Annotated in this window: 65 protein-coding genes, 2 tRNA genes and 1 rRNA gene (1 of these 68 only partly in view); 11 read left to right on the forward strand and 57 right to left on the reverse strand. The window is 49.5% G+C overall.

The genetic code is table 11. The features are described 5' to 3' along the window. Positions 1 to 87 precede the first annotated feature (87 nt). From AC6R10_RS18015 to AC6R10_RS18080, 14 genes are all read right to left on the reverse strand, one after another. Positions 88 to 163, reverse strand: a tRNA-Ala gene (locus tag AC6R10_RS18015). Positions 164 to 285: 122 nt separating this feature from the next. Beyond that, a tRNA-Ile gene (locus tag AC6R10_RS18020) sits at positions 286 to 362 on the reverse strand. Between the two features lie 61 nt (positions 363 to 423). Further along, positions 424 to 1976: ribosomal RNA gene (locus tag AC6R10_RS18025) — 16S ribosomal RNA — on the reverse strand. Between the two features lie 582 nt (positions 1977 to 2558). Continuing rightward, on the reverse strand, positions 2559 to 3335 hold the full coding sequence (locus AC6R10_RS18030; RefSeq protein WP_334554553.1) for a phosphoadenylyl-sulfate reductase: 777 nt from the start codon (positions 3333 to 3335) through the stop codon (positions 2559 to 2561). Next, entirely contained in the window at positions 3328 to 5061 is a 1734-nt protein-coding gene (gene cysI, locus AC6R10_RS18035; protein ID WP_334554555.1) for an assimilatory sulfite reductase (NADPH) hemoprotein subunit, read from the reverse strand. The genes AC6R10_RS18030 and cysI overlap by 8 nt, the downstream gene beginning before the upstream one ends. Next, on the reverse strand, positions 5061 to 6914 hold the full coding sequence (locus AC6R10_RS18040; protein WP_500627539.1) for an assimilatory sulfite reductase (NADPH) flavoprotein subunit: 1854 nt from the start codon (positions 6912 to 6914) through the stop codon (positions 5061 to 5063). The genes cysI and AC6R10_RS18040 overlap by 1 nt, the downstream gene beginning before the upstream one ends. Positions 6915 to 7129: 215 nt before the next feature. Continuing rightward, entirely contained in the window at positions 7130 to 7360 is a 231-nt protein-coding gene (locus tag AC6R10_RS18045) for a hypothetical protein (RefSeq protein WP_334554559.1), read from the reverse strand. Between the two features lie 241 nt (positions 7361 to 7601). Further along, a complete protein-coding gene (locus AC6R10_RS18050; protein WP_500673106.1) occupies positions 7602 to 8267 on the reverse strand; it encodes a TIGR04219 family outer membrane beta-barrel protein in 666 nt (221 codons plus the stop codon). Between the two features lie 100 nt (positions 8268 to 8367). After that, positions 8368 to 8580, reverse strand: coding sequence for an envelope stress response protein PspG (pspG, locus tag AC6R10_RS18055; protein ID WP_334554563.1), 213 nt, complete (start codon positions 8578 to 8580; stop codon positions 8368 to 8370). A gap of 156 nt (positions 8581 to 8736) precedes the next feature. Beyond that, a complete protein-coding gene (gene dusA / locus AC6R10_RS18060) occupies positions 8737 to 9759 on the reverse strand; it encodes a tRNA dihydrouridine(20/20a) synthase DusA (RefSeq protein ID WP_500673107.1) in 1023 nt (340 codons plus the stop codon). A 239-nt stretch (positions 9760 to 9998) separates the two neighbouring features. Next, positions 9999 to 10211 carry a hypothetical protein gene (locus tag AC6R10_RS18065; RefSeq protein WP_500627535.1) on the reverse strand — a complete coding sequence of 71 codons (213 nt, stop codon included), beginning with the start codon at positions 10209 to 10211 and terminating at the stop codon, positions 9999 to 10001. Positions 10212 to 10226: 15 nt separating this feature from the next. Next, on the reverse strand, positions 10227 to 10370 hold the full coding sequence (locus AC6R10_RS18070) for a hypothetical protein (RefSeq protein WP_500627534.1): 144 nt from the start codon (positions 10368 to 10370) through the stop codon (positions 10227 to 10229). A 378-nt stretch (positions 10371 to 10748) separates the two neighbouring features. Continuing rightward, on the reverse strand, positions 10749 to 10961 hold the full coding sequence (cspE, locus tag AC6R10_RS18075; RefSeq protein WP_500627533.1) for a transcription antiterminator/RNA stability regulator CspE: 213 nt from the start codon (positions 10959 to 10961) through the stop codon (positions 10749 to 10751). Positions 10962 to 11190: 229 nt separating this feature from the next. Continuing rightward, positions 11191 to 12252, reverse strand: a complete 1062-nt coding sequence (locus tag AC6R10_RS18080) for a sensor domain-containing diguanylate cyclase (protein ID WP_500630332.1) — start codon at positions 12250 to 12252, stop codon at positions 11191 to 11193. Between the two features lie 274 nt (positions 12253 to 12526). On the opposite strand from AC6R10_RS18080, the gene zur reads away from it, so the two are divergent. Both zur and AC6R10_RS18090 read left to right on the forward strand, forming a co-directional pair. Continuing rightward, a complete protein-coding gene (gene zur / locus AC6R10_RS18085; protein WP_500673108.1) occupies positions 12527 to 12994 on the forward strand; it encodes a zinc uptake transcriptional repressor Zur in 468 nt (155 codons plus the stop codon). A gap of 58 nt (positions 12995 to 13052) precedes the next feature. Next, positions 13053 to 13514 carry a chemotaxis protein CheX gene (locus AC6R10_RS18090; RefSeq protein ID WP_334554576.1) on the forward strand — a complete coding sequence of 154 codons (462 nt, stop codon included), beginning with the start codon at positions 13053 to 13055 and terminating at the stop codon, positions 13512 to 13514. Between the two features lie 129 nt (positions 13515 to 13643). Here AC6R10_RS18090 and cysC read toward each other — a convergent pair whose 3' ends face one another. From cysC to cobA, 5 genes are read right to left on the reverse strand one after another with little or no spacing between them, the layout of a single operon-like run. Further along, positions 13644 to 14261, reverse strand: coding sequence for an adenylyl-sulfate kinase (cysC, locus tag AC6R10_RS18095; RefSeq protein ID WP_487903287.1), 618 nt, complete (start codon positions 14259 to 14261; stop codon positions 13644 to 13646). Positions 14262 to 14320: 59 nt separating this feature from the next. After that, positions 14321 to 16045 carry an SLC13 family permease gene (locus tag AC6R10_RS18100; RefSeq protein ID WP_487903288.1) on the reverse strand — a complete coding sequence of 575 codons (1725 nt, stop codon included), beginning with the start codon at positions 16043 to 16045 and terminating at the stop codon, positions 14321 to 14323. 29 nt (positions 16046 to 16074) lie between these two features. Then, positions 16075 to 17508, reverse strand: a complete 1434-nt coding sequence (cysN, locus tag AC6R10_RS18105) for a sulfate adenylyltransferase subunit CysN (RefSeq protein ID WP_500673109.1) — start codon at positions 17506 to 17508, stop codon at positions 16075 to 16077. A gap of 20 nt (positions 17509 to 17528) precedes the next feature. Continuing rightward, a complete protein-coding gene (gene cysD / locus AC6R10_RS18110) occupies positions 17529 to 18503 on the reverse strand; it encodes a sulfate adenylyltransferase subunit CysD (protein WP_334554971.1) in 975 nt (324 codons plus the stop codon). Positions 18504 to 18509: 6 nt separating this feature from the next. Continuing rightward, complete coding sequence (gene cobA / locus AC6R10_RS18115; RefSeq protein ID WP_500673110.1) at positions 18510 to 19385, reverse strand: uroporphyrinogen-III C-methyltransferase; 876 nt, start codon at positions 19383 to 19385, stop codon at positions 18510 to 18512. 262 nt (positions 19386 to 19647) lie between these two features. On the opposite strand from cobA, the gene AC6R10_RS18120 reads away from it, so the two are divergent. Together AC6R10_RS18120 and AC6R10_RS18125 are read left to right on the forward strand one after the other, a co-directional pair. Beyond that, entirely contained in the window at positions 19648 to 21609 is a 1962-nt protein-coding gene (locus tag AC6R10_RS18120; RefSeq protein WP_500673111.1) for a bifunctional 2',3'-cyclic-nucleotide 2'-phosphodiesterase/3'-nucleotidase, read from the forward strand. 143 nt (positions 21610 to 21752) lie between these two features. Beyond that, the gene (locus tag AC6R10_RS18125; protein WP_500673112.1) at positions 21753 to 22208 is read left to right on the forward strand and encodes a GNAT family N-acetyltransferase; all 456 of its coding nucleotides are present in this window, start codon (positions 21753 to 21755) and stop codon (positions 22206 to 22208) included. A 32-nt stretch (positions 22209 to 22240) separates the two neighbouring features. Here AC6R10_RS18125 and AC6R10_RS18130 read toward each other — a convergent pair whose 3' ends face one another. After that, positions 22241 to 22936, reverse strand: a complete 696-nt coding sequence (locus tag AC6R10_RS18130) for a LysM-like peptidoglycan-binding domain-containing protein (RefSeq protein WP_500673113.1) — start codon at positions 22934 to 22936, stop codon at positions 22241 to 22243. A 247-nt stretch (positions 22937 to 23183) separates the two neighbouring features. On the opposite strand from AC6R10_RS18130, the gene bamJ reads away from it, so the two are divergent. Together bamJ and AC6R10_RS18140 are read left to right on the forward strand one after the other, a co-directional pair. Next, positions 23184 to 23804 (forward strand): BamJ family beta-barrel-assembly machinery protein, encoded by a 621-nt coding sequence (gene bamJ, locus AC6R10_RS18135; RefSeq protein ID WP_500627525.1) that lies wholly within the window; start codon positions 23184 to 23186, stop codon positions 23802 to 23804. Between the two features lie 202 nt (positions 23805 to 24006). After that, positions 24007 to 24486, forward strand: a complete 480-nt coding sequence (locus AC6R10_RS18140) for a DUF2780 domain-containing protein (RefSeq protein WP_487903294.1) — start codon at positions 24007 to 24009, stop codon at positions 24484 to 24486. Positions 24487 to 24615: 129 nt separating this feature from the next. On the opposite strand, the gene rplQ is transcribed toward AC6R10_RS18140, so the two are convergent. The 37 genes from rplQ to kefG all read right to left on the reverse strand — a co-directional run bounded on the left by rplQ (position 24616) and on the right by kefG (position 49291). After that, on the reverse strand, positions 24616 to 24996 hold the full coding sequence (rplQ, locus tag AC6R10_RS18145) for a 50S ribosomal protein L17 (RefSeq protein ID WP_005383141.1): 381 nt from the start codon (positions 24994 to 24996) through the stop codon (positions 24616 to 24618). A 26-nt stretch (positions 24997 to 25022) separates the two neighbouring features. Beyond that, positions 25023 to 26015 (reverse strand): DNA-directed RNA polymerase subunit alpha, encoded by a 993-nt coding sequence (locus AC6R10_RS18150; protein ID WP_334554594.1) that lies wholly within the window; start codon positions 26013 to 26015, stop codon positions 25023 to 25025. A gap of 24 nt (positions 26016 to 26039) precedes the next feature. After that, positions 26040 to 26660: a 30S ribosomal protein S4 gene (gene rpsD / locus AC6R10_RS18155; RefSeq protein ID WP_334554596.1), complete on the reverse strand. Its 621-nt coding sequence runs from the start codon at positions 26658 to 26660 to the stop codon at positions 26040 to 26042. A 27-nt stretch (positions 26661 to 26687) separates the two neighbouring features. After that, positions 26688 to 27077, reverse strand: coding sequence for a 30S ribosomal protein S11 (gene rpsK, locus AC6R10_RS18160; RefSeq protein WP_001118870.1), 390 nt, complete (start codon positions 27075 to 27077; stop codon positions 26688 to 26690). 18 nt (positions 27078 to 27095) lie between these two features. Continuing rightward, the gene (gene rpsM / locus AC6R10_RS18165) at positions 27096 to 27452 is read right to left on the reverse strand and encodes a 30S ribosomal protein S13 (protein ID WP_005435100.1); all 357 of its coding nucleotides are present in this window, start codon (positions 27450 to 27452) and stop codon (positions 27096 to 27098) included. 148 nt (positions 27453 to 27600) lie between these two features. After that, positions 27601 to 27714 carry a 50S ribosomal protein L36 gene (gene rpmJ, locus AC6R10_RS18170; protein WP_000868186.1) on the reverse strand — a complete coding sequence of 38 codons (114 nt, stop codon included), beginning with the start codon at positions 27712 to 27714 and terminating at the stop codon, positions 27601 to 27603. 39 nt (positions 27715 to 27753) lie between these two features. Further along, positions 27754 to 29088 (reverse strand): preprotein translocase subunit SecY, encoded by a 1335-nt coding sequence (secY, locus tag AC6R10_RS18175; RefSeq protein ID WP_334554598.1) that lies wholly within the window; start codon positions 29086 to 29088, stop codon positions 27754 to 27756. Positions 29089 to 29108: 20 nt separating this feature from the next. Further along, complete coding sequence (gene rplO, locus AC6R10_RS18180) at positions 29109 to 29543, reverse strand: 50S ribosomal protein L15 (protein WP_500627522.1); 435 nt, start codon at positions 29541 to 29543, stop codon at positions 29109 to 29111. Between the two features lie 5 nt (positions 29544 to 29548). Beyond that, entirely contained in the window at positions 29549 to 29725 is a 177-nt protein-coding gene (gene rpmD / locus AC6R10_RS18185; protein ID WP_000201159.1) for a 50S ribosomal protein L30, read from the reverse strand. A 7-nt stretch (positions 29726 to 29732) separates the two neighbouring features. After that, positions 29733 to 30236 (reverse strand): 30S ribosomal protein S5, encoded by a 504-nt coding sequence (gene rpsE, locus AC6R10_RS18190; RefSeq protein WP_500627521.1) that lies wholly within the window; start codon positions 30234 to 30236, stop codon positions 29733 to 29735. Between the two features lie 14 nt (positions 30237 to 30250). Further along, a complete protein-coding gene (gene rplR, locus AC6R10_RS18195; RefSeq protein WP_334554606.1) occupies positions 30251 to 30604 on the reverse strand; it encodes a 50S ribosomal protein L18 in 354 nt (117 codons plus the stop codon). Positions 30605 to 30613: 9 nt separating this feature from the next. Beyond that, the gene (gene rplF, locus AC6R10_RS18200; protein WP_334554608.1) at positions 30614 to 31147 is read right to left on the reverse strand and encodes a 50S ribosomal protein L6; all 534 of its coding nucleotides are present in this window, start codon (positions 31145 to 31147) and stop codon (positions 30614 to 30616) included. Between the two features lie 12 nt (positions 31148 to 31159). After that, entirely contained in the window at positions 31160 to 31552 is a 393-nt protein-coding gene (gene rpsH, locus AC6R10_RS18205) for a 30S ribosomal protein S8 (RefSeq protein WP_334554610.1), read from the reverse strand. Positions 31553 to 31581: 29 nt separating this feature from the next. Continuing rightward, a complete protein-coding gene (rpsN, locus tag AC6R10_RS18210) occupies positions 31582 to 31887 on the reverse strand; it encodes a 30S ribosomal protein S14 (protein ID WP_334554612.1) in 306 nt (101 codons plus the stop codon). Between the two features lie 17 nt (positions 31888 to 31904). Next, on the reverse strand, positions 31905 to 32444 hold the full coding sequence (rplE, locus tag AC6R10_RS18215; protein WP_334554615.1) for a 50S ribosomal protein L5: 540 nt from the start codon (positions 32442 to 32444) through the stop codon (positions 31905 to 31907). 24 nt (positions 32445 to 32468) lie between these two features. After that, the gene (gene rplX, locus AC6R10_RS18220; protein WP_334554617.1) at positions 32469 to 32786 is read right to left on the reverse strand and encodes a 50S ribosomal protein L24; all 318 of its coding nucleotides are present in this window, start codon (positions 32784 to 32786) and stop codon (positions 32469 to 32471) included. Between the two features lie 13 nt (positions 32787 to 32799). Then, a complete protein-coding gene (gene rplN, locus AC6R10_RS18225; RefSeq protein ID WP_334554619.1) occupies positions 32800 to 33171 on the reverse strand; it encodes a 50S ribosomal protein L14 in 372 nt (123 codons plus the stop codon). A 163-nt stretch (positions 33172 to 33334) separates the two neighbouring features. Beyond that, complete coding sequence (gene rpsQ / locus AC6R10_RS18230; protein WP_500627519.1) at positions 33335 to 33589, reverse strand: 30S ribosomal protein S17; 255 nt, start codon at positions 33587 to 33589, stop codon at positions 33335 to 33337. After that, positions 33589 to 33780, reverse strand: a complete 192-nt coding sequence (gene rpmC / locus AC6R10_RS18235; RefSeq protein WP_334554623.1) for a 50S ribosomal protein L29 — start codon at positions 33778 to 33780, stop codon at positions 33589 to 33591. Before rpmC ends, rpsQ begins: the two co-directional genes overlap by 1 nt. After that, positions 33780 to 34190 (reverse strand): 50S ribosomal protein L16, encoded by a 411-nt coding sequence (rplP, locus tag AC6R10_RS18240; RefSeq protein ID WP_005379577.1) that lies wholly within the window; start codon positions 34188 to 34190, stop codon positions 33780 to 33782. Before rplP ends, rpmC begins: the two co-directional genes overlap by 1 nt. 11 nt (positions 34191 to 34201) lie before the next feature. Then, a complete protein-coding gene (rpsC, locus tag AC6R10_RS18245) occupies positions 34202 to 34900 on the reverse strand; it encodes a 30S ribosomal protein S3 (protein ID WP_334554625.1) in 699 nt (232 codons plus the stop codon). 17 nt (positions 34901 to 34917) lie between these two features. Further along, a complete protein-coding gene (gene rplV / locus AC6R10_RS18250; protein ID WP_334554973.1) occupies positions 34918 to 35250 on the reverse strand; it encodes a 50S ribosomal protein L22 in 333 nt (110 codons plus the stop codon). Between the two features lie 10 nt (positions 35251 to 35260). Next, positions 35261 to 35539, reverse strand: a complete 279-nt coding sequence (gene rpsS, locus AC6R10_RS18255; RefSeq protein WP_005435078.1) for a 30S ribosomal protein S19 — start codon at positions 35537 to 35539, stop codon at positions 35261 to 35263. 20 nt (positions 35540 to 35559) lie between these two features. Further along, positions 35560 to 36384: a 50S ribosomal protein L2 gene (gene rplB / locus AC6R10_RS18260; RefSeq protein ID WP_334554627.1), complete on the reverse strand. Its 825-nt coding sequence runs from the start codon at positions 36382 to 36384 to the stop codon at positions 35560 to 35562. A gap of 16 nt (positions 36385 to 36400) precedes the next feature. Continuing rightward, positions 36401 to 36703 (reverse strand): 50S ribosomal protein L23, encoded by a 303-nt coding sequence (gene rplW, locus AC6R10_RS18265; RefSeq protein WP_004398471.1) that lies wholly within the window; start codon positions 36701 to 36703, stop codon positions 36401 to 36403. Next, entirely contained in the window at positions 36700 to 37302 is a 603-nt protein-coding gene (gene rplD / locus AC6R10_RS18270) for a 50S ribosomal protein L4 (protein WP_005379556.1), read from the reverse strand. Before rplD ends, rplW begins: the two co-directional genes overlap by 4 nt. A gap of 17 nt (positions 37303 to 37319) precedes the next feature. Beyond that, positions 37320 to 37949 carry a 50S ribosomal protein L3 gene (gene rplC / locus AC6R10_RS18275; RefSeq protein WP_334554631.1) on the reverse strand — a complete coding sequence of 210 codons (630 nt, stop codon included), beginning with the start codon at positions 37947 to 37949 and terminating at the stop codon, positions 37320 to 37322. Between the two features lie 14 nt (positions 37950 to 37963). After that, positions 37964 to 38275: a 30S ribosomal protein S10 gene (gene rpsJ / locus AC6R10_RS18280; protein WP_001181007.1), complete on the reverse strand. Its 312-nt coding sequence runs from the start codon at positions 38273 to 38275 to the stop codon at positions 37964 to 37966. 525 nt (positions 38276 to 38800) lie between these two features. Beyond that, a complete protein-coding gene (gene rlmB, locus AC6R10_RS18285; protein WP_500627518.1) occupies positions 38801 to 39538 on the reverse strand; it encodes a 23S rRNA (guanosine(2251)-2'-O)-methyltransferase RlmB in 738 nt (245 codons plus the stop codon). Positions 39539 to 39594: 56 nt separating this feature from the next. Further along, entirely contained in the window at positions 39595 to 42075 is a 2481-nt protein-coding gene (gene rnr / locus AC6R10_RS18290) for a ribonuclease R (protein ID WP_500673114.1), read from the reverse strand. A gap of 301 nt (positions 42076 to 42376) precedes the next feature. Further along, a complete protein-coding gene (gene motX / locus AC6R10_RS18295; protein ID WP_500629860.1) occupies positions 42377 to 43015 on the reverse strand; it encodes a flagellar protein MotX in 639 nt (212 codons plus the stop codon). A 331-nt stretch (positions 43016 to 43346) separates the two neighbouring features. Then, entirely contained in the window at positions 43347 to 44663 is a 1317-nt protein-coding gene (locus AC6R10_RS18300) for an adenylosuccinate synthase (RefSeq protein ID WP_334554640.1), read from the reverse strand. Positions 44664 to 44824: 161 nt separating this feature from the next. Next, on the reverse strand, positions 44825 to 45766 hold the full coding sequence (locus AC6R10_RS18305; protein WP_500673115.1) for an isoaspartyl peptidase/L-asparaginase family protein: 942 nt from the start codon (positions 45764 to 45766) through the stop codon (positions 44825 to 44827). 144 nt (positions 45767 to 45910) lie between these two features. Beyond that, positions 45911 to 46495 (reverse strand): peptidylprolyl isomerase, encoded by a 585-nt coding sequence (gene slyD / locus AC6R10_RS18310; RefSeq protein ID WP_487903342.1) that lies wholly within the window; start codon positions 46493 to 46495, stop codon positions 45911 to 45913. Between the two features lie 97 nt (positions 46496 to 46592). After that, a complete protein-coding gene (locus tag AC6R10_RS18315) occupies positions 46593 to 46787 on the reverse strand; it encodes a YheV family putative zinc ribbon protein (RefSeq protein ID WP_334554646.1) in 195 nt (64 codons plus the stop codon). 82 nt (positions 46788 to 46869) lie between these two features. Beyond that, positions 46870 to 48663, reverse strand: coding sequence for a glutathione-regulated potassium-efflux system protein KefB (kefB, locus tag AC6R10_RS18320; RefSeq protein ID WP_500673116.1), 1794 nt, complete (start codon positions 48661 to 48663; stop codon positions 46870 to 46872). Further along, positions 48647 to 49291 (reverse strand): glutathione-regulated potassium-efflux system ancillary protein KefG, encoded by a 645-nt coding sequence (kefG, locus tag AC6R10_RS18325; RefSeq protein WP_500673150.1) that lies wholly within the window; start codon positions 49289 to 49291, stop codon positions 48647 to 48649. The genes kefB and kefG overlap by 17 nt, the downstream gene beginning before the upstream one ends. 226 nt (positions 49292 to 49517) lie before the next feature. Here kefG and AC6R10_RS18330 point away from each other — a divergent pair, with 226 nt between their 5' ends. The 5 genes from AC6R10_RS18330 to AC6R10_RS18350 form a co-directional block, all read left to right on the forward strand. Beyond that, positions 49518 to 51446 (forward strand): ABC transporter ATP-binding protein, encoded by a 1929-nt coding sequence (locus tag AC6R10_RS18330; protein WP_500673117.1) that lies wholly within the window; start codon positions 49518 to 49520, stop codon positions 51444 to 51446. Next, positions 51383 to 51973: a TIGR02444 family protein gene (locus AC6R10_RS18335; protein ID WP_500632853.1), complete on the forward strand. Its 591-nt coding sequence runs from the start codon at positions 51383 to 51385 to the stop codon at positions 51971 to 51973. Before AC6R10_RS18330 ends, AC6R10_RS18335 begins: the two co-directional genes overlap by 64 nt. 4 nt (positions 51974 to 51977) lie before the next feature. Then, positions 51978 to 52949 carry a hydrolase gene (locus tag AC6R10_RS18340; RefSeq protein WP_500673118.1) on the forward strand — a complete coding sequence of 324 codons (972 nt, stop codon included), beginning with the start codon at positions 51978 to 51980 and terminating at the stop codon, positions 52947 to 52949. 360 nt (positions 52950 to 53309) lie between these two features. Then, a complete protein-coding gene (locus AC6R10_RS18345) occupies positions 53310 to 54722 on the forward strand; it encodes a hypothetical protein (protein ID WP_500673119.1) in 1413 nt (470 codons plus the stop codon). Between the two features lie 32 nt (positions 54723 to 54754). Then, positions 54755 to 55242, forward strand: partial view of an SLBB domain-containing protein gene (locus tag AC6R10_RS18350; protein ID WP_500673120.1) — the start only. It continues 2092 nt past the right edge of the window; the window shows 488 of its 2580 coding nt (coding positions 1-488); it begins with the start codon at positions 54755 to 54757; its stop codon lies off the right edge, out of view.

Below are 55242 nucleotides of genomic sequence, written 5' to 3' on the forward strand. Positions count from 1 at the left end.
CTTTCCAAATTGTTAAAGAGCTAGTTTTTCAAGCAATAAAGCTTTCGAAACCATTTTTAAGAACACTTAAGCAAATGCGCTTAAAGATGGTGGAGCTAAGCAGGATCGAACTGCTGACCTCCTGCGTGCAAGGCAGGCGCTCTCCCAGCTGAGCTATAGCCCCATCGATGGATAAATCATTAACAGTCTTATGACCGGGATAAATTTTCGTATGCAAGGCAAACAAGTAAGGCCGTGTACACCAGTACACAACGCGCATTGTTGACGACAGCAGACGGATAATTTTGGTGGGTCTGAGTGGACTCGAACCACCGACCTCTCGCTTATCAGGCGAACGCTCTAACCACCTGAGCTACAGACCCACTGAATGCTCTAATTAAACCATATCAATCTGTGTGGACACTCAAAACGATAATCATCGTATAAGGAGGTGATCCAGCGCCAGGTTCCCCTAGCGCTACCTTGTTACGACTTCACCCCAGTCATGAACCACAAAGTGGTGAGCGTCCTCCCGAAGGTTAAACTACCCACTTCTTTTGCAGCCCACTCCCATGGTGTGACGGGCGGTGTGTACAAGGCCCGGGAACGTATTCACCGTGGCATTCTGATCCACGATTACTAGCGATTCCGACTTCATGGAGTCGAGTTGCAGACTCCAATCCGGACTACGACGCACTTTTTGGGATTCGCTTACTCTCGCAAGTTCGCCGCCCTCTGTATGCGCCATTGTAGCACGTGTGTAGCCCTACTCGTAAGGGCCATGATGACTTGACGTCGTCCCCACCTTCCTCCGGTTTATCACCGGCAGTCTCCCTGGAGTTCCCGACATTACTCGCTGGCAAACAAGGATAAGGGTTGCGCTCGTTGCGGGACTTAACCCAACATTTCACAACACGAGCTGACGACAGCCATGCAGCACCTGTCTTACAGTTCCCGAAGGCACCAAAGCATCTCTGCTAAGTTCTGTAGATGTCAAGAGTAGGTAAGGTTCTTCGCGTTGCATCGAATTAAACCACATGCTCCACCGCTTGTGCGGGCCCCCGTCAATTCATTTGAGTTTTAATCTTGCGACCGTACTCCCCAGGCGGTCTACTTAACGCGTTAGCTCCGAAAGCCACGGCTCAAGGCCACAACCTCCAAGTAGACATCGTTTACGGCGTGGACTACCAGGGTATCTAATCCTGTTTGCTCCCCACGCTTTCGCATCTGAGTGTCAGTATCTGTCCAGGGGGCCGCCTTCGCCACCGGTATTCCTTCAGATCTCTACGCATTTCACCGCTACACCTGAAATTCTACCCCCCTCTACAGTACTCTAGTCTGCCAGTTTCAAATGCAATTCCGAGGTTGAGCCCCGGGCTTTCACATCTGACTTAACAAACCACCTGCATGCGCTTTACGCCCAGTAATTCCGATTAACGCTCGCACCCTCCGTATTACCGCGGCTGCTGGCACGGAGTTAGCCGGTGCTTCTTCTGCAGCTAACGTCAAATGAGTGTGCTATTAACACACCCACCTTCCTCACTGCTGAAAGTACTTTACAACCCGAAGGCCTTCTTCATACACGCGGCATGGCTGCATCAGGCTTGCGCCCATTGTGCAATATTCCCCACTGCTGCCTCCCGTAGGAGTCTGGACCGTGTCTCAGTTCCAGTGTGGCTGATCATCCTCTCAGACCAGCTAGGGATCGTCGCCTTGGTGAGCCCTTACCTCACCAACTAGCTAATCCCACCTGGGCATATCCTGACGCGAGAGGCCCGAAGGTCCCCCTCTTTGAGCCGAAGCTATTATGCGGTATTAGCCATCGTTTCCAATGGTTATCCCCCACATCAGGGCAATTTCCCAGGCATTACTCACCCGTCCGCCGCTCGACGCCCTTAACGTTCCCCGAAGGTTCAGTTAAGTCGTTTCCGCTCGACTTGCATGTGTTAGGCCTGCCGCCAGCGTTCAATCTGAGCCATGATCAAACTCTTCAATTTAAAGTTTTGATTCCCTAAATAAATAGGCGAGGCTCAATGAATACTGAACATTACATAAAGTAATGTTTGAATTGACTGTGCTGAGTCCGAAGACTCAATGGTCACTTCGTATCATTGAAACCTAATTTGATACCGAAGTATCTAATTGGATTATCATCAACGAGTGCCCACACAGATTGATAGGTTTATATTGTTAAAGAGCGTTCTTGGCTGTGACTCAGGTCACTCACAAGAGGCGGCCATTCTAGCGACTTAATTTTCAGTGTCAAACACTTTTTTAAGTTTTTATTTCAACGTTACCGCTGAGCTAGTTGACCTTGTCGACAACGCTGAGCCCTTATGAGCTCTGCCTTGTCGACGAGGTGGCATTATAGAGATCGAAATCACATTGGCAAGTGATATTTTCATAAAAATGTAAAAATAGAGCCTAAATGAGCAATTAGCGTTCAAACGCCTATTTATCCAACTTTACCCAACTATTTACCACACGATAACCACAGAGTTATCCACAACAACTTATTCCAAGCGATAAAAAAGGCCGCATACGCGACCTTTTTGAGGTTCATTGACGCAATTACCGCATCAAATACCCGAGCCATCGAGTTCGTTGTCTTCTTCATGCAGACCACACTCTCTCTTTAAGCCGAAGAAACGTGTTTCTTCTTCTGCCATTCCAGGCTCCCACTTCTTAGTGGTATGCGTATCGCCGACAGAGAGATACCCTTCATCCCAAAGAGGGTGATAAGAGAGACCGTGCTCTTCTAGGTAGTAGTGGATGTCCTTATTACTCCAATCAATCACTGGCAGAAACTTGAACACGCCATTTTGAATCGACAAAATGGGCAGCCCAGCTCGCGACTTCGATTGCTCGCGGCGTAAACCGGAGAACCAAGTGCTAACATTAAGCTCCTCTAGCGCGCGGCGCATGGGTTCCACTTTGTTTATCTTGTTGTACTTCTCGATACCCTCTATACCTTGCTCCCACAGTTTGCCGTAGCGCGCCTCTTGCCATTGCGGGCTCTCTTTAGCGCGATACACTTTCAGGTTGAGGTTCAATTTCTCTGTCAATTGGTCGATAAAACGGTACGTTTGCGGGAACAAATACCCGGTGTCGGTCAAAATGACCGGCACGTCCGGTTTCTGCTCAGTGACGAGGTGAAGCATCACCGCCGCTTGGATACCGAAACTCGACGAGACCGCGAACTCACCATCGAGGTTTTCAAGCGCCCATTTTACTCGCTGCTGTGCTGACAGTTGCTCAAGCTCGACATTGATCTGGGCAAGATGAAGACTTTGCTCGGTCTTGGTCAGTTTAAGCAGTTCTGCCAGCTCCGGTTTTGAAGCTACAGAATCAAGCATAAAAATCTCTCTTAGATACCAATACTTCTTGGATGATGCCAACACGAATCACGAAGTCACCGAAACACTCACCTTGCTCACGCTCAGTAGCCCAGCGACCGACCAGTTGATCTATCTCTTCGAGTATCTGACTATCTGTAATGTTCTCTTTGTACATTTTCGGCACGCGTGTTCCAGCGCGGTTGCCCCCTAGGTGCAGGTTGTATCGACCTGGCGCCTTACCCACTAGACCAATTTCAGCCAGCATCGCGCGGCCACATCCATTAGGACAACCCGTAACGCGTAGAATGATGTTGTCTTCTTTTGGTAGATTGTGTTTCGCCAAAATGCCTTCTACGTCGGTCACGAACTGCGGCAAGAAACGTTCCGCTTCCGCCATGGCCAGCGGACAAGTCGGGAAGGCCACACACGCCATCGAGTTTTTACGTTGCTCGCTGACCGCATCGTCCATCAAACCATGTTCGCGCGCAATTTTCTCGATCTTCGCTTTGTTGCTTTTCGACACACCCGCCACAATCAAGTTTTGGTTGGCCGTCATGCGAAAATCGCCTTTATGGATTTTGGCAATTTCAGCCACACCGGTTTTGAGAGGCTTGCCTGGGTAATCCAATAGTCGGCCGTTTTCGATAAACAAGGCGAGATGATGTTTACCATCAATGCCCTCTACCCAACCGATACGATCGCCACGTTCTGTGAATTCGTATGGACGGCTTGCTTGGAACTGAACACCGGCACGTTTTTCCACTTCCGCTTTAAACACATCGATACCGACGCGATCAAGCGTGTATTTGGTTTTGGCGTTCTTACGGTTTGAACGGTTACCCCAGTCACGTTGCGTAGTCACAACCGCGGCTGCCACATCCAACGTTTTTTCAAGTGGGATAAAGCCAAAGTCATCCGCTCGACGTGGATACGTCGACGTATCACCGTGAGTCATCGCAAGACCACCACCGACTAAAACGTTGAAACCCACCAGCTTGCCGTTATCGGCTATCGCGACAAAGTTCAAATCGTTCGCATGCACATCCACATCATTTTGCGGCGGAATCACCACGGTGGTTTTGAACTTACGCGGTAGGTAGTTACTGCCAAGGATCGGCTCTTCGTCTGTGGTCTCAACCTTCTCACCGTCTAGCCAGATCTCTGCGTACGCGCGCGTCTTAGGCAGCAGGTGCTCACTGATCTTTTTCGCCCACTCGTACGCCTCTTGGTGTAACTCAGATTCCACCGGGTTAGTGGTACACAATACGTTTCGGTTCACGTCACCTGCGGTGGCAATAGAGTCAATTCCAATGCTGTTGAGCGTTTGGTGCATCAGTTTGATGTTTGGCTTTAATACGCCGTGGAACTGGAACGTTTGTCGAGTCGTTAGACGGATACTGCCATACAGAGAGTGCTCGGTAGCAAACTTGTCAATCGCCAACCATTGCTTCGGCGTGATAATGCCGCCCGGCATGCGCGCACGAAGCATCACATTATGCAGAGGCTCCAGCTTTTGTTTCGCACGTTCGTTGCGAATATCGCGGTCATCTTGCTGATACATACCGTGGAAACGAATCAGCTGGAAGTTATCCGCCGTAAATCCGCCGGTGATGCGATCTTGCAGATCCGCTTCGATCGTCCCACGTAGGAAGTGACTTTCTCTTTTAAGACGTTCGTTATCGGAAAGCGGCCCTAACTCTTCACCCAGTACCACCTGCTTGTTATTTTCAGTAGAAAAAGTCATTAGTACACATCCCTTTGATAACGTTTTGCTTTGCGTAACTCATTGATAAATTCTTCTGCGTCATCACGCGATAGATTGCCTTGCTGCTCAGCGACGATGATCAGCGCGTCATGAACGTCTTTTGCCATACGAGTGGCATCACCACAGACATACAGATACGCGCCATCTTGGATCCACTGCCACACTTGTGCCGCGTTCTCTAAAATGCGGTGCTGAACATACACTTTCTCGGCTTGATCGCGGCTAAAGGCCACATCCAAACGGCTGAGCACCCCTGATTTTAGGTACTTCTGCCACTCTACTTGGTAGAGGAAGTCCTGAGTAAAGGTGCGATCGCCAAAGAACAACCAGTTCTTTCCAGACGCATCACGGTTCTCTCGCTCCTGGATAAAACTGCGGAATGGGGCAATCCCAGTGCCTGGGCCAATCATGATAATTGGCGTGCTGTCATCTTGAGGTAATTTGAAGTTGTTGTTGTTTTCAACAAACACTTTGACCGCACCGCCCTCTTCGAGACGCTGAGCCAAGAAGCCTGATGCACCACCAAAGCGAGACTCGTCACCTTGCTGGTATTCCACCAGCCCAACAGTCAAATGCACTTCTTCATCGACTTCGGCTTGGCTTGAGGCAATCGAGTAGAGTCTTGGCGTCAAGCGGCGCAACAAACCAATCAGTGCGTCTGCCGATAGGGTGGTTTTCTTCTCCGCTAACACGTCAACAATTTGCGTGTTGGCGGCGTACTCACGAAGCTTGTCTTTGTCTTCGACCAATTTTTGCAGTTTCTTGCTGCCTGACAGCTCAGCAAATTTTGTGACAAACTGAGGATTAGAAGCGGTGATTTCGAATTTAGTGACCAACGCGCTGTGAATCGACAAGCTCTCGCCATCCACTTCAACGCTTTCCACACCTGACAGACCCACTTTAGCTAGGATAGCATTGGCGAGTTCAGAGCTGTTCTCAAACCATACGCCCAAGGCGTCGCCTGGCTGATAAGTCAAACCTGAGCCTTCAAGATCAATTTCAATGTGACGCACGTCTTTTCCAGAATCACGCCCGGTGATCTTCTGGCTAGTCAGCAAAGTCGCGGTGTATGGGTTTTGCTTGTTGTAGGACGACACGACCGCCGATTGACCTACTGGCAACTGAACGACTTCAGCTTCTACGCCACCAGCCAACTCTTCTTTAACGATAGAGAGCGCTTTTTCACGCCACTCACTGGCTGGCGCTTCATAATCGACGTCACAGTCAACACGCTCAATAAAGGCCGTCGCGCCCAACTTGGAGAGATAAGCATCGAAGTCTTTACCGGTTTGGCAGAAAAACTCATAGCTTGAGTCACCGAGCGCAATCACACCATATTTGAGGTTCGGCAGTTTCGGCGCTTTCTTCGACTGCAAGAATTCATGCAGTTCAATGGCGTTGTCTGGGGCTTCACCTTCACCATTGGTTGACGCCACGATAATCACGTGAGTCTCTTTGGCTAAGCTTTTGCCTTTGTAATCACTGGCATCAAAGAGCGCCACATCAATGCCCTGCGCTTTTGCGTCATGCTCGAGCGCTTCAGCCACCCCTTTCGCATTGCCAGTTTGCGAGGCAAAAATGATCGTCAATTTACCCGCGGGCTTGGCTGCTACCGCAACCGCCGCTTGACTGATGGGTGCAGAAGCTGCTGCGGTTTGAGGCTGTTGTGCTAGCCCCCAAAAGTAGCCGCTGACCCATGCCAGCTGCTGAGTAGATAAACCAGCAACAGTTTGTTGCAAAGACCCTAGCTGCTGATCATTCAGCGGCGCAGCCAGAGCCGGTAATTCTTGTGATGCGTTTCCTTCAGAGGAGACGTTGTTTTTTAATGACATGGTCACGACATCCCTATTCATTGCGTGACGATAGATTAACCACTCTCCTTAATAACAAGAAAGAATAGAAGTGAATGTTTTATAACTTTTGGAATTAAAGGAAACGTGCAGCGCCTGAACGCCGTCAGCCAGTCGCGCGCCTTTACGCAGTACAAGCAGGGGAGATAATAATGAGAGGTGATAGACAAGGCGTCTTTTTCGGTGAGTGGTGGGGACTATTTGGCTTCGACCCGTACGTGCTTAAAGCCCACCGCCATGGCCGACTTGGAGGCTAGATCAAGGTCTAGGTACTGACACTCCTCACCTTGAGCATCGGTCAATAACACGAAACCACCTCTAGCGTGGCGAAATTCCACCACCCAACTGCCCTCTTGGACAGACGGTTCAATAATGGCTTCCACCAATTGATTGTCTCGATATAGGCTTCTTAGTTCATTAATCGTCATGAGATTCCCTTCTCTGGCTAGAAACAAGCGCCATCTATAAGCATGGAAGAAACTGACGATATCGCGACATTTTTTCGTGCATTTATAATGAATAGATATAAAAAAACAGTTCGATAGATACAAAAAAGCGCCACATCAATCGCAGCGCTCTTTTTCTAGTTATAATGAAAGGCATGAGGCAGTCATACATCATGCAATCGAGAAGACGCATGCATGTTCTTCGCAGGGAAGAATCGCTAACTTAGAAGCTCCACTCCGCGCCAACAAAAAAGCCATTAGCGAAGATAAACGATTTACCGAGGTCCTCAGATTTCGCGTCGAACTTATCCGACTCCAAATCAATCACGCGGTAGCCACCTCGAAAAGCCAACGTCGTCTCTTTCAGTGGCAGGCGGTACTGAACGCCCGCCATCAAATCGGTACTTTTGATGTCGTTGTTGTTGCCAAAGTTCATCTCACCGATGATATCAAAATGCGTATTGGGCACCGTCAGCTCGGCATAGCCGTACCACGCCCAAATAAATCCATCGAAATCGACTGGATTGTTGATGTCTTGGGCATTGACGTACTTGGTATCGGATAAATCCGTCAGGGTTACCCCCGCATCGAAATGCATTAAATCATGCTCAAGCAGGCGGTAGTAGAGCGTCAGGTCGAGCTTATCAAACGCCATATAATCAGCATCAACACTGGAGTAACGCAAACGGGCATCGGGAAGGTACGGCGTGTCATGCTCAATCGCCAAATAGCCGCTGGGTGTGGTGTCGCTATCGCGGTTCACTTCATTGACCTTGGTTTTCGGCCACCACATCTCTGCACCGACTTTCGCCATGTACGAGGACTCCGCCATCGCCCATCCCGAAACCATCGAGGCGATAGTGAAAATTGCAGCCGATTTGATACCCATTGATTAAACTCTCCACACTGTTGCTATGCATCATAGATGACGTAGCCAAAATAGTACCACATTCACCGAGCTTGCCCGCAACAATTTAGCCTAAACAGCGCTAGGATCTTGGCTGCGCGACCACGCTTTTAAAAAACCATACCGCTATCGCGATAACCACTAACCAAGGGATCAATTTAATCACCGCCGACATCATCCCGAGCAGCAACATCACCACCATAGCAAAGCCAATGGCGGCCAATACAGTCAGGAAGGTCACGCCTGTGACCAGTAACGTCGCCGCGAAGATCAAAGCAAAAATCAATTCAAACATAGTGCTCTCCTTTTTGCTCAACCAATACAGATAGTGTGCCAAGATTAAAAATCAAGATAAGATTATGTTTTATATAGACAAACAAAAAGAGGCAGGGTCTAACCCTACCTCTTCATGTTCATCTATTGGTAAATTTAACCACTCTTTTGGCGATTTTTACACATCTAACTCTTGAGGAATTTTCGCCAGCGCCGCTTGTACCACTTCAATTCCGGAACCCGGTTTGTGGGCGTTCTCACTGATGTAACGACGCCATTGACGCGCGCCTGGCATGTTTTGGAACAAGCCCAACATATGACGAGTGATGTGGCCTAAGTAAGCACCCTTCGCCAACTGCTGCTCAATATATGGGTACATCTCTTCAACCACTTGACGACGCTTCTTCACTGGCGTGTCGAGACCGAAAATCGTCTGATCAACGTGTGCCAATAGGTACGGGTTTTGGTAAGCCTCTCGCCCAACCATGACACCATCAAGGTGCGCTAAATGCTCTAACGACTCATCCAAGGTTTTAATGCCGCCATTGACGCCAATGTTCAAGTGGGCAAAGTCTTGTTTGATTTGATACGCGCGCGGGTAATCCAGTGGCGGGATCTCTCGATTCTCTTTCGGACTCAAACCGCTTAGCCACGCTTTACGAGCGTGAATCGTAAACTGCTCACAGCCACCTTTTTCAGAGACAATGCGCACGAAATCAGTCAGAAACTCATACGAGTCTTGATCGTCAATGCCGATGCGCGTCTTAACGGTCACAGGAATATCAACCACATCGCGCATGGCGGCAATACACTGTGCCACCAGCACAGGCTCCGCCATCAAGCAGGCGCCAAAACGGCCATTTTGTACTCTGTCCGACGGGCAACCGACATTAAGGTTAATTTCGTCATAGCCACGCTCAGCCGCCAACTTCGCACACGTCGCTAAATCTTGCGGGTTGGAGCCACCAAGTTGCAGCGCCACTGGGTGCTCCTCCTCGTTGTACGCCAAGAAGTCGCCTTTACCATGAATGATCGCGCCGGTTGTCACCATCTCAGTGTAGAGCAAGGTCTCTTTAGTGAGGAGTCGGTGGAAGTATCGACAATGGCGATCTGTCCAATCGAGCATGGGAGCAATAGAGAATCGAGAGCTTGGAAAAACCCCGTTGTGAGTCGGTTTTTTCTCTTCGTTAGTGTCTAACATTGAACTCGCCTTTGTTTGCATCTTCTCACCCTATCAGCGCCCAACTCGCTGCCTCAAAGCTGCTTTTTGGCCCCATTGTGCCCAAAGCAGTCAGTGCTCGAATCGTGGTTTCATTAAAAGAGCGCAGATTCTACATCAAGTTATCGCTGTGCCCAAGTATGGCGAGGAGTGGGTTTAGGCGTCAACGCCAAGGCCGACGTTGTGTTGCGATCGTCACGCCGTTTGACATCAACGACTTATTATTGATTGGCGTTAAGAAAGCGCTCGGCGCTGGCGAACAGTGCGTCACATTTCTTTTTCTGTTTGGCGTGTTCTGCGTCGCCTTCACTCATGGCGTCCAAGAGCTCTTTCTGTTTGTTGTATTCACCCACCATGAGAGAAAACTTATCTTCAAAGTCACTCTTACGCATTTTCTTGCCTGATTTTCTTGCAGGTCTTGCTGGTTTTCTCATTGTTTTCTCTCCAATTTAGAGTTCAATTCGTTCTTTCTGATCACGTTCTAAAAGAATGTCTTCAATTCTCTTGCGAATTTGATGGATGTTTTGGGGCTGGTCTTCTTGTTTCGTTGAAGCCTCTTCTGCAGGCTTACGAGGTTTTGCGTTCTTCTTCAATGCTTAATCCTTATCCGATTCGATATGGAAAGAGCCTAAAACCACACCGTCAGAATTTTGAAATTGACCAGACTCACTCACTTCACAAAATGAAAAATGTAAATCTAAATCGTCGGTGTTTAACTGAGGCAGCACGTGCCGCTTGAGAACGTCGCTATTGAGCTGGTGAAGGGAGGCAGACCAAGATGTCGACCTAGAGTAAAGGTGATAGTGTATTTTGAACAATGGCACTTTGCCCTTTAGGTAATTTTTGTTCGCGAAGAACATAATACCAATATGTTTTTCGGTTAGATTTTCTAGTCATTGAACTCCTTGATAAGCAATGAAAACAAAAAGACCTCGCCATCTGAATGAGACAGCGAGATCTCTTAAGTACAATTACAGTACAGTTACGTCAGCAGCTTGTGGGCCTTTGCCACCTTGCTCAACGTTGAACGCCACTTTTTGGCCTTCTGCGAGAGTTTTAAAACCATCGCTAACAATAGAACGGAAGTGAACGAAAAGATCCGCGCCACCGTTGTCTGGAGTGATGAAGCCAAAACCTTTAGTTTCGTTAAACCATTTTACTGAACCAGTTGTCTTATTAGACATAAATACCTCGATACATTGATACATTAATGAAGAAAATAGAAGCTACTAAGGAAAGCATGTAGAAAAAGGTATCGCAGGATAAGTATGACGACTGAATCGAAATGAAACTGTGAAGATCTTGAACTAGATATTACATTAATAGCCCGCTTTTTGAGCTGACGACACTATACACCTTGTAAAAATAATAGATAGTGATTTCTCACATTTTTATTTTCAACTCGCTTTTTCGTCAGCCCGCCCTGTCTTGGCGCAGCTCTGTGCTGGCTCGAACACAATTTCGCCCTGCCGCTTTTGCCTCGTACAAGGCTTGGTCAGCGCGTTTAAGTAAACTTTCAGGTGTGAGATCGAAAGCGCTAGGTGCCACCGCCCCTATACTGACGGTGATCGACATCCGAGTGCCATCATACTCATACGGGTATTGTGCGAGCGTGGCTCGAAGCGACTCAAACACCGACATCGCAGATTCCAGTTCTGACTGACGAACAATAAGCGCAAACTCTTCACCGCCAATGCGCGAGACATGCCCTAACCCTTTCATTTGCTGCATGGTGAGCGTAACCACTTGCTTTAAGACCTGATCCCCCGCTAAATGGCCATAGCGATCATTGAGCGGTTTAAAATGGTCAATATCCATCAAGCCAAGTACAAAGCCTTGGTGTTGCTCATGAAAATCCGACAAGGTTTGTTGAATCTTGGCTGAAAATACCCGGCGATTGGCAGCGCCAGTGAGCTCATCCGTCGTGGCCAGTTGGTTTAGCGCCATCACTTGCTGATGCAGTTGGATATTGAAGCTGACCCAATTGGCAATACATTGCAAAGTAATAGCTTGCTCTTCAGTAAAGTAGTGACTTTGATCGTGGCCAATATTAAGAGTACCCAAACATTGGTCACCACACACGAGAGGGGCATCCATACAGGTCTTTAGCCCAGAATCCCGCAGCATGACGCAATCTAACTCCTCAGAGGTGGCAAGATCGTCACAAATGAGCAGTGTACGAGTTGAGAAGGCTCGGCCGACGAGCGTTTGCGCAATAGGGAGATGGGAATCGAGTGGAATGGCTTTATTGCCACTGATCGAGTAGACCTTGAGCGTATCTCCGCCTTCCTTAAGCGTAATGCTGGCTCTTTGGGAGGCAAACATCTGCGACATCCATTGGGAGACGGTATCGAGCACCGCTTGCAGTGAGGTTGACACCGACAACGCCTGTATAAAGGCCGCAGGCAGTGTCACATGATGGCCTCGTTCTAATTCGGCAAGCTTCGAAAGACCATAGGCTCTTTCTGACCGCATAGCTCCCCCTAATGGTGCATTGTCGTTATTATAATTTTTGATGATTGACCCATTAAACATTAACCCTATTTCTGACAGATGCAAGCAACAAACACAAAGGGCACGCGTTATTGGTATCGTTTTCCCTGTAGATAAGGTAACTTATGCGCAAGTGTCAAAATGATGCTCTGTGTCCGGTGAGGGTAAATAACGCACTGACACACTTATCAGAAAATGCCTTACGCGCGACGCTAAAGTTGCGGAAATGGTATATTATTAAACATGTCCAATGGTTATGGTGAGAAATTTGGACCCACAGCTAGTCACACAAATTGAAGAAATCTGTGTCGCGAGAGGCGTACGGCTGACCCCTCAAAGAAAACGAGTCTTTGAGTTGATTTGTGCCAGCCCGAAAGCGTCCAGCGCGTATGAACTTTTAGAGGAGCTGAAACTCAGTGAACCGCAGGCTAAGCCGCCAACCGTTTATCGAGCACTCGATTTTCTGTTAGAGCAAGGTTTCATTCACCGAGTTGAGTCGACCAACAGTTTCATACAGTGCTGCTCTTGTAACGCACACAAGCACTTTTCTCATCTACTGATCTGTGACAAGTGTGGAAATGTCATTGAATTACAAGATGATAGTTTGATAGCCTTACTGGCAGACAACGCAGAAAGGCACGGTTTCAGACTCACAAACCACGTGATTGAATCACATGGGACTTGTCAGTCGTGCAGCGCTGACAAATTGCAACAAGTCTCATAGTAAAATGAGTTTCACAGTACATTAAATTTCAAAGTCCATTAATGAATAGAAGAAGATTATGCGCGCTGAATTTGTAAACCCGTTTTTAGCTTCACTGATGAATGTGTTAAAGACCATGGCATCACTGGAGCTAAAACCGCAAAAACCTCGTGTGAAAAAGGATGAGATCGCTCGCGGTGATATCTCTGGTTTGATTGGTATGGTTGGCCAGCAAACGCGTGGCTCGATGTCTATTACCTTTGATGAAAGCTTGGCGCTGGAAATCATGCAAAACATGTTGGGCGAGCGCCCGAATGGTTTGAATGATGAAGTGACGGATATGGTGGGTGAAATCACCAACATGGTCACTGGCGGTGCAAAACGCATCTTGGCAGAAAGCGGCTTTGATTTTGATATGGCGACGCCTGTCGTGGTGTCAGGGAAAGGCCACACGATTCGTCACAAATGCGAAGGCTCGATCATCATCATGCCGTTCACCTCGCAATGGGGTAACGCCTTTATCGAAATCTGTTTCGAATAAGTACCCCATCCCTCACGGCGTATCCCAATGACGAAGAGGAATGACGCTGAGGAGTGACACAGACGCGTGTTAAGCCTTGATGCTAAAACGCGGGTGATAAAAAAGCTTCCGATATGGAAGCTTTTTTGGTTAAGCGATGATCTGCCGCTCTTTTAATGTCTCAAGACACATTGCCACCAGCTCATCGATGCTCTTTTCACCTGCGGGTAAATCGATTTCTGGATTAAGCGGTGCTTGATACTCAGAATCAATACCGGTGAAGTTTGGGATCTCCCCTGCTCTTGCCTTTTTGTACAGCCCTTTTGGATCGCGTTGCTCACAGACATCGAGCGATGCGTTGACAAACACTTCCAAAAACTCGCCCTCAGGCAGCAGTTCTCGCACCAGCTGACGCTCGGTTCGATGCGGAGAGATAAACGCAGACAGGACAATCAAACCGGCATCGGCCATCAATTTCGCCAGCTCACCAATACGGCGAATGTTCTCGCGTCGGTCTTGCTCTGAAAATCCTAAATCACTGCACAGGCCATGACGAACATTGTCGCCATCAAGCAAATAGGTGTGGTAACCCAGCTGCGCCAACTTGGTTTCAAGCGCGCCAGCAACGGTCGACTTTCCCGCGCCAGATAGCCCGGTAAACCAAAGTACCGCAGGGCGCTGATTTTTAAGTTTGGCACGCTGCGCTTTATCAACGGCGTGTGAGTGCCAAACGATATTTTCGTCTTTTTCGCGGGTTTGTGTGGTCATAGTCAGTCCTTGTCAATCATTTCGCTCTGCGAGCGAGGCAAAGCGGAGAAATAGCCGCATCAGAAGGGAAAAAAGATCGGGATAAGCCCAAGCACCAGTATCGAATAGACGATAGAGAGTGGAATTCCCACTTTGACATAATCCAGTAACGTGTAGTTGCCAACGCTATACACCAATAGATTGGTTTGATAGCCATACGGCGAAATAAAGCTCGCACTCGCGCCAAACAGCACGGCCATGATAAACGGCATCGGATCCACCCCGTAGCCCAGCGCCATACTGTAGCCAATCGGGAACGCCAAGGCCGCGGCGGCATTGTTGGTCACCAGCTCTGTTAAAATCAGGGTTAAGAAGTAGGTCGCGACCAGTGCGCCAAAGACGCCCCAACCGTTAAATGCCTCGATAAACATCTGCCCTAAGTTTTCCGACAGGCCCGTCGAAAGCATCAGCTGGGCAATCGACAGCGCCGAGCCGACAATGACGACGATATCGATAGGAAAACGGCGTCGCAGTTCGTTGATGTGGACAATGCCCGTCATCAAAGTCGCCAGCAAAAATACGGACAGCCCCTTAATGAGCGGCAGTATCTCCATCAGGGCGAGCCCAATCACCAGAGCAAAGCCCAGCAGCACCAAGGCGGATTTGTTGCCATCGAGGCGAGCACTCGAATCGAGATCATTCATCACCACAAACTCTTTGCGGTGAGCTTGCCTTTCTTGCTCAAAACGTTTCCCAGGCACCAATACTAAGGTATCACCCGCATTCAGCACTATGTTACCCAAGCCGCCTTCCAAACGCTCATGGCCACGACGAATCGCCACCACCACCGCATCAAAGCGGTCGCGGAAGTGACTCGATTTTAACGTCTTGTTGCAAAAGCTCGCCGAAGAGCTCACCACCACTTCCACGTAGTTTTGCCCGTTGATGTGGTGCTGGCCAAACAGCGTTAAGCCTTGGATCTCTTGCAAGGTCGCGACGCTTTCTATATCGCCACAAAAGAGCAAACGGTCTCTGGCCTGCAAGACAAAATCTGGGTCTACCGATGGCATGGTTTGCCCATCACGGATCACTTCAGCCAAAAAGAGTTTACGCAGCGCACGCAAATTGTTCTCACTGATACTGCGCCCAACCAACGGCGAGCCAGGCTCAACCCGCGCTTCTAAAAAGTACGGTAAGTCGTCTTGGCTGTGGTCATCATAGTTTGGCAACAGATAACTCAGAGGGATCAAGATAAGCAGCCCGCCAACCAAGACCGATAAACCAATCAAAGTCGGGGTAAAAAAGCCCAAACTTGGCAATCCCGCGTTTTCAACAAAGCTGTTGATGATCAAATTGGTCGAGGTGCCAATAAGGGTTAACGTACCGCCTAAGATGGCGGTATACGAGAGCGGGATCAATAGCTTCGACGGGGCGTGTTGCTGATTACGCTTTATGGCGCCAATCAGCGATACCACCACCGCCGTATTATTAGTAAACGAAGAGAGCAGCGCCGTGGAGATGCCCAACTTCGCCACGACGGTGCCTAATTTGCCCGTCGACAAAGAGCGGCTCACCCAGCTGATCAGACGCGTTTTTTCTAGCGCGCACGACGCCAAGATGAGCAGCACCAGCGTCACCAATGAGGCATTGGTGAAGTTAGAGGCGATCTCACTGACGTCAATCAAGCCGGCAATGAAGGCAATAAACGCTGCGCTGGCAAACAGATAGCTCGGTTTTACTCGTGTGCTGACTAAACAGGTCACAACCCCGACCAACAACGCCAGCACCACTCCTTGCTGCCACATTTCGCCTCTCCCTACTCGCTTACCTTGGCTTACTTCTGGCCAAGCAGTTGGCTGAGATCAGCCGCACCCCAATGAGGGAAGTGCTTACGAATCAGCGCATTGAGCTCAACTTCAAACTCAGAGAACTGACCTTCACCACGCGCAACCTGCGACAAGCTTTCGCGAATCAATCCCGCGCCGACTGTCACATTGGTTAAGCGATCAATCACGATAAAACCGCCGGTGTCTTGGCAAGCGAGGTATTTGTCCAGTGCGACCGACTCGTTCAAGGTCCATTCGCACAAACCGATCCCGTTTAACGGTAACTCGTCAGAACTGTGGCTCGAAAGGTTGTTGATGTCGTACTGGTGACGAATCGCTTGCACTTGACCTACCGTTTTCTTACCCGCGATCTTGATGTCGTAATCACGTCCCGGTTTAAGCGGCTGCTCGGTCATCCATACCACATCGGCCAGCAGGTGGTTACTCGACTCCACCGAAGAGGACTCCAGTACGATCAGATCGCCGCGGCTAATGTCGATTTCATCTTCCAGCGTCAACGTCACCGCAAGCCCGGCTTGCGCCTGCTCCAAATCGCCATCAAAGGTCACAATACGGGCCACCGTTGAGGTTTTGCCTGATGGCAACGCTTTAATTTTGTCACCCACGCTGACGCTGCCAGAGGCAATCGTGCCGGCAAAACCACGGAAATCGAGGTTCGGGCGGTTAACGTATTGCACTGGGAAGCGGAAATCGCCCACTTCTTTTTCGCTGTCCACATCGACAGACTCCAAAAGCTCAAGCAGTGATGGGCCCTTGAACCAGCTCATGTTGGCACTGGGCTCAACCACGTTATCACCTTCGAGCGCTGACAGCGGGATGATCTGAATGTCCGTCTCACCTTGCAGGTTCTTGGAAAACTCAAGGTATTGCTTACGAATCTCTTCAAAACGCTGCTGTGAGTAATCGACCAAGTCCATCTTGTTGACCGCGACCACAAAGTGCTTAAGGCCAAGCAAATTAGAGATGAAGGAGTGACGACGCGTTTGATCCAAGACGCCCTTACGCGCATCGATCAAGATCACCGCCAGATCACAGGTTGACGCACCGGTCGCCATGTTACGCGTGTATTGCTCATGCCCCGGTGTATCCGCAATGATGAATTTGCGTTTTTGGGTAGAGAAATAACGGTAGGCCACATCAATGGTGATGCCCTGTTCACGTTCCGCTTGCAGACCATCGACCAGCAGCGCCAAGTCTGGGCGCTCGCCGGTGGTGCCGACACGCTGAGAATCAGAGTGGACCGCCGCCAACTGATCTTCATAAATTTGTTTTGAGTCATGCAGCAAGCGACCGATCAAGGTACTCTTGCCGTCATCAACTGAGCCACACGTTAAGAATCTAAGTAGTGACTTGTATTGGTGCTGTTTTAGGTATCCCTCGATACCAAGCTCTGCGAGCTCCGCTACGACTGCGCTGTTCATTTTCTTTCCTTAGATCCTACTTAGAAGTAACCTTGACGTTTTTTGAGCTCCATCGATCCTGATTGATCGTGGTCGATCGCTCGACCTTGGCGCTCACTCGACGTCGCCACTAACATCTCTTCGATAATGCCGGTCAACGTGTTGGCGGTGGACTCAATCGCCCCCGTCAGTGGGTAACAACCCAAGGTACGAAAACGCACGCTTTTCTCTTCCACCACTTCACCCGGTTGCAGCTTCATACGCTCGTCATCGACCATGATCAACATGCCATCACGCTCCACAACAGGACGCGTATCCGCCAAGTACAGAGGCACAATCTCGATGTTCTCTAAGTAGATGTATTGCCAAATGTCGAGCTCAGTCCAGTTCGACAGTGGGAACACACGAATACTTTCGCCTTTGTTGATTTGACCGTTATAAGTGCGCCACAGCTCTGGACGCTGGTTTTTCGGGTCCCAGGTGTGGTTTTTATCTCGAAATGAGTAGACTCGCTCTTTCGCTCGAGACTTCTCTTCGTCACGGCGGGCACCGCCAAAGGCAGCGTCAAAGCCGTATTTGTTAAGCGCCTGCTTTAACCCTTGGGTTTTCATGATGTCCGTGTGTTTCGAAGAGCCATGATCGAATGGGTTGATGCCCATCGCCAGACCTTCTGGGTTCTTATGGACCAAAAGCTCAAAGCCGTACTTCTTCGCGGTTCTATCGCGAAATTCGATCATTTCTCTAAACTTCCAGTCGGTATCGACGTGCAGCAATGGAAATGGGATCTTGCCTGGGTAAAACGCTTTACGCGCAAGATGCAGCATTACTGATGAGTCTTTACCGATGGAGTACATCATCACAGGGTTATCAAACTCAGCGGCAACTTCGCGGATGATATGAATACTCTCCGCTTCCAGTTGCTTGAGGTGAGTTAAACGTTCTTGGTCCATGTTGGTGCTTCCTTTACGGCTCGCGTTGAGCTTCTGACTATTAAATTCAGGGTGATGTGCAAAAATTAAGCGCTATGCGCTCTGGCGGCCAAGTTGGCTTATGGGCGCCTCGGTTTGCGCGCGGGCAAACCAATCGAGCTTTTCGGACAACGCCACCACTTCACCGATCACAATCAATGACGGGGACTCGGCGCTTTTTGCCAATTCACTCAAATCGCTCAATTGACCTTTCAGTACGCGTTGGGCTTGCTGCGTACCGCGCTCGATAATGGCGATCGGCGTGTGCGCGGCGCGGCCATGCGTAATCAACTGGCTTTGGATGTAATCGGACTTCATCAGTCCCATATAGATGACTAGCGTTTGATTGCCACGCGCCAATGTCGACCAATCCATCTCATCACGTTCGGCTTTGAGATGACCGGTAATAAACATCGCCGACTGCGCGTAATCTCGGTGCGTCAATGGAATGCCTGCGTAGGCCGTCGCGCCAGCAGCAGCGGTGATCCCAGGTACCACGTGAAAGGCGATACCCGCGTCAGCCAACACTTCGAGCTCCTCTCCGCCGCGACCAAAAATAAACGGATCGCCACCTTTAATGCGCACGACTTTGTGCCCTTGCTGCGCAAAATCGACCAACAGTTGATTGGTTTTCTCTTGCGGAACGCTGTGGTGACCAGCACGTTTGCCAACGCAAACCAAAATGGTGTCGCTTGGCACCAGTGCCATAATCTCGTCTGACACCAAGTAGTCATACAGCACCACATCGGCCTGCTGTAAAAAGCGCAACGCTTTGAGCGTCAGTAACTCCACATCGCCTGGCCCTGCGCCAACCAATGCCACTTCACCGGCTTTCAAACCACTGCGGCCCATCGTGTGCAACGGCGGTAAGTTGCGCTCGACTTGGGGCTGGCGAAATGGAAAGGGAGAGACAGTTTCCTTGTGCGCCATAACGTCATCCTTTTGCTAATCTATGGATGGCATTATGGCGCTGCGAACATATTACCTGAAATTCTAAAATTTCATTTTTTATACCAATTGCTGATAAGAGACGATTCTTGTCACACCGAATCGAGGCAAAAAGTGAGAGTTGGGCACCACAACCCGTTGATACCAACGGTTAAGATCACGTTTTCCTGATGAATGAAATTATTGTTTCATACAACTTTGTTACATTATGCAGTACTGTTGACCCCCCTCATCGGAGCAAAAAATGAACGTAGCAGTGAAACCTCTCTCTCTGGCCGTCCTTAGCGGGATGCTGGTTATGGCCAGCCCAGCGATGGCAGAAACCATCAAACTTCGTATTATCGAGACCACTGACATCCACACCAACGTGATGGATTACGACTACTACAAAGACAAACCGTCACAACAGATTGGTTTGACTCGCGCCGCAACCTTAGTCAAAGCAGCGCGCAGTGAAGTCGAAAACAGCGTCTTGGTTGATAACGGTGACTTGATTCAAGGCAGCCCAATGGGTGACTACATGGCGGCCAAAGGCATTGAGAAGGGCGAGGTTCACCCTGTTTACAAGGCGATGAATCAGCTTGGCTACGATGTGGGTAACATCGGTAACCACGAGTTCAACTACGGCTTAGAGTTTCTGGCAAAATCGCTGGAAGGTGCCGAGTTCCCTTACGTCAGCGCGAACGTTTTTGACCAAAAAACCGGTGAGCACTACTTCAAACCTTACCTGATCAAGTCGCACATGTTTAAAGATGTCGATGGTGTCGAACACGAGATCAAAGTCGGCTACATCGGCTTCGTACCACCACAAATCATGGTGTGGGATAAGAAAAACCTCGAAGGCAAAGTGTTTGCCAAAGACATCAAAGAGTCAGCGATGGCTCTAGTGCCCCAAATGAAGGCTGAAGGCGCAGATGTGATTGTCGCCATCCCGCACTCAGGCGTATCCTCTGATCCGCACAAAATGGGCGCAGAAAACTCCACTTACTATCTCTCTGAAGTCGAAGGCATTGATGCGATTGCGTTTGGTCACTCGCACGCCGTCTTCCCAGGGAAAGGCTTTGAAAACATCCAAGGTGTGGATAATGAAATGGGCACCATCAACGGCGTTGCCGCTGTCATGCCAGGACGTTGGGGCAGCCACGTCGGTGTGATTGACCTAGAGCTTAAGCAAGAAGGTGAGCAGTGGGTGGTAGTGAAAGGCCAATCAGAAGCGCGGCCAATTTTTGATTCCGCCACTAAACAGCCTATCGCCGACGCGGATGCCGGTATCGTCAAAGCCCTTGAAGCGGACCACAAAGCGACGCGCGACTTTGTCAATCAGCCGATTGGTAAAGCCAGCGACGTGATGTACAGCTTCCTCGCCTTGGTGCAAGACGATCCCACCGTACAAATCGTCAACCTTGCACAAAAAGATTACGTTGAGCGCTTTATCCAAGGCGATCCTGATTTATCAGACATCCCAGTGCTCTCAGCGGCAGCGCCGTTTAAAGCGGGCGGTCGTAAAAACGATCCGAACAACTACACCGAAGTGGAGTCAGGTCAGTTGACCTTCCGCAACGCTGCGGATCTCTACCTCTACCCGAATACCTTGGTGGCGATGAAAGTCAGCGGTCACGAAGTGAAAGAGTGGCTGGAGTGCAGCGCCGGTCAATTTAACCAGATCGATACCAACAGCAGCGCCGCACAAAGCCTAATTGATTGGGATGGCTTCCGTACTTACAACTTTGACGTCATTGATGGGGTTAACTACCAGATTGATGTAACCCAGCCAGCGAAATACGACGGCAACTGCAACGTCATCAATGAAGATGCTGAGCGTATCGTCGGTTTGACTTATCAAGGGAAAGCGATTGATCTGAAACAGCCATTTATCATTGCGACCAACAACTACCGTGCGTACAGCAACAAGTTCCCAGGCACAGGTGCCGAGTTTGTTGCGTTTGACTCGCCAGATGAAAACCGCTCGGTTGTGGCTGCGTACATTACCCGCGTCAGTGAAGAAAACGGTGAGTTTGTACCAAGCGCAGACAACAACTGGTCATTCTCCCCTATCCAATCGGATAAAAAACTCGATATTCGTTTCGAGACCTCACCGGGAGTAAAGGCAGCTAAGTTCATCGCAGATAAAGGCCAATACCCAATGACCTTCGTTGAGAATGATGACGTAGGCTTTGCGGTCTACCAAATCGATCTGCAAAAATAGCGCTTTGCTCAATCAGAGCGTCTTTCATTGAGCCGCAGTCACTGCGGCTTTTTTCTCTCTATTTTACAAAGATCGTTTATATTGCAGCCACTTATCTGGGGTTGATATGATGGCGTCCCTTTTTTATCACCAATAGGTGTCCGATGGATTGGCAACTGCGTACCTTTGAAGCTTTGAGCAACCACGAACTGTATCAATTACTCAAACTAAGAGTAGATGTGTTTGTGGTCGAACAAACCTGCCCATACCCCGAGCTCGATGACAAAGACCCAATCACGGGGGTGTATCACCTACTGGGTTATGAGCAAGGCCAACTGGTCGCCTACGCGCGCTTACTGCCCGCCGGTATCAGTTATCCGAGCGTCAGTATCGGCCGAGTCGCGACACATGAAAAAGCACGTGGCAACGGGCTGGGCCATCAACTGTTAGAACAAGCGATTCATCAATGCCAACGGTTGTGGCCAAACAGCGCAATTGAAATCGGCGCGCAAGAGCACTTAAGTGCCTTCTATGGCCGATATGGATTTGTTGCCACCTCTGAGATGTATCTCGAAGATGGCATCCCTCATATTGATATGAAGCGAGAGAGTGGGGCTTGAGGGGTAGTGGGTGATGGGTGATGGGTAAGTGATTACTTACTGCGACCGAATCCACCATCTGATAGTCTAAAGAACATCACCGATTGCTGATTTTTCTCGAGCTGAAGAATATCGAGCTGACCTTCATCGGTCACTTTGTAGCGCACCAACTGACCTTGGCGAATGTGGCTGAGCGGTTTATCTTGCCCTTCGACTTTGACGAGAGCGTTCAAGTCCGCCATCGAGAGCCCATTGCGTCGAAACATCTCGGCTAGGGTATCGCCACGTTTCACCGTATCTTCTTGCCACGGGTTCGTGACTTGTCTCGGGGTTGTCGCCGGCTCCTGGTGTGAGACTGGCGTAGAACTTTGCTGGCTCAGTGCGGTGGTGTTGATATCAATGGAGACACGTTGAGGGGATGCAACCTGCGGCGACGCCGTCTCCGGTGTCGACTGTGATGTGGGCAATATCAGCAAAATGACAAGCAGGGGAACCAGCACCATCAACCCACGTTGATGCCACTTAGGTAGACGATACCAAAGCGCCTTGCCTTGCTCGGGTAACGCGCGCCATTTAGCCCCGCGGGGAGATGATGGGTTCGCCTCAGGCGTGCTAGAGTCAGGCTGACTAGGCCCTTGCTTTTTCAGCTTGAGTGCGCCCAACGGGTTTGAATGACGAAAGCGCGCCAACTGTGTTTTCAATACCTCAGCATAATCGACACGTTGTGGTTTCTTCTTTCTGCGATTCATCGCCCTATTTCTCCCAATACTACCCTGCCCCAAGTATAAAAATGATAATCAACCGAGTATAGGGATTTTGCGCGCGTTAAGTAATAACTCGGTCAAATCTCACGGAATTCTCATCGATAGGCGCATTTCACCCCGAGAGTGATGGTTATTCTCCCCCGAGAGTGATAGTTAAAAGGGCACTATCGTTTCATCACTGTGTGAGAACTGGTAGACTTGATGACTTTATACACCCAACAAGAGAGACATCATGTCTGAAGTGAAATTTGAAACTGTAGAGCAAAAAGCCAGCTACGGAATCGGCCTACAAATGGGTCAACAACTTGCGGGTTCTGGTCTTGACGGCCTAAACGTTGACGCCATTGCTGCGGGTATCGCAACAGCATTGGTTGGTGACATGCCAGCAATCGAAGTAGACGAAATCAACAAAGCGCTGCAAGAGCTGCACACTCGCGCGGAAGCAGTACGTCAAGAAGCGGCAAAAGCGGCTGCGGCGGATGGCGAAGCCTTCCTAAAAGACAACGCTCTACGTCCGGAAGTGACCGTACTAGAGTCAGGTCTTCAGTACGAAATCATCACTGAAGGTACGGGTGAAATCCCAACTTCAGACAAGCAAGTTCGAGTTCACTACCACGGTGAATTGACTGACGGTACGGTATTTGACAGCTCAGTGTCTCGTGGCCAACCGGCTGAATTCCCTGTCACTGGCGTGATCAAAGGTTGGGTAGAAGCCCTACAACTGATGCCTGTTGGCTCAAAGTGGAAACTGTACATTCCTCAAGACCTTGCCTATGGTGAGCGCGGCGCTGGCGCGGCGATCCCTCCATTCGCAGCGTTGGTCTTCGAAGTAGAATTGCTAGCTATCCTGTAATAGCCTGGCAGAACAGCCGAAAGTTCAAGACAGACAGCGGTGCTCTATGAGCGCCGCTTTTTTTCATCTTGACGCAGAGATGGCTCTATTCACTGTGAGATGAGTGTGATACAAGTATCGCTTATGGAAGCAATATACCCATTGATCCATTCAATCACTCTGACCTATCAGAGTGTTAAAGTGAACACTGCATGGAGGCTCTATGCGCAAACACCTTCTTACTGCGGCGCTGCTGACTCTGTCTGTCGGACAAGCGCACGCCTTTCTCAATTCTATTACCGAAAAATCAAGCCAAGAGGGTTTGATGGACATGGTTAGCCAAGGGCTCAACCTGCAATCTTCACCAATAAGCGAGCTGTTGACCAGTCAGCTTCCTGTGACCAGCGAACAAGCGACAGCGGGCGGCGGTGCACTGTTGGCGTTTGCACAAAGTCAGTTATCTTCTGCAAACAGCAACGAATTAGAGTCTTTAGTACCTGGCTTATCGCAGCTCAACGATGCAAGCGGGCTCTTTAGTCAACTTGAAAGTATCGAGGCGGTGCGCGGCGTCTTTGAAAAAGTGGGCCTAGACCCGTCAATGATCAGCCAATTTGCACCTGTGATCCTTGGCTATCTTGGCGACCAAGGCGCCAGTGACGGTCTATTAGGGTCACTCGGTGGACTCTGGACGGACTTAGAATAGTCGTCAGCTAGAAGGGTGCTCAGCATTAAGGTTTGATGCCTCGATGAAATAACGTGCGAAGAGGCATTACCTATACGACAGGCACAAAAAAGCCGAGCTAACGCTCGGCTTTTTCGTTATACGAACTGATTACTCAGCAGCTTCTTCAGCAGCTGGGCGATCAACAAGCTCAATGTAAGCCATTGGAGCTTTATCACCAGCACGGAAGCCAGCTTTTAGGATACGAGTGTAACCGCCCTGACGAGCAGCAAAACGTGGACCTAGTTCGTTAAATAGTTTTGCAACTACTTCGTTGTCACGAGTACGTGCAAATGCTAGACGACGGTTAGCAACGCTGTCAGTCTTAGCTAGTGTAATCAAAGGCTCAACTACGCGACGTAGCTCTTTTGCTTTTGGCAAAGTAGTCTTGATAACTTCATGACGTACTAGAGAGCTAGCCATGTTGCTGAACATCGCTTTGCGATGTGAGCTGTTGCGGTTGAGTTGACGACCACTCTTACGATGGCGCATGACCTAATCCTTCTAACTAGTATCGATTAATCTTCAGCGATAGACGCTGGTGGCCAGTTTTCTAGGCGCATACCCAGAGACAGACCACGTGATGCAAGTACGTCTTTAATCTCAGTAAGAGATTTTTTACCAAGGTTTGGCGTTTTAAGTAGCTCAACCTCAGTGCGCTGTACAAGATCACCGATGTAGTGAATCGCTTCTGCTTTCAGACAGTTAGCAGAGCGAACTGTTAGTTCAAGATCGTCTACAGGACGCAGTAGGATCGGATCGAATTCTGGCTTCTCTTCCTTCTCCTCAGGTACACGTACATCACGAAGATCTACGAACGCATCCAATTGCTCAGCAAGAATAGTTGCTGCGCGACGGATTGCTTCCTCAGGGTCTAGAGTTCCGTTCGTTTCCATGTCGATAACAAGCTTGTCTAAGTCTGTACGCTGCTCTACACGAGCGGCTTCAACAGCGTAAGCAATCTTGTCTACTGGGCTGTACGTAGCGTCAACCAGTAGGCGGCCAATTGGACGCTCATCTTCTTCAGTATGGATACGAGCTGAAGCTGGAACGTAACCGCGACCACGTTCAACTTTGATACGCATAGCGATCTCAGCGTTGTCATCCGTTAGGTGACAAATTACGTGTTCTGGGTTAGCGATCTCTACATCACCATCATGGGTGATGTCACCTGCAACCACAGGGCCTGAGCCTGATTTGTTCAGTGTAATAAACACTTCATCTTTGCCTTCGGCAACGCGCACAGCCAAACCTTTAAGGTTTAGAAGAATTTCAAGAATATCTTCTTGAACGCCTTCTTTAGTGCTGTACTCGTGCAGAACGCCTTCAATTTCAACTTCAGTCACTGCGCAACCTGGCATAGACGAAAGCAAAATACGGCGAAGTGCATTACCTAGAGTGTGACCAAAGCCACGCTCTAATGGCTCAAGAGTTACTTTTGCGTGTGTCGTGCTGACTTGTTCGATGTCAACCAGACGTGGCTTAAGAAATTCTGTTACAGAACCCTGCATTGTGTCCTCTCTTTAGTTTAAACCTTACTTAGAGTAAAGCTCGACGATCAGTTGTTCGTTGATGTCAGCAGACAGATCAGAACGCTCAGGCAGACGCTTGAACGTACCTTCCATCTTAGTGCCATCTACTTCAATCCAAGTTGGTTTTTCGCGTTGTTCAGCAACTTCTAGTGCACCTTTGATGCGAGATTGCTGTTTCGCTTTTTCGCGAATAGAAACAACGTCGTTAGCCGCAACTTTGAAAGAAGGAACGTTTACAACTTTACCGTTAACTAGGATAGCTTTGTGGCTAACTAGCTGACGTGCTTCTGCGCGAGTTGCACCAAAGCCCATGCGGTAAACTACGTTATCAAGACGACCTTCAAGAAGCTGAAGCAGGTTTTCACCTGTGTTGCCTTTAAGGCGAGCAGCTTCTTTGTAGTAGTTACGGAATTGTTTTTCTAGAACGCCGTACATACGACGAACTTTTTGCTTCTCACGAAGCTGAACGCCATACTCAGATAGACGACCGCGACGAGCGCCGTGTACACCTGGTGCGTTATCAATTTTACACTTGGTATCGATCGCGCGTACACCAGACTTAAGGAATAAGTCAGTACCTTCGCGACGGCTAAGCTTCAGCTTAGGACCCAAATATCTTGCCATGATCTTTCTCCAGTAATCTAAAAAACGTTATACGCGACGTTTCTTAGGTGGACGACAACCGTTATGAGGGATTGGTGTAGCATCAACAATGTTTGTGATGCGGAAACCAGCAGCGTTCAGTGCGCGAACAGTAGATTCACGACCTGGACCTGGACCCTTAACCATAACTTCCAAGTTCTTTAGACCGTATTCTTTAGCCATTTCAGCACAACGCTCAGCAGCAACCTGTGCAGCGAACGGAGTAGACTTACGAGAACCACGGAAACCTGAACCACCTGCAGTAGCCCAAGCTAGTGCGTTACCTTGACGGTCAGTGATGGTTACGATTGTGTTGTTGAAAGAAGCATGGATGTGCGCAACGCCATCTGCAACTTGCTTGCGTACGCGCTTACGAGCGCGAGTTGGTTGTTTAGCCATTGTACTCTACCTTCCCGATTATTTCTTGATCGGCTTACGCGGACCCTTACGGGTGCGAGCATTGGTTTTAGTACGCTGTCCACGTAGTGGTAGACTGCGACGATGACGAAGACCACGGTAACAACCAAGGTCCATAAGACGCTTGATGTTCATAGATACTTCACGACGTAGATCACCTTCTACAGTGTACTTAGCTACACCATCACGCAGTTGATCGATCTGCTCTTCAGTTAGTTCACTGATCTTAACATCTTCAGCAATACCCACTTCAGCTAGGATAGCTTGAGAGCGAGTTTTACCGATGCCGTAGATTGACGTTAGTGCAATCACAGCATGTTTCTGATCAGGAATGTTAATGCCTGCAATACGGGCCATTATTCACTCCTAGTGTTTCTTAAAAAGAATTAGCCGCAACAAAGCCCGTTATGGATACGTTGCGGAATACTACTTCTTTTGCACGCAAAAGGTAGGCCGAGGAATATACTCGACCTAACCTTCTATTTCAAGTAAAAATTTCTGCTAATTAGCCTTGGCGCTGCTTGTGCTTTGGCTCACTGCAAATCACGCGAACGACACCGTTACGCTTGATAACTTTACAGTTACGGCAGATTTTTTTAACGGAAGCACGAACTTTCATTGCTAAACTCCGTAAATGAAATCTGAGACTACCGCCGAATTAACGGCCATAACCTTTCAGATTCGCTTTCTTCAACACAGAATCATATTGTTGAGACATCATATGAGTCTGTACCTGTGCCATAAAGTCCATGATAACAACAACTACGATAAGTAGTGATGTACCGCCGAAGTAGAAACGTACGTTCCACGCGACCATCATGAACTCCGGAATCAGACAGATAAAGGTAATGTAAAGCGCGCCCGCAAGGGTTAGTCGCGTCATTACTTTATCAATGTACTTAGCTGTCTGCTCACCTGGGCGGATGCCGGGTACGAATGCACCTGACTTCTTCAAGTTATCTGCTGTTTCACGCGGGTTGAATACCAACGCCGTGTAGAAGAAACAGAAGAAAATAATCGCTGCTGCATAAAGCATTACATACAGAGGTTGACCTGGGCTAAGAGCCAAAGACACGTCAGTTAACCAACCGAACGCGCTGCTCTCACCGTTCTGACCGAACCATTGAGCCAATGTTCCTGGGAACAGGATAATGCTCGAAGCGAAGATTGCTGGAATAACACCGGCCATATTAATTTTTAATGGCAGGTGCGTGCTTTGCGCAGCAAATACTTTGCGACCTTGTTGACGCTTCGCGTAGTTGACAACGATACGACGTTGACCACGCTCCATGAAAACAACAAAGTAAATGACAGCGAAAGACAGTACACCAATCAACAGCAGAAGAAGTACATGCAATTCACCTTGACGCGCTTGCTCAATTGTTTGGCCGATTGCCGAAGGCAATCCAGCAACAATACCTGCAAAGATCAGCAACGAGATACCGTTACCAATTCCGCGCTCTGTAATTTGTTCACCTAACCACATAAGGAACATGGTACCGGTTACTAAACTTACGGTCGCAATAAGCGTAAACATGGTTTGGTTGATAACAACCAGATTGTCGACCATGTTTGGTAGGCCTGTTGCAATACCAATAGCTTGGAAGGTTGCAAGTACAAGCGTGCCGTAGCGTGTATATTGGCTGATCTTACGACGGCCTGCTTCACCCTCTTTTTTGAGTTCAGCTAACGCTGGATGAACTACAGTTAGCAGTTGGACAACAATCGATGCCGAAATGTACGGCATGATGCCCAACGCTAATATAGATGCACGCTCAAGAGCACCACCGGAGAACATGTTAAACATCTCTACGATGGTACCTTTTTGCTGTTCGAACAATTGGGCAAGTACAGCAGCATCAATACCAGGTAGTGGTACAAAAGAACCTGCACGGAATACCAAAAGTGCGCCTAAAACGAACAATAAACGCGACTTTAATTCCGCCAATCCATTCTTTGCACTACTAAAATCTTGTCCTGGTTTTTTAGCCATCTGTACCCTTCCTTCGAAGATTATTCTTCGATTTTACCGCCAGCAGCTTCGATTGCAGCTTTAGCGCCTTTAGTCACACGTAGACCTTTAACAGTCACTGCTTTGTTAATTTCACCAGAAAGAACAACTTTTACAAATTCGATGTTCTTAGTGATGACGTTAGCAGCTTTAAGGCTGTTTAGGTCAACCACGTCACCTGTTACTTTCGCTAGCTCAGCTAGACGAACTTCAGCAGACACTAGGCTCTTACGAGAAGTGAAACCGAACTTAGGTAGACGTTGTTTTAGAGGCATCTGACCGCCTTCAAAACCTGGACGAACACTGCCGCCAGAACGTGATTTTTGACCTTTGTGACCACGGCCACCAGTTTTACCAAGGCCAGAACCGATACCACGGCCAACTCGCTTCGCAGGAGTCTTAGCGCCCGCAGCCGGTGCTAGAGTATTCAAACGCATTCTGATTACTCCTCAACTTTAACCATGTAGTAAACCTTGTTGATCATACCGCGTACACACGGAGTATCTTCAAGTTCTACTGTATGGTTGATTTTACGAAGGCCCAGACCACGCAAAGTAGCTTTGTGCTTTGGTAGGCGACCAATTGAGCTTTTAGTTTGAGTAACTTTAATAGTTGCCATGGTGTTCTTACTCCGAAATAGATTCAACAGTTAGACCACGTTTAGCAGCAACCATGTCTGGTGACTTCATGCTACCTAGCGCATCGATCGTCGCACGAACGATGTTGATAGGGTTCGTAGAACCGTATGCTTTAGATAGTACGTTGTGTACACCTGCTACTTCTAGTACTGCACGCATCGCACCACCTGCGATAACACCTGTACCTTCAGCCGCTGGCTGCATGTAAACTTTAGAGCCCGAGTGGCGACCTTTTACCGGGTGGAAAAGTGTGCCTTCGTTAAGCGCGATCGTAGTCATGTTACGACGTGCTTTTTCCATTGCTTTTTGGATCGCTGCAGGTACTTCACGGGCTTTGCCGTAACCGAAACCTACGCGACCGTTACCGTCACCAACTACAGTTAGTGCAGTAAAGCTCATGATTCGACCGCCTTTAACCGTTTTAGATACACGGTTAACTGCGATTAGCTTTTCTTGCAAATCATTCGCTTGAACTTGTTGTTCTTTAGCCATCTTCCAACCCTACCTTAGAATTTCAGACCAGCTTCGCGAGCAGATTCTGCTAGCGCCGCTACTCGACCGTGGTATTGGAAACCAGAACGATCAAATGCAACTGCGTCAACGCCTTTTTCAAGCGCGCGCTCTGCAATAGCTTTACCTACTGCTTTTGCTGCATCGATGTTACCAGTGTTCTTCACTTGCTCACGGATCGCTTTTTCTACAGTAGAAGCTGCTGCGATTACCTCAGAGCCGTTTGATGCGATAACCTGTGCGTACACGTGACGAGGAGTACGGTGTACTACTAGGCGAGTTGCACCCAGTTCTGCAATCTTACGACGTGCGCGTGTAGCACGACGGATGCGAGATGCTTTCTTATCCATAGTGTTACCTTACTTCTTCTTAGCTTCTTTAGTACGCACATTTTCATCTGCGTAACGAACACCTTTGCCTTTGTATGGCTCAGGCTCACGGTAAGAACGAATGTCAGCCGCAACTTGACCAACTAGTTGTTTGTCACAACCAGTGATAACAATTTCAGTTTGGCTTGGACACTCAGCTTTGATACCCGCTGGCAACTCGTGCTCAACTGGGTGAGAGAAGCCTAGTGTTAGACCTACAGCGTTGCCTTTGATAGCAGCACGGTAACCAACACCTTTAAGAGTTAGCTTCTTGGTAAAGCCTTCAGTAACACCAACAACCATGTTGTTCACTAGAGCGCGAGCAGTACCTGCTTGAGCCCATGCGTTAGCAACACCTTCTTTAGGACCGAAAGTAAGGTTGTTTTCTTCCTGAGCGATAACAACAGCGTCGTTAAGAACGCGTGTTAGTTCGCCCTTCGCACCTTTTACAGTGATTTCTTGGCCGTTCAGTTTCACCTCTACGCCAGCTGGAATAGCGACAGGTGCTTTAGCAACACGAGACATTTTCTACTCCTATTACGCTACGTAAGCGATGATTTCACCACCAAGACCTGCTTTACGTGCAGCACGGTCTGACATCAGACCCTTGGAAGTTGAAACGATAGCAACACCAAGACCACCCATTACAGAAGGAAGATCATCTTTCTTCTTGTAAACACGTAGACCTGGACGAGAAACACGTTTAAGTTGCTCGATTACTGGTTTCGCTTGGAAGTACTTAAGAGTAACTTCTAGCTCAGGTTTTACTTCGCCTTCAACAGCGAAATCAACGATGTAACCTTCAGCTTTTAGTAGTGCAGCAATTGCAACTTTAAGCTTTGAAGAAGGCATTTTAACAGAGACTTTGTCTGCTGCCTGACCGTTACGAATGCGGGTCAGCATATCCGAAATCGGATCTTGCATGCTCATATGATTTACTCCAAATGATTAAGTGGCAATTACCAGCTAGCCTTACGAAGTCCAGGAATCTCGCCTTTCATGCAAGCTTCGCGAACTTTGATACGGCTTAGACCGAACTTACGTAGGTAACCGTGTGGACGACCAGTTTGGTTACAACGGTTGCGCTGACGTGATGCACTTGAATCACGTGGAAGAGTTTGCAGTTTAAGCACTGCATCCCAACGATCTTCTTCAGATGCGTTTACATCGCTGATGATAGCTTTAAGAGCCGCACGCTTTTCAGCGAACTTAGCTACAAGCTTCGCACGTTTTGCTTCACGTGCTTTCATTGAATTTTTAGCCATAACAGTAACCCTTCACCTTACTTACGGAATGGGAAGTTAAAGGCAGCCAGCAGAGCACGGCCTTCCTCATCAGTACCAGCAGACGTCGTAATAGTGATGTCTAGACCGCGTACTCGATCAACTTTATCAAAGTCGATTTCCGGGAAGATGATTTGCTCGCGAACGCCCATGCTGTAGTTACCGCGACCGTCAAAAGACTTAGCGCTAACACCACGGAAGTCACGTACACGTGGAAGAGCGATCGAAATTAGACGCTCAAGAAAATCCCACATACGTTCGCCACGCAAGGTTACTTTACAACCGATAGGGTAGCCTTCACGAATTTTGAAGCCTGCAACAGATTTACGCGCTTTAGTGATAAGTGGCTTTTGACCAGAGATCGTTGCCATATCAGATGCTGCGTTTTCTAGCAGTTTCTTGTCGTTGATTGCTTCACCAACACCCATGTTAAGGGTGATTTTCTCGATTCTAGGGACTTGCATGACGCTTGAGTAACCGAACTGTTTGGTCAGTTCAGCGACTACAGACGACTTGTAGTAATCATGCAGTTTCGCCATAGTAGAACTCCAAATTACTTTCTATTAGTTAGAAACAGTTTCGCCGTTAGACTTGAAGAAACGAACTTTCTTGCCATCTTCGATACGGAAACCGATACGGTCAGCTTTACCAGTAGCTGCGTTGAAAATCGCCACGTTAGAAACGTCGATTGCTGCTTCTTGCTCTACGATACCGCCTTGGATACCCATAGCAGGAACAGGTTTCTGGTGTTTCTTAACAAGGTTGATACCTTCAACGATAACTTTACCAGTAGCTAGGACCTTAGTTACTTTACCTTTCTTGCCTTTATCTTTACCAGCAAGAACGATTACTTCGTCATTACGACGGATTTTAGCTGCCATCTTTACGTGCTCCTTACAGAACTTCTGGAGCCAGTGAAACGATCTTCATGAACTTATCGTTACGAAGTTCGCGTGTCACAGGACCAAAGATACGTGTACCGATTGGTTGCTCAGTATTGTCATTTAACAGTACGCAAGCATTACGGTCGAAGCGAATGACAGAACCGTCTGGACGACGTACGCCTTTACGGGTGCGAACTACCACCGCCTTCAGTACATCACCTTTTTTAACTTTACCGCGAGGAATTGCTTCCTTAACAGTAACTTTGATGATGTCACCGATATGTGCATAACGGCGGTGAGAGCCACCCAGAACCTTAATACACATTACGCTGCGAGCGCCTGAGTTATCAGCTGCGTCCAGCATACTTTGCATTTGGATCATGTTAGTGCTCCGCTAAATATATAAAAAAACTAGACCCTCACGGGTCGGGCTGCCTCTTTAAAAGGGACGCGAATTGTACCACCCTTTTTTTCACTTGGGTAGTCAAAAAATAAACGGCCCCAAAAAAACTTTTTGGAGCCGTTTCATCATAGAATTAACGAGATTACATCTTCGCTTTTTCTACAACTTTCACCAAAGTCCAAGACTTAGTCTTAGACAGTGGACGACACTCTGCGATTTCAACTTTGTCGCCTAGGCCACATTCGTTGTTCTCGTCATGTGCGTGTACTTTTGTCGTGCGTTTTACGAACTTACCGTAAATTGGGTGTTTTACGAAACGCTCGATAGCAACAGTGATAGACTTGTCCATCTTGTCGCTGATTACACGACCTTGTTGAGTACGTTTTACTTCGCTCATTATGCGCCTGCCTTCTCAGTCAAAACAGTTTTCACACGTGCGATATCACGGCGTACAGCTTTCAGAGTATGAGTTTGCTGTAGTTGACCAGTCGCAGCTTGCATGCGCAAGTTGAACTGTTCACGTAGCAAACCTAGAAGCTCTGCATTTAGCTCTTCAACGCTTTTTTCGCGTAGATCTTGTGCTTTCATCACATCACCTGCTTAGTTACAAATGTCGTCTTGAATGGCAGTTTGCGAGCCGCTAGGCGGAACGCTTCACGTGCCAATTCTTCAGGTACACCACCCATTTCGTACATAACCTTACCAGGTTGGATTTGGGCTACCCAGTACTCAACGTTACCTTTACCCTTACCTTGACGAACTTCAAGTGGTTTTTCTGTGATAGGCTTGTCTGGGAACACACGGATCCAGATTTTACCTTGACGCTTAACGTGACGTGTCATTGCACGACGTGCCGCTTCGATTTGACGAGCAGTTAGACGACCACGGCCAACAGCTTTAAGACCGAATTCGCCGAAGCTTACATCAGTACCTTTAGCTAGACCACGGTTACGACCAGTCTGAACCTTACGGAACTTAGTACGTTTAGGTTGTAGCATCTGTCGACTCCTTACTTACGGCCTTTGCGCTGCTTCTTAGGCTTGTCGCCTTTAGGCTCTACAGCGTTAGCTGCTGGCATGCCGCCTAGGATCTCACCTTTGAAGATCCAAACTTTAATGCCGATTACACCGTATTGGGTGTGAGCCGAAGAAGTTGCGTAATCAATGTCAGCACGTAGAGTGTGTAGAGGCACACGGCCTTCACGGTACCACTCTGAACGTGCGATTTCAGCGCCGCCTAGACGACCGCTTACTTCCACTTTGATACCTTTAGCACCTAGACGCATTGCGTTTTGTACCGCGCGCTTCATAGCACGACGGAACATCACACGACGCTCTAGCTGAGACGCGATGCTGTCACCAACAAGTTGCGCATCCAGTTCAGGCTTACGTACTTCAGCGATGTTAATTTGCGCTGGTACACCTGCAATTTTAGCTACAGCTGCGCGTAGCTTCTCAACGTCTTCACCTTTCTTACCGATAACAACGCCTGGACGAGCAGTGTGAATAGTCACACGGATGCTCTTAGCAGGACGCTCGATAACGATACGTGAAAGAGACGCTTTCGAAAGTTCCTTAGTTAGGAACTGACGTACCTTGAAGTCGCCGTCTAGGTTGTCAGCGAATTCTTTGGTGTTAGCAAACCATGTAGCATTCCAAGGCTTAACGATGCCTAGACGAATACCATTAGGATGTACTTTTTGACCCATTGCTTACTCTCCTAGTCTCAAGCGTCTGCAACAACAACAGTGATGTGGCTTGAACGCTTCAAGATACGATCCGCACGACCTTTAGCACGAGGCATAATACGCTTCATGATCGGGCCTTCATCTACGAAGATTTTAGCGACTGATAGATCGTCGATATCTGCACCTTCGTTGTGCTCCGCGTTCGCGATAGCTGATTCAAGAACTTTCTTGATCAGTTCAGCCGCTTTTTTGTTGCTGAACGTCAAGATTTCTAGAGCTTGATCAACTGATTTACCACGAATTTGATCTGCAACTAAGCGAGCTTTCTGAGGCGAAATGCGAGCAAAGTTATGTTTAGCTACTGCTTCCATCATCTACTCCTTAACGCTTCTTAGCTTTCTTATCCGCAGCGTGACCGCGGTAAGTACGTGTTGGTGCGAATTCGCCCAGTTTGTGACCGATCATTTCTTCGGTAACGAAAACTGGAACGTGCTGACGACCATTATGGACAGCGATGGTCAAACCGATCATTGTTGGAATGATCATTGAGCGACGGGACCAAGTCTTAATAGGCTTTTTGTCTCCGCTTTCCACCGCTTTCTCTACCTTCTTCAGCAAGTGTAGGTCAATAAATGGACCTTTCTTGAGAGAACGTGGCATGGCTTATCCTCTTATATAGATTACTTGTTACGACGACGTACGATGTACTTGTCAGTGCGTTTGTTCTTACGGGTCTTGAAGCCTTTAGTTGGCATACCCCAAGGAGAAACTGGGTGACGACCACCAGATGTACGGCCTTCACCACCACCGTGTGGGTGGTCTACTGGGTTCATTACCACACCGCGAACGGTTGGACGAACACCGCGCCAGCGGTTAGCACCAGCTTTACCTAGTTCGCGTAGCATGTGCTCAGCGTTGCCTACTTCACCGATTGTTGCACGGCCTTCAGACAATACTTTGCGCATCTCACCAGAACGTAGACGGATAGTCACGTACGCACCGTCGCGAGCAACGATTTGAGCGTAAGCACCAGCCGAACGAGCTAGCTGAGCACCTTTACCAGGCTTAAGTTCAACACAGTGAACAGTAGAACCTACAGGGATGTTGCGCATCGGCAGGGTGTTACCTGCTTTGATAGGCGCATCAACACCAGATTGGATCTGATCACCAGCTTGAACACCTTTAGGTGCAATGATGTAACGACGCTCACCGTCTGCGTACAGAACTAGAGCGATGTTTGCGCTACGGTTTGGATCGTATTCTAGACGCTCAACTTTCGCTGGAATGCCATCTTTAGTACGTTTGAAATCGATAACGCGGTAGTGGTGTTTGTGACCACCGCCGATGTGACGTACTGTGATACGACCGTTGTTGTTACGACCACCGTTCTTAGAGTTTTTCTCTAGAAGAGGTGCGTAAGGCTTACCTTTGTGAAGGTCAGCGTTAACAACTTTAACTACGTGACGACGACCAGGGGAAGTCGGCTTACATTTAACAATAGCCATTGTTTAACTACTCCTGTTATTCCGCACCGCCAACGAAGTCAAGATCTTGACCTTCTTTCAAAGTAACGTACGCTTTCTTAACGTCGCTGCGGCGACCTTGGCGTAGACCTTGACGTTTGGTCTTACCCTTAGTGATAAGAGTGTTTACAGACTTAACTTCAACTTCAAATAGCTTTTCTACGGCTGCTTTGATCTCTTTTTTAGTCGCATCTTTTGCTACTTTGAAAACGATAGTGTTCGCTTTCTCAGCAGCCATAGTTGCTTTTTCAGAGATGTGCGGTGCACGTAGAACTTTTAGGATACGCTCTTCAGTGATCATGCTAGCATCTCCTCAACTTGCTTAACTGCTTCAGCAGTCATTACAACTTTGTCGAACGCGATCAGTGAAACTGGGTCGATACCAGCAACATCACGTGCGTCAACTTTGTATAGGTTACGAGCAGCTAGGAATAGATTCTCATCTACTTCGCTAGTCACGATTAGAGCGTCAGTTAGCTCAAGCTCTTTCAGCTTAGCTACAAGCTCTTTAGTTTTTGGCGCTTCAACTGAGAAGTTATCAACAACGATTAGACGCTCTTGACGAACTAGCTCAGAAAGAATGCTCTTCATAGCACCACGGTACATTTTCTTGTTTACTTTTTGGCTGTGATCTTGTGGTTTCGCAGCAAAAGTAACACCACCTGTACGCCAGATTGGGCTACGGATTGTACCAGCACGAGCACGGCCAGTACCTTTTTGACGCCATGGCTTAGCGCCACCGCCAGAAACTTCTGAACGTGTTTTTTGAGCACGAGTACCTTGACGAGCACCTGCTGCGTACGCAACAACTACTTGGTGTACAAGAGCTTCGTTAAACTCACGTCCGAAAGTAGTTTCGGAAACAGTTAGTGCATCAGCACCTTTAACCATTAGTTCCATTACTTACTCCTGAGACGTTATGCTTTAACAGCTGGTTTAACGATCACGTTGCCGCCAGTTGAGCCTGGGACTGCACCTTTAATAAGAAGCAGGTTGCGCTCAGCGTCAACACGTACGATCTCTAGGTTTTGAGTCGTTACACGCTCAGCACCCATGTGACCTGCCATTTTCTTGCCTTTAAATACGCGACCTGGAGTCTGACATTGACCGATAGAACCAGGAGCACGGTGAGACAATGAGTTACCGTGAGTCATATCTTGAGTACGGAAGTTCCAACGCTTAACAGCGCCTTGGAAACCTTTACCTTTAGATGTACCAGTAACGTCTACTTTCTTAGTTTCGTTGAACAGTTCAACTGTTAGCTCAGCGCCAACTTCAAACTCTTCGCCGTTTTCCAAACGGAATTCCCAAAGACCACGACCAGCTTCAACACCAGCTTTAGCAAAGTGACCTGCTTCAGCTTTGTTTACGCGGTTGGCTTTCTTAGCACCAGCAGTTACCTGAATTGCTGCGTAGCCGTCTGTTTCAAGAGTTTTCACTTGAGAAACGCGGTTCGCTTCAACTTCAACAACTGTTACTGGGATAGAAACGCCATCTTCAGTAAATACGCGGGTCATGCCCACTTTACGACCGATTAGACCAATCATTCTTCTAATCTCCCTTAACCTAGGCTAATTTGTACGTCAACGCCCGCAGCAAGGTCTAGACGCATCAGAGCATCAACAGTTTTGTCTGTTGGCTCAACGATGTCGATTAGACGTTTGTGAGTACGGATTTCGTACTGATCACGAGCATCTTTGTTAACGTGTGGAGAGATAAGAACTGTGAAACGCTCTTTACGAGTTGGCAGTGGGATTGGACCACGAACCTGTGCGCCAGTGCGCTTAGCTGTTTCAACGATCTCCGCTGTAGAAGCGTCGATTAGTTTGTAATCGAAAGCTTTTAGGCGGATACGAATACGTTGGTTCTGCATGAGACAGAGCTCCAATAGTTATTTATTACACAAACAATATCGCCACTCAGACTCGCTAAGGCGAGAGAATGTACGATTGATTTATGTGAAACCGTAGCATCCAAGATTAGGACGCATTGTCAGCTAATTTTCGATTAGCTCTCGAGAAGAGAAACATTGCTGTTTGTTTTCAAGAGGTGAACTAATTGTATTAACCGCGAACATAAGCTGAGTTTACATTACCTAATTTACCAAGCGGTAAATCAGCTCCTCGCTGCTCATTGGTTCACAACTGGCTTAACCAGTGCGGGGCATTATACAGATCACAGTTTCACATGCAAGGGTTGTTTGAAAAATAGTCGCAGAAAAAGAGGGGGGAGAAAAAGAAGTGCCTAGTTTCTAGTTCCTAGATGGAGTGTCTAGAGAGTCGGAGGTGTGTAGCGATGATATGGATAGAGGAAAAAGTATTTAAGTAAGAATCTGAGAATACCAGCGCCTAGTACCTAGAAATTGACCTCTAGGAACTAGGCACTCGCCACTAGGACCTTACGCCAACCTCTGACGGACAGCTTCGAAGAGGCAGATGCCTGAAGCGACCGAGACGTTTAAGCTCGAGACTGAACCCGCCATTGGGATTTTGATCAGGTCGTCACAGGTCTCGCGTGTTAGGCGGCGCATGCCGTCTCCTTCGGCGCCCATGACGATGGCCAGTGGGCCAGTCAGTTTGGCTTGATAGATATCGTGCGTCGCCTCACCTGCCGTGCCGACAAACCAGATGCCCTGCTCTTGCAAACTGCGCATCGTGCGCGCCAGATTAGTCACGCGCACTAGGGGTACAGTTTCTGCTGCGCCACACGCCACCTTGCTGACCGTTGCCGTCATTGGCGCCGACTTATCTTTTGGCACGATGACCGCGCAAACACCCGCTGCATCGGCATTACGTAGGCAAGCGCCTAAGTTATGGGGATCGGTCACCCCATCCAGTACCAACAGCAGTGGATTGTCGTGCTTGGCGATAATGTCATCCAAATCATGCTCATTGAGCGGTTTGGCGGGCTTAACACGGGCAATCACACCTTGGTGATTGGCGCCATGCGCTTTGTCGTCGAGGGTTTTGCGCGTCATCTGCTGGATGGAAACGCCCACCGCTTGCAACTCATTAAGGATAGGTAGCAGGCGGTCGTCTTGACGCCCTTTAAGAACATACGCTTCAACAAAACGTTCAGGCTCTTTGGCCAACACTGCTTTGACGGCGTGGATGCCATAAATAAATTCGTTACTCATTAGTTAACCTGTTTTGATTCAAGAGAGAGGCGTGATGCGCCCCTCTCTTCGATAGATTATCGTTTGGCTTTTTTCGGCTTACGACCGGGCTTTTTCTTGTTGGCCTTTTTGACTTTTGGCTTTTTCGACCCTTCAGCGCTCGTGTCACGACGAGACTGACCTTTCGCGCCCGCTTTACCGCGCTCAGCGTCAGGACGCTTAGTCGGCTCCACCGCTGGGGTAGCGCGGCGCTCGCCTTTTCCGCTGGCGTTACGCTTCTTCTCTTTTGCTTTACGCTGTGCTTCTGCCGCGCGTTTTTTCGACGTTTTGCCTTTACCGCGTGGTACTCGACTACTTTCCACCAACTCAAAATCGATTTGTCTGTCGTCCAAGTTCACCGACAGCACCTTCACTTTAACGCTATCGCCAAGACGATAAATGGCGCCAAAGCTTTCGCCAATTAAGCGTTGGCCGATCGGATCAAACTGATAGTAGTCGTTCGCCAAGTTAGAGATGTGCACTAATCCATCGATGTGCAACTCACTCAAACGGACAAAGAAGCCAAAGCCCGTGACGTTGGCAATCACGCCATCTAGCTCTTCACCGACATGATCTTGCATGTACTCACATTTGAGCCAATCCGACACCTCACGCGTCGCGTCATCAGCGCGGCGTTCGGTCATCGAACACTGCTCACCGTAGAAGTCCATGTCATCAAATGAATAGTGGTAGCCGCCTGTTGGGGTCCAACGATCGTGATTAGTGCCCGCTTGTTTGGCAATCAAATACTTAATCGCGCGATGAAGCAGCAAGTCTGGGTAACGACGAATCGGCGACGTAAAGTGCGCGTAACGCTTCAGCGCCAAGCCAAAGTGGCCACAGTTGTCGGCATTGTACACCGCTTGCTTCATCGAGCGTAGTAGCATGGTTTGAATCAGCTCTTTATCAGGGCGCTCACCTATCTGCTTCATCAAATCCGCATAATCCGTAGGTGAAGGCTCCAAACCGCCTTTCAAATCCAAGCCAAGCTCAGCCAAGAAATCTCTAAAGCCCGTTAAGCGCTCCTCGCCCGGTGTTTCGTGAATACGATACAGCGCTGGCTCTTTGGCTTTTTCCACCAAGGAAGCCGAGGCGATGTTGGCCAGAATCATACACTCTTCAATGATCTTGTGCGCATCGTTACGCACCACAGGTTCAATACTTTCGATTTTACGCTGCGCATTGAAGATAAATTTGGTTTCGACACTTTCAAACTCGATCGCCCCACGCTGATCGCGCGCTTCTTTTAGCACTTTGTACATCGCGTGCAGCTGCTCAAGATGCGGAACCAAAGCTTGGTAGCGCTCACGCAGCTCTTCATCCCCTTCGAGGATGTCATGCACTTTGTTGTAGGTCAGACGCGCGTGAGAATTCATCACCGCTTCGTAATGCTTGTAGCCTGACAGCTTGCCGGTTTCTGAGATGGTCATCTCGCACACCATACACAAGCGGTCCACCTGTGGATTGAGTGAACAGAGCCCGTTGGAGAGCACCTCAGGCAACATTGGCACCACTTGTGATGGGAAGTAGACCGAGTTACCACGGTTGATGGCCTCTTTATCTAGCGCGCTATCGGTACGCACGTAATAGCTGACATCCGCAATCGCGACCCAGAGACGCCAGCCGCCCCCTTTCTTCGCTTCACAGTAGACAGCGTCATCGAAATCGCGCGCGTCTTCGCCATCAATGGTGACCAATGGTAAGTCGCGCAAGTCAACACGACCGACTTTCGCCTCTTCAGGGACCTCTTCACCTAGGCCTTCAATCTGCTTTTCAACCGCTTCGGGCCATTCATGAGGAATTTGGTGGGTACGAATGGCAATTTGCGTCTCCATACCCGGCGCCATATTCTCACCCAAGACTTCAACCACTTTGCCCATCATTCCACGTGAGCGTGAGCCACGGTCGGTCAATTCAATCACCACCACGTTGCCCATACGAGCCCCTGCTCGCTGGTCATTAGGAATCAAAATATCTTGGCTAATTCGAGAGTCATCCGGCACCACATAGGAGTAGCCATACTCCATGAAAAAGCGGCCGACGATCTGCGTCTGACGCTCTTCCAACACGCGCACCAAGCGCCCTTCTTTGCGGCCACGCTTCGAGTTGTCAGTCGGCTGTACTAAAACGTAGTCACCATGAATGATGTTTTTCATCTGATGGTGCGGCAACACGATGTCGTTATCTTTACCGACACTGCCTTCCGGTCTGACCCAACCATGACCGTCTTTATGGCCAATCACATAGCCTTTCACCATCTCGAGCTTTTCTGGCAAGGCGTAACATTGACGGCGCGTAAACACCAACTGCCCGTCACGCTCCATCGCGCGTAAACGGCGGCGCAAACCTTCGTATTGCTCTTCGCCTTCGAGTTTGAGCGCCTCAAACAGATCGTTGCGGTTCATCGGCACTCCCGCGTTAGTGAGATACTCAAGAATGTACTCACGACTTGGGATGGGGTTTTCGTAATTTTCAGATTCACGATCGGCAAACGGATCGTTGGGCATTGTGTCAGACATAGGCACGCCTATTTTTTCCAGAGGAGTTAATAACAGTATATCGGCTCAAGTGAGCTTTTAATACTAAGCTAGCGTTTTTAAAGTGAAAGGTGGTCTTTTTAGGCAGAGTTTTGCAAGTAGAAGGGTTAGCGGATAAAAGGTGAGTAGATAAAAGCAAAATACCCAGCCAAGCTGGGCATCACCATCACTGGCCACAAAGGCCAATCCAGAGTGCAGGTTGGATAAGCCGCGTGGTGCCTGTTTCGAATTCTAAGTCCGTCGCCTGTTAGCGCGAGTCCCGTCCCCTAGCAGAACGAGTGCGTTACCAGAACGTGTCGCGTTTTTTGGCGCGCGCAATGATGTTTTGCGGCATACGGCGCTCCAGCCCCTGACGCAAAATAGAGATGCGTTTGTGGGTGCGCTGATCCGCGGTGACGGAGTTGTAGAGCCAGCGGTAGGCATCTTCATAATCGAGCGGGCTGCCATAATCACGCAGCAGCAATTCTGCCAGATGAATACGCGCGTTCAGGTTGCCCATCGCAGCGGCTTCACGCAGGTAAGGAATCGCGCGCTCTTTGTCTTCTTGCACCAAGGTGCCTCGAGAGTAGTAACGCCCGAGCTGCTCCAGCGCGGCAGGTAAACCTTGATGGGCAGCGTTCTCCATATAGTAGAGACCCAGTTCCACATCCTGCTCCACACACACACCCCACGCCAACATATCGCCATACAAAAACTCGTAAGACGGTAGGCTAATGCGCGTTGCACGCGCGACAATGTCTTCCACCAGCTGACATTTGTCGGCTTTGACTTGCTCAAGGTGCTTGTTGTCGTTAATCAGTTTGATCAGTTCAGCTTCGGTATAAATCGGGACCGGTTCACCAATCTCCGCTAGCTCATTCGCGGTGACCGTTTGAGCGCCCCACATCAATACCATCGAAGCCGCTAACGTTTTTAGCGTCATTATCTGCACTCTTTACTTCGATTGTTTGTCCATTGTTAACTGGGATGCGCGACTCAACACCACACCTCAATTGCGAGCGACCACCACCGAATGACTCCACTGTTGGAGCCGACGCCAACAAACCGGCGAAAGAGGTGGCAAGCTTGAACCTTATATCGACCAAGATTGATAACTCTTTAATCAAAATTGCCGCTACAAGGCAAATTGTTGCCGCGAAAGGGAGAGAATTCAAGCTGTAAAAACGTAAAAAAACCAGCGCGAGGGCGCTGGTTTATCAGATTCACTGTTGTGGCAGCTATTAGCTATTGGCTATTAGGAATGCCAGCCTAGATTAGGCGTTAAACGGGTGAACTTTGATGATGGTTTCGTTACGGTCAGGACCGGTTGAGATGATGTCAACAGGTACGCCGGTGAGCTCTTCAATACGCTTGATGTAGTTCAGCGCAGCTTGAGGCAAATCATCGATAGACTTGGCACCAAAGGTGTTCTCAGACCAACCCGGCATGGTTTCGTAGATAGGGGTTGCCTTCTCGAACGCTTCTGCCGCCATTGGTGACACTTCAAGGATAGCGCCATCATCCATCTTGTAACCCGTACAGATTTTCAGCTCTTTCAAGCCATCCAGTACGTCCAGTTTCGTCAAACAGAAACCAGACACTGAGTTGATTTGGATCGCGCGGCGCATTGCCACAGCGTCAAACCAACCAGTACGACGTAGACGACCTGTCGTTGCACCAAATTCGTGGCCAACCGTACCTAGGTGTTTGCCGATAGGATCTTGCTTGTCTTGACCATCGTACAGTTCCGTCGGGAATGGGCCTGCACCAACACGTGTGCAGTACGCTTTCGCGATACCAAGAATGTAACCAATGTGACGAGGACCAAAACCAGAACCTGCCGCAACACCACCTGCTGTAGTGTTCGATGAGGTCACGTATGGGTAAGTACCGTGGTCGATATCAAGCAGAGTGCCTTGTGCACCTTCGAACATGATCTTGTCGCCGCGCTTACGAGCCGCATCCAGTTCGTCAGTGACATCAATCACCATAGAAGTGAGAAGGTCTGCGTAGCCTTTCGCTTGCTCAAGCACTTCGTCATAGCTCACCGCTTCCGCTTTGTAGAAATTCACAAGCTGGAAGTTGTGGTATTCCATCACTTCTTTCAGTTTCTCAGCAAACGCGTCCATGTCGAACAGATCGCCAACACGAAGACCACGGCGCGCCACTTTGTCTTCATACGCAGGACCGATACCACGGCCTGTTGTACCGATCGCTTTTTTACCACGCGCAACTTCACGCGCTTGGTCCATAGCGATGTGGTATGGAAGAATAAGAGGACAGGCTTCAGAAATGAAAAGACGCTCGCGCACTGGAATGCCGCGCTCTTCAAGAGGTTTCATTTCTTTCAGTAACGCTTCTGGCGAAAGAACAACGCCATTACCGATAACACATTTAACGTTATCGCGCAGAATACCTGATGGAATTAAGTGGAGAACGGTTTTTTCACCGTCAATGACTAGAGTGTGACCTGCGTTGTGACCGCCTTGGTAGCGAACCACATATTTTGCATCTTCAGTTAAAAGGTCTACGATTTTACCTTTACCTTCGTCACCCCATTGGGTGCCCAGAACGACTACGTTATTTCCCATCTTTCCAAGTCTGATTGCTAGTTAAAAAAGGATTCTAGCACCGAATCACACTTCGTGCAGTCATTTTTTAATCATCCCAAAGGAAACCCCGCTAGTACTCTGGTACGCAACGAGATTTTCTGATCTTTTTGTCCATTTTGATCCACGTTCAGTGGCGGCTTTCATTCATCGGCGTAAATTTTCACACATAAGTCACCCGCGGCATCAATACTAGCGCGATACATGCCTGAGCTGTTCATGGCAAAGTGCACTTGCCCGTGCGCATCGAGAGCAATCAGGCCACCTTCTCCACCTAACGATTTGAGCTCCCCTTGAATGATGCTGTCGCTGGCTTGCTGGACGCTCTCCTTGAGATAGCGCATGCGCGCCGCAACATCAACGGCCACGGTTTTGCGAATGAAGTACTCACCCATTCCCGTGGTGGAGACCGCCACAACGCCATTTTCTGCGTACGTGCCCGCGCCAATCAACGCAGAGTCACCGACTCGGCCATACTTCTTGTTGGTGATACCGCCGGTGCTGGTTGCCGCTGCCAAATTCCCGTGGGCATCGAGCGCCACCGCTCCGACCGTGCCGTACTTGTTGTCATCCGGATAGCGCGACTCCGACAGGGCAAACATTCCTTTCTCTTTCATCGACTGAAGCTGCTCATAGCGGCGCTCGGTAAAAAAGTAATCTTGCTCGGTATAGGCATAGCCGTGCTCAAAGGCGAACGCTTCCGCGCCCTCTCCGATCAAGAGCACATGGTCGCTCTGCTGCATCACCGAGCGTGCAAGCTCTACCGGGTTTTTAATATGGCGCACCCCCGCCACCGCGCCAGCATCACACTGGGCGCCATGCATCACTGAGGCATCCATCTCGACAAACTCTTTGTGGGTCAGCACCGAGCCTTTCCCAGCATTGAAGTGCGGAGAATCTTCCAGCACTTTCACCGCCGCGACCGCCGCATCGAGCGCGTCGCCACCGGCCGCTAACAAGCAGTGCCCAGCGCGCACCGCGCTCTCCAAATCAGACAATATGGCCGCTTTTAGTGAGTCGCTCATTTGCTCTCGCAGTATGGTCCCAGCCCCGCCATGTATGGCGATTGAAATCGGTGAATTCACTCTTTTCTCCTTGATGTTGCTCAGTCACCCTATCCCCAAACAACAAAAAAGCGCAAGTCGATCACTCAACTCACGCTCCTGTTAGCTTCTTTAGTCTCTTTACCTACCTCTAGGAACTAGCCACTAGAAACTAGGCACTCACTATTAATGCGAGCCGCAACCACCGCCACCGCAGCAGCCGTCTTTTTTCTCGCCATGGTCATGGCCTTCACCGCCACAACAGCCGCCTTCGTGATCGTGGTCGTGATCATGACCACAGCCACCTGCTTGATGTACGTGACCGTGCTCGATCTCTTCCGCTGTCGCTTCGCGTAGCGCAACCACTTCCACATCAAACGTCAGTGTTTGACCCGCAAGCATATGGTTACCATCCACCACTACTTCATCACCGTCTACTTCTGTCACTTCGACAGGGATAGGACCTTGGTCAGTGTCTGCTAGAAAGCGCATGCCCACTTCAATTTGATCCACACCTTGGAATACGTCAGCAGGAACGCGCTGAACCAATGCGTCATTATGCTCGCCGTACGCTTCTTCTGGTGAAACCGTCACAGAGAACTTCGCACCTGCTTCTTTGCCTTCAAGCGCAGTTTCCAAACCCGTGATCAGGTTGTTGTTACCGTGTAGGTAATCTAGCGGCGCATCGGCAGTTGATTGGTCAACGACAACGCCGTCTTCCATTTTCACTTGGTAAGCAAGGCTTACAACTACGTTCTTTTCGATTTTCATAATGACTCCAAGGAGAGTGAATAACGGAGCAACACAAACGCTCCGTAAAATAGTGTCGTCTAAGCGGACATTATGGGGATGATTTTTATAAACTCAATCAATCTGGCTTAAAAATACCGATCATATCTTGACCAGCATGGGGCGTTTTCTCCACCTCTTGCGGTTTTCGTTGATCGGTATGCTGGCATTCCACGCACTCGACCCACTCAATATTGTTCTCTATCCACCAGCGCAGGGTATCTTGAGCTTGGCAATGTGGGCAACTCGCCCCAGCTATAAATCGTTTTTTCATGGTGCTCTTGTTATTGGGTTTGTAGGGTTATGGGTTATGGGTTATGGGTTATGGGTTATGGGAAGTGTAGAGCTTCATGGGCTCAATCCCAGTAGTTTTTCGATTGCTGGTCGCTTTCCATCTCACGACCAAAAATCTCTTCCAGCTCTTTACGCGCCTCTTTGGCTCTCAGCGCCAACTGCTTATCTTCGTTGTGCTGTGGCAGAAGCTCTTTGAGCATCGCATTGTCTAACTTTCTAAAGTGCGCCTCAGCACGCTTGGCCTGATAGGGGTGCATGCCCATCTCAACCAAGGCTTGACGCCCTAAGTCTAACGCGCCCAAAAAGGTTTCGCGCGAATAGTTGTCTACACCGTGACTGAGAAGCTGATACGCCTCCACTCGGCTGCGTGCACGAGCAAGCAGCTTTAGGTGCGGAAAATAGTGCTGACAAAGCTCAACGATCTTCATGATCTCATCCGGTGAGTCGGTACAGATGATCATCGCTTCCGCCTTGTCGGCTCCGGCGGCACGCAGTAAATCCAGTTGCGTCGCGTCACCATAAAATACCTTGTAGCCATATTTACGCAGCAGCTTAATTTGGCTGGCATCACTTTCCAACACGGTCACTTTGATTTTGTTGGCGTACATAAGTCGGCCCACAATCTGCCCGAAGCGCCCAAAACCGGCAATGATCACCCGCGGACGTTTGTTGATGATGTCGCTTTGCGACGACTGACCTGAAGTATTAAGCCCGCGTGCATACCACTTGTTCTGCGCCATCAACAGCAAAGGCGTGGTGACCATAGAGAGGCTGACCACCACCAATAAAAAGGCGGTTTGATCTTTACTCAACAACCCTTGACTGCTCGCAGCGGTAAAAATCACAAACGCAAACTCACCGCCTTGACTCAAAATGGCTGCCATTTTACTGCGCGCTTTGGGTCGGCTGCCCGACGCCTTAGCCAGCAAGTACAAAATCAGCCCTTTGATCGATACCAGGCCAATCACCGATAGCAGCACCGCCAACGGCTCTAGCGCCAACAAACCAAGGTTGACCGCCATGCCTACGGCGATAAAAAACAGCCCAAGCAGCAAGCCTTTAAACGGCTCAATCGCTATCTCAAGCTCATGGCGGTATTCACTTTCTGCCAGCAGAACACCCGCGAGAAAGGTACCGAGCGCCATCGATAGCCCCAAAGACTGCATCAACAAGGCGATGCCGATCACCAGCAGCAAGGCACACGCGGTAAACAACTCTCGCACACCACTTAATACGATGTAGCGAAACAAAGGGCGCAATAAATAGTGGCCACCGACCAGCAAACCTATCACGCCGCCGACCATCCACACGGCGCTGAGCCAATCACCACTGGTGTGCCCAGCCAACAGCGGCAACACCGCCAGCATAGGGATCACCGCAATATCTTGAAACAGCAGCACCGCAAACCCTGACTGCCCGGCCTCACTGCCGCCTAGCCCTTGCTCTTCAATCACTTTCAAGGCGATAGCGGTAGACGAAAGTGCCAGTCCCATACCGATCACCACGCTGGTTTGCCAACTCACGCCAAAGAGATTGGCAATACTCGCCAATACGAGCGTAGTCAACACCACTTGAGCGCCGCCCAAGCCCAAAATCGGCCCTTTCATTTTCAGCAGTTTTTTGGGATTGAGCTCAAGGCCAATCAAAAACAGCAGCAGCACCACACCAAATTCGGCAAAATGGAGAATCGCTTCCACATCACTAATCAGCCCCAGTCCCCAAGGACCAATCGCCACGCCCGCCAACAGATAACCGAGCACAGAGCCCAGGCCTAAACGCTGAGCCAGTGGCACCGCCACCACCGCAGCGGTCAGGAAAATCACACTGCTTTGCAGAAAATCACTTTCCAGAGCCATCTTGTCCCCCTTGTGCTCGCGCTTTCGCCTCGCTCAGCTCGGCCCCCGTAGTCATCGGAGCAAGCGGATCGTTGAGCCATTGACGGTACTCTTCGGCATGTTGATAACGCTCCAAGTCAGTCACATTGCGCGCCCAGTAAAGCACCAGCGGTTCAATCCACTCCATTTGACACAAGGCGGCGGTCAACTCAAACGGCTGCAAAATCTCCGACAGTGGATAGCGGTTGTAGCCCGATTTGGCGTACGCATCAAAATGACCGCCGGTGGTGATCACGCTGCGCCACACTTTGCCCTTGAGCGCTTCGCCTTTACCAAAAGCAAATCCTTTGCTTAACACGCGATCGATCCACTCTTTGAGCAGCGCCGGGCAAGAGTACATATAAAGAGGGTGATGAAAGACAATCACATCGTGCTCGAGCAGCAATTGGTGCTCAGCAGCGACATCAATAAAGAATTCAGGATAGTGCGCGTACAAATCGCGCACTGTAACGTGCTCAAGTGAGGCTATTTTCTTCAGCATCACCCTATTGGCCACTGAACCTTGCGACTCTGGGTGCGCGTACAGCACCAGCACTTTAGGTTTATGCTTAAGTGTCTGCTTAGACGTGGGGGTCGATGACAGTTCCATCCGTGAATCACCATCCATTCTTCTCTGTTGCCTTTGACAATACGTGGTTCGCTGCTATTTCTCAATGCTAATCAATCAATTCACACCACCAATAGGCCCAAGAAAAGCGCAACCCGAAACAACACATACGCCAGCAACACCGACGCAATGATCGACTTTTTACGCCAATCCCCCTACTATGCGACGCAAGACCAGTCCACATCGCGAGAACCCAACGGGTAACATTATGATCACCTTTTCTGACATCGAATTGCTGCGCGGCGGCAAACCCCTGCTTGAACACGCTACGGCGACGATTCATCCGGGGGACAAAGTCGGCCTAGTCGGCAAAAACGGTTGTGGTAAATCCACACTGTTTGCGCTGATCAAAGACGAACTCTCTATCGATGGCGGAAACTTCACTAAACCCGCTCACTGGGAACTCTCTTGGGTGGCTCAGGAAACGCCCGCCCTAGAGCGCTGCGCCCTTGAGTATGTGATTGATGGTGACCGCGAGTATCGTGCACTAGAAGCGCAATTGGCCGAAGCGGAACAGAAAGACAACGGCACGCTCGTCGCTGAGATCCACGGCAAAATCGAAACCATTGGCGGCTACAGCATTAAAGCGCGCGCCGCGGAGCTGCTCGATGGCTTAGGCTTTAGCCAAGCGCAGATGAGCTGGAATTTGACCCAATTTTCCGGTGGTTGGCGAATGCGCCTTAACTTAGCGCAGGCGCTGCTGTGTCGCTCTGACTTGCTGCTGCTCGACGAGCCGACCAACCACTTGGATCTGGATGCCGTGATGTGGCTTGAGCGCTGGCTGCAAAATTACCCGGGTACTTTAATCTTGATTTCTCACGACCGAGACTTTCTCGATCCGATTGTCGGTCGCATCATTCATATCGAGAATCAGACGATGAATGAGTACACCGGTAACTATTCGTCATTTGAAGAGCAGCGCGCGCAAAAACTGATCCTGCAACAAGCGCAATTTCAAAAGCAGCAGAAACAGATGGCGCACATGCAAAGCTACATCGACCGCTTCCGTTACAAAGCCTCCAAAGCGCGCCAAGCGCAAAGCCGCATTAAGGCGCTGGAGCGCATGGAAAAAGTCCTGCCGGCACAATTTGATAACCCGTTTAGCTTTGAGTTCCGTGAGCCGTTGGCCCTACCTAACCCAATCATCATGATGGATGAGGTCAGTGCCGGTTATGGCGATGCCTTGATCCTCGACAAAATTCGTCTCAACCTGGTACCTGGCAGTCGAATTGGTCTGCTCGGGCGCAACGGCGCCGGTAAGTCAACGCTGATCAAACTGCTCTCGCGTGAGCTCAAGCCTCAAGGTGGCGATTTGACCTACTCACAAGGGGTCAAAATTGGCTACTTTGCCCAGCATCAGCTCGAAACCTTGCATCCCGAAGAGACGCCATTGCAGCACATGATGCAAATCGCCCCGGATAAAAACGAGCTAGAGCTGCGTAACTATCTTGGCAGCTTTGGCTTTCAAGGCGATAAGGCACTGGAAAAAGTCGCCCCCTTCTCCGGCGGCGAAAAAGCACGCTTGGTGCTGGCACTGATTGTGTGGCAAAAACCGAACTTGCTGCTGCTCGATGAACCGACCAACCACCTCGATCTCGATATGCGTGAAGCGCTGACCCTCGCGTTGCAAACCTTCGAGGGTGCGATGGTCATCGTCTCTCACGACCGTTACTTGTTGCGCGCCACCACCGACGACCTCTATTTGGTGCACGACCGACAAGTCGCGCCCTTCGATGGCGATCTCAATGACTACTATAAATGGCTGACGGAACAGCAAAAACAAGAGAGGCGTGACGCGCAAGACGCTCAACCTGAAAAAAGCACCACCAACAGCGCAGCCGCCAAGAAGGAGCAAAAGCGTCGTGAAGCAGAATTTCGTAAGCAGACCGCCCCTCTTCGCAAAACTCTGACAAAACTCGAAGAAAAAATGGATAAGTTGGGTAAAGCGCTCAATGACACTGAAGTACAGCTGTCTGACAACAGCCTGTATGAAGCAGAAAATAAGGCTAAACTTAATCAAGTATTGGCGACTCAAGCAAGCTGCAAAGCTGAGCTTGAGGAGGTAGAAATGGAATGGATGGCAGGGCAAGAACAACTCGAACAGATGGAAGCGGCGTTCACGGACGCGAGCCAGTAGAGACCACCGAAGCACAAGCATCGCAAGACAGCGCGCAAGCCGCGCGCCTGTCACACGACGAGCTGTGGGCATTCTGCTTGCAATACTACAGCGTGCGTGAAGTGAAAGACGCCTGTCTTAGTATGCAAAACCGCTATGGTGGCAATGTCAATTTACTGCTGCTGGTACGCTGGTTAGATGAGCAGAGGCTCACCTTTGACGAGCAGGGCTGGGCAACGCTGCACGCTAGCCTGGCGCGATGTGAACCTCTGCTGCACAGCTATCGAGAGCTTCGCCGCAAGTTAAAACTTGGCGCGCCCGATACGCTCTACCGCGAGGCACTGCAATTCGAGCTAGAGCTAGAAAAACAGCAGCAGGTCGATTTGCTCACTGGCGTCAACACGCTCACACTGCAAGAGAATCAAGGCGAACCACTCACCTTGCACTATTGTCGGCAGCAGGATGCTGAGCCCCTCTACGCCGCGCTGCATACCGATTGGTATCCGACTGTCGGCAACCCGCCAAATACAGAAGCGAGCAAGGGATAGGCTTATGACACATTTTACCGCCGCAAAAGGACTCACCAATCCGCACCTGCAAACCTTGGCTCCGCGCCTGATTCGTAAAAAAGCCTTGTTTGAGCCTATCTGGCAAACACTTGACACCCCTGATGGCGACTTTCTCGATCTCGCTTGGAGCGAAGATTGGCAACAAGAGAGCGCCGCGCGCAAACCCATTTTCGTGCTGTTTCATGGCTTAGAAGGTTGTTTTTACAGCCCCTACGCCAACGGATTGATGCACGCGTTTTCTTCCCAGGGCTGGCTCGCCGTGATGATGCATTTTCGCGGTTGCAGCGGTAAACCTAACCACACCGCGCGCGCCTATCACTCAGGCGAAACCGAGGATGCTCGCCACTTTTTACGCCATCTTAACCATCTATTTCCCGAGCAAACCAAAGTGGCGGTCGGCATCTCTCTAGGCGGAAACATGTTGGCGAACTACTTAGCCGACTACCGCGATGAGCCACTGCTTGACGCGGCAACCATCGTCTCCGCGCCTTTGGATTTGTCGGCCTGCGCCGAGCGAATCGAGCAGGGTTTCTCCAAGGTCTACAAAACCTACCTGCTCTCCTCACTTAAGAAAAACGCGCTGCGTAAACATCATCTGTTAAAAGGCGAGCTCGATCTCTCTTATCAAAGCATCAAACGGGTCACTAAACTGATGGAGTTTGATGACCTCATCACAGCACCCCTCCACGGTTTTAAAGACGCGCAAGACTACTACCAACGCTGCTCTGGGATTCATCGCCTAAAAGAGATCCGCCTGCCGACACAAATCATCCACGCCAAAGACGACCCGTTTATGACGCCCGACGTCATCCCGAAATTTGTCCTGCCAGACAACATCGACTACCGCCTGTTCGATCAAGGCGGCCACGTCGGTTTTCTCACTGGCAGCGCCATCAAACCGCGCTTTTGGTTGGAAGAGGCGTTGCCGGCGTATTATCAATCACTCACAACGTGATTTCCGCCGCTATTCATAACTGAGCATCATAGCCCGGCTCAGCGCAGCAGAGGCTCGAGGGGTACATCGTCAGAGAGGCGACAAGTCGTTACAAAATCGAGACAGAATCAGCCCTTTATGCCCCTATTATTATTCGGTATACTGCATATGACTTTGGCGACAGCAGGAGAGACATCCCGCGATCGACTTGGCCATTAGACCTCAGTTTTCATGCCCCTTAAGTCATGCACTTAAGAGGCGTTTTTTTATGCATAATGGATAACCCTCTTCCTTTCGGCATCGACCGCATGAAGAGTAGGGACACATTGCAAATAACTAGGAAAGTTCAGCGCCTATTGCGCTGCGGGTTAACGTTAGAACATGGCACTTTTTTTTCCTTCTTTTGACCACGCACGAGAGTCTCATCGTTTGCAGGCTCACGCGTGCCTGTTTTCCAATCAATGGATGAGGCATCAGATCCAAACTTGGCCACGCAAACAGACGCTATCTCTGCGCGGCAGCGTTGCATTGGCTCTGCTAGCGCTCTCGCCTAGCCTAACCTATGCTTCCCCTTGGGTGGAATCACACGATCCCTTTTTGCGCGCGTCGCTGCACACCTTGTCCGACCGAGGCGTTTTGACCGCGCCGGTCAGCACTTATCCCTTACGCTGGAGCAATGTCGGTGACGACGTCAAAGGTCGTCAGGTGGATGAAACCACGCAAAACGCTGCGCAACATATTCGTCATGCGATGGCCAATGCCCAATATGGCCGAGGCAACGTGATGGCCAAAGCACTCTACCAATCATCACCGACCGCCGATCTCGGTTATGGCTCTGTCGGTAATGACCAATGGGGCATTTACTCAAGCTATGATCACCTTGATGATGATTTCTCCTTTAGACTCAACATCAACTACGCTGATAGCCCAGCGCCCAACGCATCTCGCTCTGGCAGCGACGCAGCGTATGACACCGATGTCAATTTTATCGGAAGTCATCTGACCTTCAATGCAGGATCAGCACTCGTCAGCATCGGCTATCTTGAGCGATGGTGGGGGCCGACTTGGCAACATAATGTGCAGATGGCGAGCTTTGGTGACACCACCCCGTCAGTGCAGCTTTCGTGGCTAGGTGAGCGATTGCCGTTTGGCGGCGCCTGGCATTTCGATACTGTCCTTGATGTCATTGACCAATCATCGGATTACCTATGGTCAAACCGCCTCGCTCTACGCCCATGGCAGCCACTTGAACTGGGTGTAAATTATCAGCTCACCGATGAAGACAAACAAAAACAATCGATGAGCCAATACGGCGTCGACGCTAGGCTCTCTCTACCGCCATTCGGTCGTCTGTCTCACGCGGCATTTGCCAACTGGCAGAACACAGAGTACGAGTATGATGTCACCGCCATCACATACGGCTGGGAAGGTCATCTCGATTGGCTCAATACACTTTGGTCGTTGGTGCTCGAAGGGCAGCAAGTCGACGCCCTCCCTACTACCGAAAGTTGGCGCGCTGAGCAGCAAGCTCTGCTCAACAAAAGCACATCACTATTGTGGGGCGACAGTCACTCTATTGCGCTCTATGCCCAGTTTGCCAATGACCACCGCATGAGCTTAGTGTACCGAGACTCCGACGCCCAAGACAGACAAGAGACTGCCGCGCAACTCGACTATTACCTCCCTTTCCAACACGGAATGTTCAATATTGGCGTCGGTTATGTCGAGCTCACCTCACCGTATACACACATAGATGAACCCAATGTGGTGTTTGGCTATGAATACCGTTATTAATCTTAACTGCATGCAAGGAATCAAGAACCCTTATGAAGTTGCTTAACCCCCTAGTGCTCACAAGCTTACTGTTTGTTAGCCAATTCGCGGCGGCCAATCAACCGACCGCGGCTCAAATTGAGCAGTTCAAAAAATTGCCCAAGGCGCAACAAGAGCAGCTTGCGCGTCAGTACGGGGTCGATCTTTCTTCATTGAACCGTTCTTCTGCCGCTGAACCGGCGGTGACGGCCATTACCGAACCGCAAATGACCGTCACGCCCGCAGAGGCAGAGCCAGTAAAAGAGAGCGTCGATGTACAAGACAATCGCTTACCTGCATTCGGTTATGATGTGCTTAAAGGCAATCCATCTAGCTTTACGACGCTAGATAATGTTCCAGTACCGAATGACTACGTATTGGGGCCTGGCGATGAAGTTCGGATTCAAATCTTCGGCAAAGAAGATCAGCAATACAATGTGGTCGTGGATCGCAACGGTCAGTTGAACCTGCCTAAAATTGGCCCTATCAGCGTGACCGGCAA

The sequence above is a fragment of the Vibrio sp. R12-SG2-ISO1 genome (assembly GCF_059834045.1).

What these genes read in the sequence shown, in the direction of transcription:
- AC6R10_RS18030 (WP_334554553.1), bottom strand. Translation starts at nt 3,335, where the DNA reads ATGCTTGATTCTGTAGCTTCAAAACCGGAGCTGGCAGAACTGCTTAAA.
- cysI (WP_334554555.1), bottom strand. Translation starts at nt 5,061, where the DNA reads ATGACTTTTTCTACTGAAAATAACAAGCAGGTGGTACTGGGTGAAGAG.
- AC6R10_RS18040 (WP_500627539.1), bottom strand. Translation starts at nt 6,914, where the DNA reads ATGTCATTAAAAAACAACGTCTCCTCTGAAGGAAACGCATCACAAGAA.
- AC6R10_RS18045 (WP_334554559.1), bottom strand. Translation starts at nt 7,360, where the DNA reads ATGACGATTAATGAACTAAGAAGCCTATATCGAGACAATCAATTGGTG.
- AC6R10_RS18050 (WP_500673106.1), bottom strand. Translation starts at nt 8,267, where the DNA reads ATGGGTATCAAATCGGCTGCAATTTTCACTATCGCCTCGATGGTTTCG.
- pspG (WP_334554563.1), bottom strand. Translation starts at nt 8,580, where the DNA reads ATGTTTGAATTGATTTTTGCTTTGATCTTCGCGGCGACGTTACTGGTC.
- dusA (WP_500673107.1), bottom strand. Translation starts at nt 9,759, where the DNA reads ATGTTAGACACTAACGAAGAGAAAAAACCGACTCACAACGGGGTTTTT.
- AC6R10_RS18065 (WP_500627535.1), bottom strand. Translation starts at nt 10,211, where the DNA reads ATGAGAAAACCAGCAAGACCTGCAAGAAAATCAGGCAAGAAAATGCGT.
- cspE (WP_500627533.1), bottom strand. Translation starts at nt 10,961, where the DNA reads ATGTCTAATAAGACAACTGGTTCAGTAAAATGGTTTAACGAAACTAAA.
- AC6R10_RS18080 (WP_500630332.1), bottom strand. Translation starts at nt 12,252, where the DNA reads ATGCGGTCAGAAAGAGCCTATGGTCTTTCGAAGCTTGCCGAATTAGAA.
- zur (WP_500673108.1), top strand. Translation starts at nt 12,527, where the DNA reads ATGGTGAGAAATTTGGACCCACAGCTAGTCACACAAATTGAAGAAATC.
- AC6R10_RS18090 (WP_334554576.1), top strand. Translation starts at nt 13,053, where the DNA reads ATGCGCGCTGAATTTGTAAACCCGTTTTTAGCTTCACTGATGAATGTG.
- cysC (WP_487903287.1), bottom strand. Translation starts at nt 14,261, where the DNA reads ATGACCACACAAACCCGCGAAAAAGACGAAAATATCGTTTGGCACTCA.
- AC6R10_RS18100 (WP_487903288.1), bottom strand. Translation starts at nt 16,045, where the DNA reads ATGTGGCAGCAAGGAGTGGTGCTGGCGTTGTTGGTCGGGGTTGTGACC.
- cysN (WP_500673109.1), bottom strand. Translation starts at nt 17,508, where the DNA reads ATGAACAGCGCAGTCGTAGCGGAGCTCGCAGAGCTTGGTATCGAGGGA.
- cobA (WP_500673110.1), bottom strand. Translation starts at nt 19,385, where the DNA reads ATGGCGCACAAGGAAACTGTCTCTCCCTTTCCATTTCGCCAGCCCCAA.
- AC6R10_RS18120 (WP_500673111.1), top strand. Translation starts at nt 19,648, where the DNA reads ATGAACGTAGCAGTGAAACCTCTCTCTCTGGCCGTCCTTAGCGGGATG.
- AC6R10_RS18125 (WP_500673112.1), top strand. Translation starts at nt 21,753, where the DNA reads ATGGATTGGCAACTGCGTACCTTTGAAGCTTTGAGCAACCACGAACTG.
- AC6R10_RS18130 (WP_500673113.1), bottom strand. Translation starts at nt 22,936, where the DNA reads ATGAATCGCAGAAAGAAGAAACCACAACGTGTCGATTATGCTGAGGTA.
- bamJ (WP_500627525.1), top strand. Translation starts at nt 23,184, where the DNA reads ATGTCTGAAGTGAAATTTGAAACTGTAGAGCAAAAAGCCAGCTACGGA.
- AC6R10_RS18140 (WP_487903294.1), top strand. Translation starts at nt 24,007, where the DNA reads ATGCGCAAACACCTTCTTACTGCGGCGCTGCTGACTCTGTCTGTCGGA.
- rplQ (WP_005383141.1), bottom strand. Translation starts at nt 24,996, where the DNA reads ATGCGCCATCGTAAGAGTGGTCGTCAACTCAACCGCAACAGCTCACAT.
- AC6R10_RS18150 (WP_334554594.1), bottom strand. Translation starts at nt 26,015, where the DNA reads ATGCAGGGTTCTGTAACAGAATTTCTTAAGCCACGTCTGGTTGACATC.
- rpsD (WP_334554596.1), bottom strand. Translation starts at nt 26,660, where the DNA reads ATGGCAAGATATTTGGGTCCTAAGCTGAAGCTTAGCCGTCGCGAAGGT.
- rpsK (WP_001118870.1), bottom strand. Translation starts at nt 27,077, where the DNA reads ATGGCTAAACAACCAACTCGCGCTCGTAAGCGCGTACGCAAGCAAGTT.
- rpsM (WP_005435100.1), bottom strand. Translation starts at nt 27,452, where the DNA reads ATGGCCCGTATTGCAGGCATTAACATTCCTGATCAGAAACATGCTGTG.
- rpmJ (WP_000868186.1), bottom strand. Translation starts at nt 27,714, where the DNA reads ATGAAAGTTCGTGCTTCCGTTAAAAAAATCTGCCGTAACTGTAAAGTT.
- secY (WP_334554598.1), bottom strand. Translation starts at nt 29,088, where the DNA reads ATGGCTAAAAAACCAGGACAAGATTTTAGTAGTGCAAAGAATGGATTG.
- rplO (WP_500627522.1), bottom strand. Translation starts at nt 29,543, where the DNA reads ATGCGTTTGAATACTCTAGCACCGGCTGCGGGCGCTAAGACTCCTGCG.
- rpmD (WP_000201159.1), bottom strand. Translation starts at nt 29,725, where the DNA reads ATGGCAACTATTAAAGTTACTCAAACTAAAAGCTCAATTGGTCGCCTA.
- rpsE (WP_500627521.1), bottom strand. Translation starts at nt 30,236, where the DNA reads ATGGCTAAAGAACAACAAGTTCAAGCGAATGATTTGCAAGAAAAGCTA.
- rplR (WP_334554606.1), bottom strand. Translation starts at nt 30,604, where the DNA reads ATGGATAAGAAAGCATCTCGCATCCGTCGTGCTACACGCGCACGTCGT.
- rplF (WP_334554608.1), bottom strand. Translation starts at nt 31,147, where the DNA reads ATGTCTCGTGTTGCTAAAGCACCTGTCGCTATTCCAGCTGGCGTAGAG.
- rpsH (WP_334554610.1), bottom strand. Translation starts at nt 31,552, where the DNA reads ATGAGCATGCAAGATCCGATTTCGGATATGCTGACCCGCATTCGTAAC.
- rpsN (WP_334554612.1), bottom strand. Translation starts at nt 31,887, where the DNA reads ATGGCTAAAAATTCAATGAAAGCACGTGAAGCAAAACGTGCGAAGCTT.
- rplE (WP_334554615.1), bottom strand. Translation starts at nt 32,444, where the DNA reads ATGGCGAAACTGCATGATTACTACAAGTCGTCTGTAGTCGCTGAACTG.
- rplX (WP_334554617.1), bottom strand. Translation starts at nt 32,786, where the DNA reads ATGGCAGCTAAAATCCGTCGTAATGACGAAGTAATCGTTCTTGCTGGT.
- rplN (WP_334554619.1), bottom strand. Translation starts at nt 33,171, where the DNA reads ATGATCCAAATGCAAAGTATGCTGGACGCAGCTGATAACTCAGGCGCT.
- rpsQ (WP_500627519.1), bottom strand. Translation starts at nt 33,589, where the DNA reads ATGAGCGAAGTAAAACGTACTCAACAAGGTCGTGTAATCAGCGACAAG.
- rpmC (WP_334554623.1), bottom strand. Translation starts at nt 33,780, where the DNA reads ATGAAAGCACAAGATCTACGCGAAAAAAGCGTTGAAGAGCTAAATGCA.
- rplP (WP_005379577.1), bottom strand. Translation starts at nt 34,190, where the DNA reads ATGCTACAACCTAAACGTACTAAGTTCCGTAAGGTTCAGACTGGTCGT.
- rpsC (WP_334554625.1), bottom strand. Translation starts at nt 34,900, where the DNA reads ATGGGTCAAAAAGTACATCCTAATGGTATTCGTCTAGGCATCGTTAAG.
- rplV (WP_334554973.1), bottom strand. Translation starts at nt 35,250, where the DNA reads ATGGAAGCAGTAGCTAAACATAACTTTGCTCGCATTTCGCCTCAGAAA.
- rpsS (WP_005435078.1), bottom strand. Translation starts at nt 35,539, where the DNA reads ATGCCACGTTCTCTCAAGAAAGGTCCATTTATTGACCTACACTTGCTG.
- rplB (WP_334554627.1), bottom strand. Translation starts at nt 36,384, where the DNA reads ATGGCTATTGTTAAATGTAAGCCGACTTCCCCTGGTCGTCGTCACGTA.
- rplW (WP_004398471.1), bottom strand. Translation starts at nt 36,703, where the DNA reads ATGATCACTGAAGAGCGTATCCTAAAAGTTCTACGTGCACCGCACATC.
- rplD (WP_005379556.1), bottom strand. Translation starts at nt 37,302, where the DNA reads ATGGAACTAATGGTTAAAGGTGCTGATGCACTAACTGTTTCCGAAACT.
- rplC (WP_334554631.1), bottom strand. Translation starts at nt 37,949, where the DNA reads ATGATTGGTCTAATCGGTCGTAAAGTGGGCATGACCCGCGTATTTACT.
- rpsJ (WP_001181007.1), bottom strand. Translation starts at nt 38,275, where the DNA reads ATGCAGAACCAACGTATTCGTATCCGCCTAAAAGCTTTCGATTACAAA.
- rlmB (WP_500627518.1), bottom strand. Translation starts at nt 39,538, where the DNA reads ATGAGTAACGAATTTATTTATGGCATCCACGCCGTCAAAGCAGTGTTG.
- rnr (WP_500673114.1), bottom strand. Translation starts at nt 42,075, where the DNA reads ATGTCTGACACAATGCCCAACGATCCGTTTGCCGATCGTGAATCTGAA.
- motX (WP_500629860.1), bottom strand. Translation starts at nt 43,015, where the DNA reads ATGACGCTAAAAACGTTAGCGGCTTCGATGGTATTGATGTGGGGCGCT.
- AC6R10_RS18300 (WP_334554640.1), bottom strand. Translation starts at nt 44,663, where the DNA reads ATGGGAAATAACGTAGTCGTTCTGGGCACCCAATGGGGTGACGAAGGT.
- slyD (WP_487903342.1), bottom strand. Translation starts at nt 46,495, where the DNA reads ATGAAAATCGAAAAGAACGTAGTTGTAAGCCTTGCTTACCAAGTGAAA.
- AC6R10_RS18315 (WP_334554646.1), bottom strand. Translation starts at nt 46,787, where the DNA reads ATGAAAAAACGATTTATAGCTGGGGCGAGTTGCCCACATTGCCAAGCT.
- kefB (WP_500673116.1), bottom strand. Translation starts at nt 48,663, where the DNA reads ATGGCTCTGGAAAGTGATTTTCTGCAAAGCAGTGTGATTTTCCTGACC.
- kefG (WP_500673150.1), bottom strand. Translation starts at nt 49,291, where the DNA reads ATGGAACTGTCATCGACCCCCACGTCTAAGCAGACACTTAAGCATAAA.
- AC6R10_RS18330 (WP_500673117.1), top strand. Translation starts at nt 49,518, where the DNA reads ATGATCACCTTTTCTGACATCGAATTGCTGCGCGGCGGCAAACCCCTG.
- AC6R10_RS18335 (WP_500632853.1), top strand. Translation starts at nt 51,383, where the DNA reads ATGGATGGCAGGGCAAGAACAACTCGAACAGATGGAAGCGGCGTTCAC.
- AC6R10_RS18340 (WP_500673118.1), top strand. Translation starts at nt 51,978, where the DNA reads ATGACACATTTTACCGCCGCAAAAGGACTCACCAATCCGCACCTGCAA.
- AC6R10_RS18345 (WP_500673119.1), top strand. Translation starts at nt 53,310, where the DNA reads ATGGCACTTTTTTTTCCTTCTTTTGACCACGCACGAGAGTCTCATCGT.